Raw genomic sequence first — 57,671 nt, 5'->3', positions numbered from 1 at the left:
AAATTGTCGGAACGTACAGTACGCAAGTATTTGATCCAGGCCCTGCTGCATTGCAGCCACAGCGTGGATATCTGAACCGCCCATGCCCGACGCCCGCCAACAGATCGACGAACAGGCCGCCGAATGGATGATTCGCCTGCACGAAGGCGAATTGAGCGAGGCCCAGCGCCAGGCGTTCGAGCGCTGGAAGCTGCAAGGACCGCAGCACGCAGCCTCAGCGGCGCGCATGGAAGACGTGATTGCGCGGATGCAGGCCCTGCGCGGGCAAAAAGCACCGGCGCGGGCGGCCTTGAGTGCGGCCTTTCCTCGGCAGGGGAAAGCTCGCAAAAATTACGTCCGCGCGTTGGTATTGGCCTGCTGCCTGGCCCTTCCCGCCGCGGCGCTGCTCTACAGCCCTTACCCGCAACAGTGGATGGCCGATGTGCACAACGGCCCCGGCGAATGGAAAACCCTGCGCCTGGCGGACGGCTCCACGCTGACCTTGAACGGCATCAGTGCGGCGAACCTGCATTTCGACAGCCGGCAGCGGCGCATCGAATTGCTGCAAGGTGAGATCCTGGTGGAAGTGGCCCACGATGGCGACCGTCCGTTTGTGGTGCAGACGGCCCAGGGCACCCTGCGTGCGTTGGGTACGCGGTTTGTGGTCAGGCGCGAGGGTGACGTCACTGTGCTGAGCATGCTCGAATCCCGCGTTGCCGCCCAAAGCGCGAACGGGCAGCAAACGCTGGAAGTGGACGCAGGCTCGCAGGCGCGACTCAACAAGGATGCCGTGCGCCTCTCCGGCAGCATCGATACGGCGAGCATCAATGGAGCCTGGCGCCGCCATCAACTGGTGGTGGATAACCGGCCGCTACCGGAAGTGCTGGATGAGATCGCCCGACACCGTTCGGGCCGCTTGCAGTTCGATCGAGCTGCACTGGCCAGTCTCAAGGTCTCGGCGGTACTTCCCCTGGATGACACCGACCGCACCTTGCAGATGCTGGCTCAAACCCTGCCGATCACGCTGAAAACCTTTACGCCGTGGCTGATGATCGTCAGCCCGGATACCGAGAACAAAAAATAATTATCCAAATTGTTTCCGCTTTGTTTAAAGCTACCCGTCAAGGAAGGTATATCGATAACTAAAGGACTGCCATCGTCATGCCGCTCCCTTCCAAACCCCGCAGACGCCTGCTGAGCAGCGCGCCGCTGACCCTCACACTGCTCGCGACGACGTTGTTGAATATCCACGTGGCACAGGCCGACACGGTAAACGTCGCGGCCCAAGCCTACGACATACCCGCAGGGCCGCTGGGCGCCACACTTAACCAGTTTGCCCAGCAAGCGGGCGTGGCCATTGTGTTCCAGTCCCAGAACCTCCAAGGGCTGAATGGGCCAGGGCTGAAAGGCACTTATAGCGTGGACGCAGGGTTCGACAGGCTGTTACAGGGCAGCGGCTACCGCGTGATCAAAGGTGACCAGGTGTACGCGCTGGAAGCCAACCCCGCAGCCACCGACGCTATGGAGCTGGGCCCGACCCAGGTAAGCACCAACCAGTTGGGCAACGTCACTGAAGGCACTGACTCCTACACTCCCGGCAGCATCGCCACTGCGACGCGGCTAGTGTTGACCCCCAAGGAAACCCCGCAATCGGTGACCGTCGTCACCCGCAAGCACATGGATGACTTCGGCCTGAACAACGTCGATGACGTGATGCGCCACACCCCGGGCATTACCGTGTCGGCCTTCGACACTGATCGCACCAACTACTATGCCCGCGGTTTCTCCATCAACAACTTCCAGTACGACGGCATTCCTTCCACCGCGCGCAACGTCGCCTATTCGGCGGGCAATACCCTGAGCGACATGGCGATCTATGATCGGGTCGAAGTGCTTAAAGGCGCCACGGGCCTGCTGACCGGTGCCGGTTCGCTGGGTGCCACGATCAACCTGGTGCGCAAGAAACCTACGGCTGATTTCCAGGGCCATGCCAGCCTCGGCGCGGGCTCCTGGGATAACTACCGCAGCGAGCTGGATGTCAGCGGCCCGATGACCGAAAGCGGCAACGTGCGTGGCCGGGCCGTGGCGGCGTATCAGGACAAGCGCTCGTTCATGGACCGTTACTCGCGCAAAAGCCCGGTGTACTACGGCATCATGGAATTCGACCTGTCCCCCGACACGATGCTGACCGTGGGCGGCGACTATCAGGACAGCCTGCCCACCGCCTCGAGCTGGTCCGGCAGCTTCCCGCTGATCAACGCCAATGGCGACCGCAACAGCGTAAAGCGCTCCTTCAACAACGCCGCGAACTGGAGCAGTTGGGAGCAATACACCCGCACCGCCTTCGCCATGCTCGAGCATGACCTGGGTAATGGCTGGGTCACCAAGTTGCAACTGGACCACAAGATCAACGGCTACCACGCGCTGATGGGCTCGATCCAGGGCGATGAGCCACGGGCAGATGGCACCGCCAAAATCACCTCGGGCAAATACACCGGGGAAACCGTCAGCGATTCCGCCGACCTGTATGCCAGCGGCCCGTTCAGCCTGGGCGGCCGCGAGCATGAACTGGTGGTGGGCGGTTCCATCGGCATTTCGGACTGGAACGGCAAGGGTTACTGGAACCTCACCCCCAACATGGTGGACTTCAATAACTGGCATGGCCACGCCACCCAACCCGATTGGGGCGCGCCGCAGCAATATACCGACGACACCATTCGCCAGACCGGCGCCTATATGACGACACGCCTGAACCTGGCCGATGACCTGAAGCTGTTGCTCGGTGGCCGCGTGGTCAATTACCACCTGACCGGCAACAACCCGTCCTACCGCGAGACCGGACGCTTCGTACCGTACGTCGGCGTGGTCTACGACCTGAATGACACCTACTCGGTCTATGCCAGCTACACCGATATCTTCATGCCCCAGGAGAACTACAACCGCGACCGGCAAAACCAGTTGCTTGAGCCAGACGAGGGCCAGAACTACGAGCTGGGGCTGAAGGCGGACTTCTTCAACGGGCGCCTGAACGCCAGCGCGGCGTATTTCGAGGTCCATGAAAACAACCGCGCCGTTTCCGACGATGACTACAACAACCTGAAACCGACACCACAGAACTACGCCTACAAAGGCACCAAGGCCGTCACCAAGGGCTATGAGCTGGAAGTGTCCGGCGAGCTGAGCCCGGGCTGGCAGATTCAGGCCGGCTACACCCACAAGGTGGTGCGTGACGACCAGGACCAGAAGATTTCAACGTTTGAGCCTGAAGACCAGGTCAAGCTGTACACCACTTATAAGCTCAAAGGCGACCTGGACAAGCTGACCGTCGGCGGTGGCGTGCGCTGGCAAAGCGTGGGTTGGCAGGACATCTACAACAACCCCCATGGCGGTTATGAAGAATTCTCCCAGGAGGCGTACTGGCTGGTGGACCTGATGACCCGCTACCAGATCACCAAGAACGTGTCGGCGACACTGAACGTCAACAACATCTTCGACAAGTCCTACTACACCAACATCGGCTTCTATAACTCCGCCGCTTATGGCGAGCCACGTAACTTCATGGTCACCACCCGCTGGGATTTCTGAACCCCATAAAAAACGCCCCCGATCACGGCACATGATCGGGGGCGTTTTCCTGACTGGTGGTTTTAGCAAATCCCAGACAGCAAAAAGCCCGCTCAATGAGCGGGCTTTCCGTGGTACCTGGCGTTCAGCGTTCCAGGTGACCGAATATGGCGCAGCGGACGGGACTCGAACCCGCGACCCCCGGCGTGACAGGCCGGTATTCTAACCGACTGAACTACCGCTGCGCGTAACACATAAAGCGAATGGTGGGTGATGACGGGATCGAACCGCCGACATTCTGCTTGTAAGGCAGACGCTCTCCCAGCTGAGCTAATCACCCTTCACTTTCGGTGTGGCGCGCATTCTACGGAGCGACCCATGGTCTGGCAAGCACTTTCTTAAATAATTTTTTTCAGGCCTTCCAATGGCTTAGCGAGGGTTGGCCTATGACGCCATGAGGAGAATAATGCCCCCCTTTGTATATAAGGAGAGACTCACCCCATGTGGTTCAAAAACCTGCTTATCTATCGCCTGACCCAAGATCTGCCTGTTGATGCCGAGGCGTTGGAAACTGCACTGGCCACCAAACTGGCGCGCCCTTGTGCAAGCCAGGAGTTGACCACTTACGGTTTCGTCGCCCCTTTCGGTAAAGGCGAAGACGCGCCACTGGTACACGTCAGCGGTGATTTCCTGCTGATCGCTGCGCGCAAGGAAGAACGTATCCTGCCGGGCAGCGTGGTGCGTGATGCGGTGAAGGAAAAGGTCGAAGAGATCGAAGCCGAGCAAATGCGCAAGGTCTACAAAAAGGAACGCGACCAGATCAAGGATGAAATCATCCAGGCCTTCCTGCCGCGCGCGTTTATCCGTCGCTCGTCGACCTTCGCCGCGATCGCGCCGAAACAGGGCCTGATCCTGGTGAACTCCGCCAGCCCGAAACGTGCCGAAGACCTGCTGTCCACCCTGCGTGAAGTGATCGGCACCCTGCCGGTACGTCCGCTGACCGTGAAAACCGCGCCAACCGCCATCATGACCGACTGGGTCACCACCCAGAAACCGGCCGATGACTTCTTCGTCCTCGACGAATGCGAACTGCGCGACACCCACGAAGACGGCGGCATCGTGCGCTGCAAGCGCCAGGACCTGACCGGCGAAGAGATCCAGCTGCACCTGACCACGGGCAAAGTCGTGACCCAACTGTCCCTGGCCTGGCAGGACAAGCTGTCCTTCATGCTGGACGACAAGATGACCGTCAAGCGCCTGAAGTTCGAAGACCTGCTGCAGGATCAGGCTGAACAGGACGGCGGCGACGAAGCGCTGGGCCAGCAGGACGCCAGCTTTACCCTGATGATGCTGACGTTTGGCGACTTCCTGCCGGCATTGGTGGAAGCACTGGGTGGCGAAGAAACCCCACAAGGCATCTAAAGCCTTGTGAAGATCAAAATGTGGGAGCGGGCTTGCTCGCGAAAGCGTCGTTTCAGTTGATATCTTCCTGGCTGACACACCGCATTCGCGAGCAAGCCCGCTCCCACATTTGATCGCATGCGCACTTCCAAAATCGAATAACAAGGACCAACCCCATGCGCGCACTCGCCGCCTTGAGCCGTTTCGTCGGCAATACCTTCGCCTACTGGGTGCTGATTTTTGCCGTGGTTGCGTTCCTGCAACCGGCCTGGTTTATCGGTCTGAAAGGCGCCATCGTGCCGCTGTTGGGCCTGGTGATGTTCGGCATGGGGCTGACCCTCAAACTTGAAGATTTCGCTGAAGTCGCGCGCCACCCGTGGCGCGTGGCATTGGGTGTGGTCGCGCACTTCGTGATCATGCCCGGCGTGGCCTGGCTGCTGTGCCAGGTCTTTCACCTGCCGCCGGAAATTGCCGTCGGCGTAATCCTCGTCGGCTGCTGCCCGAGCGGTACGTCCTCCAACGTCATGACCTGGCTGGCCCGGGGCGACCTGGCGCTGTCGGTGGCCATCGCCGCCGTCACCACCCTCCTCGCCCCGCTGCTGACGCCCGCACTGATCTGGCTGCTGGCCTCGGCCTGGTTGCCGGTGTCGTTCATGGAGTTGTTCTGGTCGATCCTGCAAGTGGTGCTGCTGCCGATCGTGCTCGGTGTGGTGGCGCAGCGGTTGCTCGGCGCCCGGGTACGGCACGCGGTGGAGGTGTTGCCGCTGGTGTCGGTGGTCAGCATCGTGGCGATCGTCGCCGCCGTGGTGGCGGCCAGCCAGGCGAAGATTGCCGAGTCGGGCCTGCTGATCATGGCGGTGGTGATCCTGCATAACACCTTTGGTTTCCTGCTGGGTTACTTCACCGGCCGCGTGTTCGGCCTGCCACTGGCGCAACGCAAATCCCTGGCGCTGGAAGTGGGCATGCAGAACTCCGGCTTGGGCGCTGCCTTGGCGAGTGCGCACTTCTCGCCACTGGCGGCTGTGCCGAGTGCGCTGTTCAGCGTCTGGCACAATATTTCCGGGGCGTTGTTGGCGACGTACTTCCGGCGGATGAGCGAAAAGGAAGATCGCGAACTGTTGGCGAGCAAGTCAGAAACTTGATCACCTGATCAATATTCGGCACTCTAGCGGGCTTCGCGGGGACGACCTCGCGACGCTATCGCGCGATCAAATCAGGGGACGACCCCACCTAAGAAGGGAGGTCATCATGTCCTGGATCATTCTGTTTTTTGCCGGACTGTTTGAAGTCGGCTGGGCCGTCGGGCTGAAGTACACCGACGGTTTCAGCAAGCCACTGCCCACGGCCCTGACGATTGCCGCCATGGCCGTCAGCCTCGGCCTGTTGGGGCTGGCCATGAAGGAACTGCCGCTGGGCACCGCCTATGCCATCTGGACCGGAGTCGGTGCGGTGGGCACGGTGATTGCCGGGATTATCCTGTTCGGGGAGTCCATGGCGTTGTTTCGCCTGGCCAGTGTGGCGTTGATTATCTGTGGGCTCATTGGACTCAAGATCAGCGCTTAGGCACCAGATCGTTCCCACGCTCTGCGTGGGAACGCATCCTGTGACGCTCCGCTTCACGACTCTAAAAGCGGACGCAGCGCGTCCTCGGCGGCATTCCCACGCAGAGCGTGGGAACGATCAACTACCTGACACTCCCGCGCAATTCCCCCACCACCCCATGCAAGGCCTCGGGCGTCGCCGCCTCTACCGTCACCGGCGCGCCGGCCACCAAGGTCACCCGCGACCAGATCCGGTGAAAGAAGCCCTTGTTCGGATCGCGACTGAAGAAACTCCCCCAAAGCCCCTGCAACGCCATCGGAATCACCGGCACCGGTGTCTCTTCGAGAATTCGCGTCACCCCTCCGCGGAACTCGTTCATCTCGCCATCGGAGGTCAATTTGCCTTCCGGAAAGATGCACACCAGTTCACCGTCCTTCAGGTAGTGGGCGATGCGCTGGAACGCCTTTTCGTAGATCTGGATGTCCTCATGCCGCCCGGCAATCGGAATCGCCCCGGCAGTGCGGAAGATAAAGTTCAGCACCGGCAAGTTGTAGATCTTGTAGTACATGACAAAGCGAATCGGCCGACGCACCGAACCGGCAATCAACAGCGCATCGACAAACGACACGTGATTGCACACCAGCAATGCCGCGCCCTCGTCCGGGATCAGCTCGAGGTTTTTATGCTCGACCCGGTACATGGAATGGCTGAGCAGCCAGATCATGAAACGCATGGTGAACTCGGGCACGATCTTGAAGATGTAGGCGTTGACCGCGATGTTCAGCAGCGACACCACCAGGAACAACTCGGGGATCGACAGCTTGGCCACGCTCAGCAAGACGATCGACACAATTGCCGAGACCACCATGAACAGCGCGTTGAGGATGTTGTTGGCCGCGATCACCCGCGCCCGCTCGTTCTCGGCGGTACGCGACTGGATCAGTGCGTACAGCGGCACGATATAGAAACCGCCAAATACGCCGAGGCCGAGGATATCGAACAACACCCACCACGCCTGGCCGTAGCTCAGCACCGCGATCCAGTCGTTGGCCTGGACATTCTGCGCAAACCCGCCGGAATGCCACCACAGCAGCAGACCGAACACGGTCAAACCGAAGGAGCCGAACGGCACCAGACCGATCTCGACCTTACGTCCCGAAAGCTTCTCACACAGCATCGAGCCGAGCGCGATGCCCACCGAAAACACGGTGAGGATCAGCGTGACCACAGTCTCGTCGCCGTACATCCACTCCTTGGCGTAGGCCGGGATTTGCGTCAGGTAGATCGCGCCGACAAACCAGAACCACGAGTTGCCGACTATCGAGCGCGACACCGCCGGCGTCTGCCCCAGGCCCAGCTTCAAGGTGGCCCAGGACTGGCTGAAGATGTTCCAGTTCAGGCGCATCTCGGGGCTGGAAGCTGCCGCGCGGGGAATGCTGCGGCTGGCCAGGTAACCCAGCACCGCGATGCCGACGATGGCCGTGGAAACCACCGGCGCGTAATGGGTGGAGGACATCATGATCCCGGCGCCGATGGTGCCAGCCAGAATGGCGAGGAACGTGCCCATCTCCACCAGGCCGTTGCCGCCCACCAGCTCATCTTCGTGCAGGGCCTGGGGCATGATCGAGTACTTCACCGGCCCGAACAGCGCCGAGTGCGTGCCCATGGCGAACAGCGCCAGCAGCATCAGCTCCAGGTGGTTGAACATGAAGCCCACCGCGCCCACCGACATGATCACGATCTCGCCGATCTTGATCACTCGGATCAGCGCGTCCTTGTTGAACTTCTCGCCGAATTGCCCGGCCAGGGCCGAGAACAGGAAGAACGGCAGGATAAACAGCAAGGCACAGAGGTTGACCCAGATGGAGCGGTCGCCCTCGATGGTCAGCTTGTAGAGAATCGCCAGGATCAACGACTGCTTGAAGATATTGTCGTTGAACGCCCCAAGGGACTGGGTAATGAAGAACGGCAGGAAGCGCCGTTTGCGCAGCAAAGTGAATTGCGAGGGGTGGCTCATCGTCCGTGTTCCTGCGTGGCCTGAAGACTGTTATTGGTTTTTCCAGGCCACGACTTTACCTAATCCCGCTTACTTATTCGCTAGTCCTGCAATGCACGGCGAAACAAAAAGCTCACCTTTATAGGCACCTTGCACCGTGCGCTTGGCAACGATCAGCCACATCAACGCCAGCGCCGCCACCAGCACACTGCCGACGATACTGAAAAAGCCAAGGTGCAAGGTGCTCGCCAGTTTCAGCGTGGCCAGCGAGTACACGCCCAATGGGAAGGTGAAGCCCCACCAGCCAAGGTTGAACGGAATGCCGGCCCGCAGGTAACGCACGGTGATCAGCACTGCGATCAACATCCACCATAAGCCAAAGCCCCAAAGGGTGATCCCCGCCACCAGACCGATGCCGTTGGCCATCTCGCCAACACCGGGCAAGCCATTTGCTGCAAAGATCGCTGGAGCATCACCGCCCAACACCAACATGCCCAGGGCGCCAGTACCGATAGGGCCGAGGGCCAGCCAGCTCGACGCGGCCATATTGGCGTGGGGCAGTTTATGCAGGGCCATGCGCAGCATCAGTATGGTCAGGATGCTGAACGCCACCGGCAGGGAAAACGCCCACAGCACGTAGCTGGTCACCAGCATCACCAGTTGCGAATGGGCATCGGCAAGGTGCGGCGCCAGCAGGCCACCGCTGGCGGCGGCGACTTCAGCGGCCACCACCGGCAACAGCCACACGGCGGTCATCTGGTCGATACTGTGTTCCTGGCGGGTGAACATCATGAACGGGATCAACACCCCGCAGGCCAGGGCCATCGCCACGTCCAGCCACCACAGCACTTCGGCCAGTTGCACCACGCCATCACCCCAGCGCGGCAGGCCGAACACCAGGAAGCCGTTAATAATGGTCGCCAGGCCCATGGGAATGGTGCCGAAGAACATCGACACCGTGGAGTGCCCAAAAATACGCCGCGCCTCGTGGAAAAACATCACCCAGCGCGCTGCGTACAGCACGCTGAACAACACAAACAGGCCGATGGTAAACAGCCACAGCCCCTCGGCCACGGCGTGCAGCCCCGGCAGGTTGACCGGCAATTGCGCCAGCGCCAACGCCAGCACCCCGGTGCCCATGGTGGCGGCAAACCAGTTGGGGGTGAACTGGCGAATCACTTCCCGGGGACGGGCCAGGTGACTGAAGGGTTTCAAGCTGCTGCTGTGAAGCGTATTCGGGCAAGTCATGGTGTATTCCTCTTCCTCGCATGAGGTTGAGACCATGGTAGAACCGAATCGAATATCTATATAACGGGTAATATCTCTAACTGTTATCTGTTTCGTAGATATACGATTAAACGCTGCCTTCGGATTCAATCACCAGAATCCGCGCGGCCCCCTGTGGATGGGCCACATGCTCGGTGCCGACGCTGGCGTAGAAGATGTCACCGACGTGCAGCAAGACGATCTGCTCGGTGCCGTTCTCGCGATAGTGCATCTGCACCTGGCCGTCGAGCACCACGAACACCTCTTCCCCGTCATTCACGTGCCAGCGATACGGCTGGTCGGTCCAGTGCAACCGGGTGGTGATGCCGTTCATGTTGGCGATGTCCAGCGCCTCCCAGGCGCGGCTGCCGGTGAAGTCCTTGCTGCGGATGATCTTCATGTGTGAATCCCAAGGCGTACGGGTGGCGAATTATTACCGAATCAATTACCCGCCGTCGCCCCGCTCCGCGCCAAATCCTGCAATAGCAACGCCACCAGCGCGCCGAGCGCCAATACAATCAGCACCACGCCATAACCGTCGGTGGTGGCGATCAAACCGAAGGTGCGCGTCAAGTTGCCCGCCAACAACGACGGCACGCAGAACGCCAGGTAACTCAGCACATAGAACGCCGACATCAAGCCTGCCCGCTCATGGGGCAACGCCAACGGCAAGACGCTGCGCAGTGCGCCGAGGAATCCCGAACCAAAGCCTGCGCCGGCGATCAGCGTGGCCATGAAGAACAACGGCAGGCTGGCGCTGTGGACGGCCGTCAGGATCAGCGCGACCCCCACCGCCAGCAGCACAGCGCCCAACCGCAGGACCTTGTCTGCGGGGCGATTGCGCAGGCTGAAAATCATCACTGCCCCGCTCAACGTCAACACCGCGACCAGCCCGCCGCCGATCAGGTTCGAGGTGGACCCGGTCGCCGCCCGCACCAGCGAGGGCGCCAGGGACAGGTAAAAGCCACCCATGGCCCACACCGCTACATCCACCGGCAATGAGATCCACAACGCACGACGCGCCTGGGGTGGCACATGCAAGGTAGGCCACAGCGAGGCCAGCGCGCCAGGCATCCGGCTGACTGTTTCCGGCAGGCGCCAGACGTACAACGCCTGGAGGATCATCAACACGAGCAGGGTCCAGTAAATCAACGTGGTCGGCATCGGCGCGAACTCCACCAGCAGGCTGCAACCCATGGCGCCACAGGCCATGCCCAACAAAGGCGCTACGCTGTTGATCAACGGACCTTGCTGGCGGTCAGTGTCGAGCAGCGCGGCGCCCAACACGGCGGTGGCCATGCCGGTGGCAAAGCCTTGTACCGTGCGGGCGGCAATCAGCCAGCCGACGCTGTCGGCATTGATAAACAGCAGCATCGCCAGCATATCGAGGAGCAGCGCGGCAAAAATCACCGGCTTGCGTCCCAGATGGTCCGACAGAGAACCCACGGTCAGCAGGGCAGCCAGCAGGCTCAAGGCGTAGATGCCGAATACCAGGGTCAGCATTGCTGCCGAAAAATGCAGGCCTTCCTGATAGAGGTGGTACAACGGCGTCGGCGCGCTGGAGGCGGCGAGGAACGTGAGCAAGGTGATCGCGAGGAACACCAGGCTGGAACGATGGGAAGTAACGCTGGACATGGGCACGCTCCGCTAAAGCTAATATTTTGCTTTTGCGGAGTGTGCTACTGGATGGCGCTTAAAGCAAATTCTTTGTGTTAAGGTTTTACGCATGGCGATAAAAGAAGGCCTCCGCCCGGGGGGCCGTAGTGCCCGGGTTCAGGAATCAGTGCATTCGGCGGTGCGTGAATTGCTCGAAGAGCAGGACCGCTCCAGCGTGACCGTGCCGCAGATAGCGACGCGCGCCGGGGTTACGCCTTCGACTATCTACCGCCGTTGGGGTGACCTTGCTGCGCTGCTGGCTGATGTCGCCATGGCTCGTCTGCGTCCGGATAGTGAGCCGGCTAACACTGGCAGCCTGCGCGGAGACTTGCGGGCTTGGGGTGAGCAGTATCGCGATGAGATGAGTTCGGATCTTGGCCGGGAGATGATGCGCGATGTGCAATGCAGTCAGGCGCCGGGGTATTGCGTGGGGATTCTTACCGGGCAGTTGGAGGCGATCCTGGATCGCTATCCGGGCGATGCTGAAACTGCCCCCAGCGTGGATCGGCTGATCAACCTGATCGTCGCGCCCACCGTGTTTCGCAGTTTGTTTTCTACTGCGCCGTTGGAGGTTGAAGAGCTGCATGAGTTGATTGAGTTGGCGTTGGGGGGGTGAGGTGGTTTTTGGGTTTGGGTGTATATCCGTTGCTGCGGTAACGGCCGCCTATGGTTCCGCTCTTACAGCGGCTCACTTTTGAAAAGCGCAAAAGTAAGCAAAACGCTCTTGCCCCACCACTCGGCACCTCGCCTAGGCTCGGTTGCTTGTAAGATTATTTTCACCTGCTTCAGACCGTGGTGCCCTCAGATTTCAAGATCGTGAGTGAGCATGGGTCGAAGCAGGTTCTTTTCTAAACTAGTCCGAACGGTTGCCTGGGCGTAAAGCCCGATTCTGCAAGGTTGGACGTGAGGAAAACGCCATGGACCATGACTCTGCGTTCGTCGGAATTGATGTTTCCAAAAACAAGCTCGACTCATTCGTCAGCACTACTGGCCAAGTCGAGCAGTTTTTCAATACTCCAGAAGATATCCAGCGTTTAGCTAAGCATCTCAAGGCTCAGATGCCCGCTTTAGTGGTGCTGGAAGCAACTGGCGGATATGAGCGGCTTGCCGCTGCCGAGCTTTGCGCTGCTGGATTACCAGTCGTTGTTGTCAATCCCCGTCAGGTCCGTGATTTCGCTAAGGCTACCGGACGGCTGGCTAAAACCGACGCTCTGGATGCCCAGGTGATTGCGGAGTTTGCTCAGGCGGTCAAACCCGAAATTCGGGAGATGCCAGATGAACACGCTCGTGAACTGGCAGATCTACTAACTAGACGCCGTCAGCTTATCGATATGATCGTGGCGGAGGAGTCTCGACTGAAACAGGCGGTATTCAAGGCGCTTCGACGGGATATCAAGGCACATATCGTCTGGCTTCAAAAGCGTCTTAAAAGTACAGACGATGACTTGCACGAAGCGATCAAAGCTTCGCCGGCCTGGAAGGCCAATTATGATTTGCTGCGCGAGGTCTCAGGTGTTGGCAATGTGCTCGCACTTTCGCTGCTGGCGATGGTTCCTGAGCTAGGCAAAGTGAATCGCAAACAAGTGGCTGCATTGGTTGGTGTGGCCCCTTTTAACTGCGATAGCGGCCTGTACAAAGGACGTAGACGGATATGGGGTGGTCGAACTGAGGTGCGAAGTGTGCTTTACATGGCTGTCTTGTCCTCGAAGAGCCATAACCCGGTGATCGAGAGGTTCTACAACCGTCTGCTTGCTGCAGGGAAGACGAAGAAAGTGGCGCTGGTTGCATGCATGAGAAAGCTGCTGACGATCCTGAATGCGATGGTCCGAGATCAAAAACATTTCGCTGAAATGGCTTGAGATTCGACACGGTTGCTCACTCCGGCTTTGGACCGTGGGCCGCCGCGATGGGCCATCCTTGGCCCAGCGCGGCTAACCCGGCGTCCTGCCGGGTTACCCACGCTCCAAAGCCTGCGTTCGGCCAGCGTGGTTTAACGGGGCGCCTAAGATCAAGATCAAAAGCAAGAGCACAGCGGCCTACCGGCCGGCTTGAGTGTTGAAGAGCAAAATCAAAAGCTAAAGCGGGCACGGTCAAATGTGGGAGCTGGCTTGCCTGCGATGGCATCAACTGGGTGTACCTGATGCACCGAGGTGTCTGCATCGCAGGCAAGCCAGCTCCCACAGAAAAGCAGAGCTGCTTTCGCTCTGGCTCTGGCTTTTGATCTGGCTTCTAACACTCAAGCCGGCCGGTAGGCCGCTGTGCTCTGCTTTTGATCTGCTTTTGATTTTGATCTTCGGGCCCCGTCAACCACGATGGCCGCAAGTAGGCACGGTGGAGCGGGTAAATCGGCAGGGATGCCGATTTACCCGCGCCGGGCCATGGATGGCCCGTCGCGGCGGCCCGCGGAACCGGGCCGGAGTGCGGGCATGCCGAGCCTAGGCGAGGCACCAAGTGGTGGGGCAGAGACCTTTTGGTTACTTTTGGGGCGTTTGCCAAAAGTGACCCGCTGTAAGAGCGGAACCATAAGTAGCCGTTACCTAAATAACGGATATGTACCCCCCCAAAAATCCAAAAAAAACGGCCTCATCTGGAGGCCGTTTCTCATTACATCTAAACGCTTAGGTGCGCATCCCACGCCCACTCACCAGCAACCGCGCGCACCCCACATACAGCACCACCGTCGCCACCAACATAAACGTGATCGCCACACTGATCTTGATATCCGAAACGCCCAAGATGCCATAGCGAAACGCGTTAACCATATGCAAAACCGGGTTAGCCAACGACACCGTCTGCCAGAACGGCGGCAGCAAGGTGATCGAATAAAACACCCCACCCAGGTACGTCAACGGCGTAAGCACAAAGGTCGGAATAATCGAAATATCATCAAAGTTGCGCGCAAACACCGCGTTGATGAAGCCCAGCAACGAAAAGATCGTCGCCGTCAGCACCACCACCAGCAAGGTGATCCCCAGGTGATGCACCTGCAAATGGGTAAAGAACAAGGACAGCAGCGTCACGATCACCCCAACCATCAACCCGCGCAGCACACCACCCAGGGTGTAGCCGATCAGAATCGTATGGGGCGACACCGGCGACACCATCAATTCCTCGATGGACCGCTGGAACTTGCTGCCAAAGAAACTCGACACCACGTTGCCGTAGGAGTTGGTGATCACCGACATCATGATCAGCCCCGGCACGATGTACTCCATATAGGTGAAACCACCCATATCACCAATCTGCCGACCGATCAGATTGCCGAAGATCACGAAGTACAAAACCATGGTGATCGCCGGGGGCAGCAGGGTTTGCGGCCAGATCCGGGTGAAGCGCTTCACTTCGCGGTAGACGATGGTCTGCAGCGCGACAAGGTTGGGTTGCAGTTCCGAACTCATACCGCCACCTTCGCCAGATTTTTCTCCACCAGGGACACGAACAACTCCTCAAGGCGATTGGTTTTGTTACGCAGGCTCAGCACTTCGATGTTCTGGGTGGCCAACTGACCGAACAATGCGGTGATGCCCACGGCTTTATCCACCTGGACTTCCAGGGTGTGGCTGTCCACCAGGCGATTCGGGTAGCCGATCAACTGGGGCGCAACCGTCATGTCGTTTTTCAGGTCGAGCAGGAAGGTCTCCACATGCAACTGGCTCAGCAAGTTACGCATGCTGGTGTTTTCGACGATGGTGCCGTGGTCGATGATGCCGATGTTGCGGCACAGCTGCTCAGCCTCTTCCAGGTAGTGGGTGGTGAGGATGATGGTGATGCCTTTCTGGTTCAGCTCGGTGAGGAATGTCCACATCGAGCGACGCAGTTCGATGTCCACGCCCGCCGTCGGTTCGTCGAGGATCAGCAGACGCGGTTCGTGAACCAGGGCGCGGGCGATCATCAGGCGGCGCTTCATGCCGCCGGACAGGGAACGCGAAGGCACGTCGCGCTTGTCCCACAACCCCAGTTGGGTGAGGTATTGCTCGGCGCGTTCCTTGGCGATCTTCGGCGGGATGCCGTAGTAGCCGGCCTGGGTCACGACAATGTCGAAGGTCTTTTCAAACTGGTTGAAGTTGAACTCCTGGGGCACCACGCCGATGCTGCGCTTGAGCGCCGCCGGGGATTTGTCCAGGTCGTGGCCAAAGATGTTCACCGTACCAGTGGTCTTGTTGACCAGGGTGGAGAGAATGCCGATGGTGGTGGATTTACCGGCGCCGTTAGGGCCGAGCAAGGCGAAGAAATCACCTTCGGCGACGTCCAGATCGATACCACTCAGGGCCTGGAAACCGTTGCCGTAGGTTTTGGTTAACTGCCGGATGGACAGAGCGGAACTCATATCGGATTACGCACCAAAGAAGAGGAATAGAATTGTTACATGAGGGCGGACCGCACGGAATACAACGGCTGCGCGTGACAAGCATGGTGCTTGTCCGCGCCGCACAAGTACAGTCACCCGTATTAATAGTGGGTATCAGGTCAACGCGGTCATGACCGATTTCTGATAAGCCGGACGCTGGCGCAGGCGCTGGTACCAGGCTTCCAGGTTCGGCATCGACGGGCGTTCGATGGGCATTTCGAACCAGGCATAAATGAAGCTGCCCAAGGGGATATCGCCCATGCCGATCTCGCTGCCGGACAGGAAAGGTTGCGTCGCCAAGGCCTGATCCACCGTCTGCAATACGTCGATGCAAGCCTGGCGACCGGCGTTGATGGTGTCCCAGTTCTGCTTTTCGGCAGGGGTGCGAAGTACGCCCCAGAACACAGTCCTGAAAGGGTCGGCGAGGGTCGAGGTGGTCCAGTCCATCCACTTTTCGGCGTTGGCGCGGGCTTGCAGGTCGCTTGGGTACCAGTTCGAATCCGGCGCATGCTTGGCGGCCAGGTAACGCACGATGGTGTTGGATTCCCACAGCACAAAGTCGCCATCTTCAATCATCGGCACGCGGCCATTGGGGTTCAGCGCGCGGTATTGCGGCGTGTCGACCACACCAAAAGCCCCGCCCGCATCAATTGCCTCATAGTCCAGGCCGAGCTCCTCGGCGCACCACAGTGCTTTCCTGACGTTTGACGAATTTTTACGACCCCAGATTTTCAGCATGACCGCCCCGATTTTGAAAAAGATGGTTGGATGAATGCCGAGGCAGCATACGCCGGATCACGTCCGGCTTAAATCACTCTGCATGTCGCCCAAAAGAATCGGCATCTGCTCGCCAAACAGGTGCGGGTAACATTTCTGAATGTGAGCGAAGAAGAATTCCTCGGGCACCTCGGCGAATTGCCCATGGTCAGCCACGTACTCCATGGAACGCTGGCCCTTGCGGTTGAAAGCGTGGAAAACACTGTCGTGAATGCCGTCGAAATCCAGGGGTGGCACGTCGAACAGTTCACACAGTTGCTGGTTGAACGCGGGCGTGGCCTTGACCCAACGGCCATCCAGATACAGCTCGGTGTAGCCGTGCATGGCAAATACGTCACTTCTGAGCAGTTCGATCAAACGGGGCGTCGACAGGTGGTTGCGCACGTCGGCCAGGCCGATGCGTGCCGGAATCCCGCAGTGCCTTGCGCACGCCGCCAATAGCGTCGCCTTGGGTACGCAATAACTCTCGCCGGCCGCCAGGGCGAAGCTGCCGCTGAGGGTTTGCGGGTCGCGGCTGAAGGTGTAGGGGTTGTAGCGCACCGCCTCGCGCACCGCGTAGTAAAGACTGACTGCCTGGTCACGGAGTGCAGCACTCGAACCGCGATGTTTTTCGGCGAACTCCACCACCGCAGGGTGGTCACTATCGATGAAGCGGCCGGGATTCAAGTACGCATTCATGAGGTTAATCTCCGAGGCAAGCCTTGAGTCTAACCACAGGCCTGCACCTGGGATAACGACGATTCGGCCAAATGTCGGCGCTTGGTGCTGATCTTTGCCGGCACACCACGTAACACCCTCGTCACCGCGCTTTTTCGGATGCCGACTAAGCTCAGAGGTGATTTCGCACCTGGTTTCACGGAGGATTGAATATGCTGTTGTTGTGGATACTGGTTCTGGTGGTGGGCATTGCCTACCTGGCGCACCGGCGCATCGCGCCCCTGCCCGCCATCGGCGTGGTCGCCGTCTACCTGTTGGCGATGGGCGCCTTCAGCCACGCACCAGGCTGGTTGCTGCTGATCTTCTGGGTGCTGATCGCCGTGGTGGCCGCCCCGCTGCTGCTGCCGGACCTGCGCCGCAAGTACTTCACCGCGCCGCTGTTCAACTGGTTCCAGAAAGTCCTGCCGCCGATGTCCGAGACCGAGCGCGACGCCATCGACGCCGGTACCGTGTGGTGGGACGGCGAGCTGTTCAGCGGCCGCCCCGACTGGGACAAGTTGCTGGCCTATCCCAAGGCGCAACTGACCGAAGAAGAACAAGCCTTCATCGACGGCCCCACCGAAGAACTGTGCGCGATGGTCACCGACTGGGAAATCGGCCAGGCCATGGACCTGCCGCCCGCCGCCTGGGAACACATCAAGCAGCATGGCTTTTTTGCCCTGATCATCCCCAAGGAATTCGGTGGCAAAGGCTTCTCCGCCTACGCCCACTCCCAGGTCGCGATGAAGCTGGCAACCCGCAGCGGCGACCTCGCCTCAACGGTCATGGTCCCAAACTCCCTGGGCCCGGCCGAATTGCTGCTGCACTACGGCACCGATGAACAACGCAACCATTACCTGCCCCGCCTGGCCCGTGGCGACGATATCCCGTGTTTTGCCCTGACCGGCCCGCTGGCGGGCTCCGATGCCGGCTCCATGCCCGACACCGGGGTGATCTGCAAAGGTGAATGGGAAGGCAAGGAAACCCTCGGCCTGCGCCTGAACTGGGAAAAACGCTACATCACCCTCGGCCCGGTGGCGACCCTGCTTGGCCTGGCCTTCAAGGCCCACGACCCGGACCATCTGCTGGGCGATAAAGAAGACCTCGGCATCAGCCTCGCGCTGATCCCCACCGACACCCCGGGCGTTGAAATCGGCCGCCGTCACCTGCCACTGGGTGCCGCGTTCATGAACGGCCCCAACTCCGGCAAGGACGTGTTCATTCCTCTGGACTTCCTGATCGGTGGCCAGGAGATGCTCGGCAAGGGCTGGATGATGCTGATGAACTGCCTGTCGGTGGGCCGTTCGATTTCCCTGCCTGCGGTCGGCACCGGCGCGGCCAAGTTCACCAGCCTGGTGACCGGCCAATACGCCCAGGTGCGCGAGCAGTTCAACGTGCCGTTGGCGGCCTTTGAAGGTATCCAGGAAGCCCTGGCCCGCATCGGCGGCAACGCGTGGCTGATGGACAGCGCGCGAATGCTCACCGCCAATGCCGTCGACCTGGGAGAAAAACCCTCGGTGCTGTCGGCGATCCTCAAGTATCACCTGACCGAACGCGGCCGCGAGTGCATCAGCCATGCGATGGACGTGCACGGCGGCAAGGGCATCATCATGGGGCCCAACAACTACCTGGGACGCAGCTGGCAAGGCGCGCCGATCTTCATCACCGTGGAAGGCGCAAACATCCTCTCGCGCAACCTGATGATCTTCGGCCAGGGCGCCATCCGCTGCCATCCGTTCGTACTCAAGGAAATGGCCCTGGCCGGCCGTGAAGACCATGACCAGGCCCTGAAGGAGTTCGACGGCCTGCTGCTGCAACACATCGGGTTCGCCGTGAGCAACGCCGCCAGCACCCTGGTGCTGAACCTCGGTTTCGGCCACTTCGAAAAGGCTCCGGGCAACCGCTTGAGCCAGGGCTACTTCCGCGCACTCAACCGTCAGGCTGCTGCGTTTGCGATGCTGGCGGACCTGAGCATGATGCTGCTGGGCGGCGAGTTGAAACGTCGCGAACGCTTGTCGGCACGTCTCGGTGATGTGCTGAGCCATATGTACCTAGCGTCGGCAGCGCTCAAGCGTTATCACGACCTGGATTCGCCAGACCACCTGGAACCGCTCTTCGCCTGGGCCATGGAAGAAAGCCTTGGCCACTCCGAGCGGGCACTGGATGAATTGCTGACCAACTTCCCGAGCAAGGTGCTGGGTTGTCTGTTGCGGGTGATCGTGTTCCCGTTCGGCCGCCGTCATAAAGGCCCATCCGATGCACTGGATGCCGAGGTGGCCGCAGTGCTCGGTCGCGCCAAGGGTGACCCGACCCTGGAAGCGGTGCTGGCAGGCTGCTATCGCCCACAGTCCGTCGAAGATCCGGTGGGTGCCCTGCAACATGCCTACGACCTCTTGGCCGACAGCCATCCGTTGCAGAAAAAACTCCATGAAGGTCTCAAGAGTGGCCAGGTCAAACCGACCGCCGGCGAACACGCCATCGACGCCGCGCTGCATGCCGGCGTTCTGCAACCGGCCGAGGCGCAAACCCTGCGTGACGCCGAAGCAGCGCGACGCAAGGTGATCGACGTGGATGATTTCAGCAAGGAAGAGCTGACCCAGGCTGAGGGAAAAGTCCGCTGATCCCCGCGGTCATATAAAAACGGGCGCTTGAGCTATATACTCTCGCGCCCGTTTTGCTCTTGAGGACTTATCTCGTGTCCAATGTCGTTGCCGATCATCTCGTCTTGCTCGACCACCTGCGCAGCATCCTGGTTGCCGTCGGCGAAGCCGAACAGGTGCCCGAGGAAAGCCACCTCCTGTTCCTGGAGCGCTTCGATGAACTGCGCGCCTTGCTGCCCATCGACCCGATCGAAAGCCAGTACCTGGGCCAGGACATGATGAGCCAGGTCATCCTGCGCTACCCGCAAATTGCTCACCTGGTGCCGCGCGACCTGCTGTGGTTCTTCGGTGGCGACTGCCTGCACTTCATGCCCGACGACGAACTGGACCTGTACCAGGCTCTGGAAGAGCGTCGCTTCGAAGCGGAACAGAACGACGAACCATTCGACTGGAACCAGGAAAAGCAGTTGTTGGCCATGTCCAATGACCAGCCCAAGCACTGATTCAGGGCTAACGAAGATCCAATGTGGGAGCGGCGGTGCGACTTGCTCGCGAATGCGGTGTATCAGTTACCTAAAATATTGACTGAACTACCGCATTCGCGAGCAAGCCCGCTCCCACATTTAAACCGTATTCCTACCGCTTATTCAGCGTCGGCTCTTTAGCCATGCACTCCACCAGATAATCAATAAACACCCGCAACTTCGGCGGCAGATATCGCGTCGGCGAATGCAGCAACCAGGCATCCCCGTGGTACGACGCAATAAAATCCCACCCCGGCAACACCTGCACCACCTCCCCCGCTTCCAGCGCATGCCGCGCCGTGAAATACGGCAAGCTGCCAATTCCCACATGCTGCAACACCGCATCCAGCCGCACCGCGGTGTGATTCGCCGCATACCGCCCGCGCACCCCGACCGTCACCGCCTTGCTGCCCTGGCGAAACTTCCAGCGCGCATCCCCCGGCGTCTCGCCCAGGTAGATGCAACTGTGTTCCAGCAAATCATGGGGATGCTGCGGCGTACCGTGCTCCGCCAGGTAATGCGGCGTGGCGCAGATCAAGTGCTCGATGGGCAGCAATTGGCGCCCTACCAAGCCCGGCGGCGGGCTGTCGGTGATGCGGATGCTCAGGTCGACATTGTCATCAATCAGGTCAACATGCCGGTCCTCAAGGATCAATTGCACATCGACCTTGGGATAACGCCGCAGAAATTCCGGCATATGGGGATGCACCACAAAACGCCCCACCGCCTTGGGCACGCTGACCCGCACCAACCCTTCGGCTTCATGGGTGTACTGCCCGCTGATTTCCATTACAGAACGCGCGGCGCTGACCATCTCCTGGCAGCGCTTGAACACCTCTTCGCCTCCTTCGCTGAGGCGCAACTTGCGCGTGGTGCGTTGCAGCAGGCGGGTCGCCAGGGCTTTTTCCAGGCGCGAGATGCTGCGGCTCACAGAGGACGGCGATGCCCCCAATTGCCGTGCGGCCTCGGAAAAGCTGCCGGTTTCCACCACCTTGACGAAAATCGCCATTTCGCCGAGCAGAGGCAAGGGAAGATTGATGCTCATGACGCACAAGTCCATTGAGATTTGAACGGATTATCACCCATTGGCGCACTTCTTATACTGCCGGATAGAAACCCTGATGCGGATGTAGATGATGACCCAGCGCCTGTTTTTTACCCATGACCACCTGAATGCCGAACTTGAAGTGCTGGGATGCACGCCTTTTGATAACCAATTTGCAGTGACCCTGCAGTCAACGATCTTCCATCCTCAAGGTGGCGGCCAGCCTTCCGACACCGGCTGGCTAGGGGACAGCCAAGTGTTGAAGGTGGTGCAGGAAGGTGATCATGTCGTGCATTACGTCGACCGCCCCGTAGGGCCCGGCGCGATCCAGGCGCGCGTCGATGCGGACCGCCGCACCTTGCACACGCGCCTGCACTCGGCCGGGCATCTGATCGGCAATGCCGGCGAAACCCTGGGCTGGATGCCGATCAAGGCCCATCACTGGCCGGGCGAAGGCAAGATCACCTTTATTCGCGGCACTTCGGCTCACCCCATGGACGCCGAGGCGATTCAGCGGCAAGTCGACCAATGGATCGCCGCCAACCTGCCGCGCCATACGGCACTGGATGAAGGCACGCGGGAAGTGGGTTTTGGCGAGCTGCCGGCCTATGCCTGCGGCGGTACGCATGTGCAGGCATTGGGGGACGTGGGCCAAGTGACGATCCTGACCCTCTCCGAGAAAAAGGGTGCGTTGTCAGTGCGCTATACCCTGGACTGACTAAACCGCAATCGCCCCCGCCCTGCCCGGCTCCACCACAAACGACTTGAGGGTCGAGACACTGGCATTCGGATCCTTGGGATCGGAAATCACCCGGAAGTGCGTCAGCATGCTCTGCTCCTCAAGCGCCACCGACACATAGCCGCGCTGGCGGCTGTCGAAAAACTTCACATGGGGATTGAGCGGCAGGATCGCACTGAACGCCTCAAACGGCGGCCCGTCAGACGTCACCGACGTGCCGACAAACTCGGTAGCGACCACCGGCGAATACAGGTTCCCTCCGTCAGCATGCAGGTCCGTCGCCCAGAACGAGTGGATATCACCGCCCCAGAACACCGGATTATTCACCTTCCTGCGCACCATCGACGCAAGCATCCGCTCACGGTTGGCCATGTAACCATCCCAGCCATCAGTCCAGCGGCCAGGCTTGTGATTGGTCAGGTCTCGTTGTGTGAGCGGCGCGACCAACAGGTCCTGGGCGATCACGTTCCATTGCGCCCGGGACTCGGCGAAACCTTGATCCAGCCAAGCCTCCTGCTCCCAGCCGAGCATGGTGCGACGGGGATCGCGCAGGTCGGCACAGGTATTCGCGGCCACATGCCCCTTGTGGCTGCCATTGGCCAGGATGCACGGCTGCTCGGAGCGGTACTGACGCCCATCCAGCACATGGAAACGCGCCAGTCGGCCGTAGTCCAAACGCCGATAAATGCGCATGTCCGGCCCGCGCGGCAGGCTGCTCGCCCGCAGCGGCATATGCTCGTAGAACGCCTGGTAGGCCGCCGCCCGCTGCTTGAGAAAACTCGCCACCGGGATGTTCGGGTCCTGGGACCACTGACTGGCATAGTCGTTTTGCACTTCGTGATCGTCCCAGGTGACCACACTGGGCGCCGCGGCATGCAGTGCCTGCAAATCCGGATCGGTCTTGTACAGGGCGTAACGGTTGCGGTAATCCACCAGGTTCAGCGCATTGCCGCTGCCGTGGGGGCGAATGATCTTGCCGGAGTCGGCCGCGTAGGAACTGTCATAGATGTAATCACCGAGGAAAAACACCAGGTCGGGCTGCTCGGCCGCCAAGTGACGATAGGCACTGAAGTAGCCTCGCTCCCAATGGGAGCAGGAGACAAAACCCAACTGCGCCGATGCCACGGCATGCACCGCCGGGGCCGTACGCGACTGCCCCACCGGGCTTTGCGCGCCGAGGCCTTCGAACTGGTACCAGTACGGTCGACCCGCTTCCAGCCCGGCGACTTCCACATGCACCGAATGGGCGAAACACTCGCTAGCCATCACCTTGCCCTGGCGCACAATCCGCGTCATCGCCGCATCACTGGCCACCTTCCAGCGCACCGGCACTGCTCGGTTCAATCCGCCGCGACCGTCTGCGGCATTGAACAACGGCGCGAGGCGCGTCCAGATCACGAAACCATCGGGCAACGGATCGCCTGAAGCCACGCCGAGGGTGAAGGGATAGTCGATGCCTGCACTGCGGGCAAAAGGACTGAGGATCGAAAACGCGGTGGCAACTGCAAGCCCGCCCAGTACGCGACGGCGGTCGTGATCGACGCTCATCAACCGCGCTCCGTCCAGTCGGCACGCACCAGGCCGTACAACAACATGTCCTCGTGGATCCCGTTCTTGAGGAAGGCGCCCTTCATGCACCCTTCGTAAACCAAGCCGATTTTTTCCATGACCCGAGCGGACCCTTTGTTACGGGCAAAGCACTGGCTGCCCACACGTTGCAGCGCCAATTCGCTAAACCCAAACGCCATGATCTGAGTCGCTGCTTCGGCGGCATAACCCTGACGTCGACGATGCGCGGCCACCCAATACCCGAGGTGTCCACTCCTATGAGCCGCAGATAACCTGAGGCTGATCACGCCGATCAATTCGCCCGTTTCCCGCAGATGAATACCCAGCCCCAGTGAATGCCCCGAGCGGTAATTCTCTGCCTGGCCATCAATAAAGACGTGTGCGGTTTCCAAGGTGTAAGGCGACGGAATCGCAGCCGTGTTGTTCGCAATATCGGGATCGTTGGCCAGCACCGACACCGTCTCGGCCTGCTCCTTTTGCAGAGGCTTCAGCAGCAGGCGCGCAGTGAATAAATGGGGCAGTGCAATGCTCATGCAGAGGGACTCGCGAAATAAATTCTCCAAGAATGTACCCGCGTCGTGTCAGTTTCATTACGTAGATAAATACACCCACGAGTCTTCTGTAAGACCCGTCCTAGAGCCTTAAAAGCTTAAATTAAAGTTAACCATTCGGTCATTTTTGGTTGCTAGCGTGTCGCCCCTAATCAACGGCGGGGTAGCGGAATGAGAACTTGGGATGAACCCAAAAAGCGCAAGGCACACATCGAACTGATCCCGATGATCGACGTGATGATGTTCCTGTTGGTGTTTTTTGTACTGGTGAGTTTGAACGTGATTCCGGCCCTGGGCATGAAGACTCAGTTGCCGAGCGCCAGCAGTTCACAACAGCTCAAACCGCAAAACAAATTCATCTTGACCCTGGGTCTGGAAGGCCAACTGCAACTCGATGGCAAGGACATGAGCGTCGAGGCGTTGGTGCCGGCACTCAAGGCTGCCGAGAAGCCTGACACCAAGTCGACGATCATCGTCAACAGCGACAAAGGCGTGGAAGTGTCGCGCCTGGTGGAGGTGATGGACACCCTGCGCGTGGGTGGCTTTACCTCTGTCTCCATCGCCACGAAAAAGTCCTGATCATGTATGCCTTGTTTCGTGCGCGTCGGCTGCTGGGCAGTGTCCCGGCCCTGATCGCCCTGGTGCTGATTGCACTGGGTATCCAGTCCCAACCCCTGAAGATCCAGCCGCAGTATGACGAGTCGGCGGTTGAACTTGCCCTGGTGGAGCCCGAGCCGGAAGTGGTCCCCGAGCCCGTGGTGGAGCAAGAGCCACCGCCGCCGGTGATCGAAGACGAAGAGGCCGAACCCGCCCCGCCGCCTCCGCCACCCAAACCGGTGCCCAAGCCCCTGCCAAAACCTGAGCCCAAGCCAAAACCCGTGCCCAAGCCGGTGGTCGCCAAGCCAACGCCGGTGCCTGCGCCAGCTCCGGTTGCCGCCAAGCCGGTGCAAGCCGCTCCCGCTCCCACGCCAGCACCCGCCGCGCCACCGGCGCCGCCGAAAGTCGACGGCCAGGCGCTGGAGGGCGGCTACCTCAAGGGTTTGCGCAACGAGCTGGACACCTACAAGCAATACCCCACCGGACGCCAGGCGTCCCTCGAACGCCCCAGTGGCGAAGTGGTGGTCTGGTTAATGGTGGACCGCCAAGGCCGCGTCCTCGACGCCGGGATCCAGACCCCGGCGCCGAGCATGCTGCTCAATCGGGCCGCCACCAACAGCCTGCGCCGTATCAAGCAGGTGAAACCGTTCCCCGAACAAGCCTTCGGTGGACGTAACGAGCAGCGCTTCACCGCCACCTTCAACTACAGCGTGCAATAAGCACATACCACCAGGACGACAGTGATGAAGTTCACCCGGATTCATCTGGCACTCGTTGCCGCGACGAGCATGACCCATGGAGTGGTCATGGCAGACATCAGCGACAGTGACGTCGGGACCATTGGGGTACAGGGCAAGGCAACCGCGGGGGGCGGTTACATGGTCCAGGAAGAGAGCGCGAAGGGCCGCTCGACCATCACCAAGGAAGCGTTGGACAAACAGACGGCCACCGGCAATGCCATCGACAAGCTCAAGTACACCCCGGGCCTGAACATCTCCAGTGAAGACAACACCGGGCTCTCGGGTTTCCGCTTCACCATGCGCGGCATGAACTCCGACCAGGTGGGCATGTCGGTGGACGGCATGCCGATCAACGACTCCGGCAACTACGCGTTGTACTCCAACCTGTTGGGCGACCCGGAAAACATCGACCAGATCTTCGTCACCCAGGGCTCGTCGGAAGCCGACGGCCCGCACATCGGTTCCAGCGGCGGCAACATCGGCATCGTGACCATTCGCCCCACCAAGGAAACCGGGGCCTTCGTCAAGCAAGTGGTGGGCGGCAACGGCACCATGAAGACCTTCGCCCGCCTCAACACCGGCGAAGTCAACGGCCTGAGCAACTGGCTGTCGGCCTCCCACACCGAAGGCCAGATGTGGCGTGGCTCAGGTGCCGTGCGCGCGGACAAGGTGGAGTGGAACAGCTTCTTCGACGCCGGCAACGGCAACACCGCCAACCTGATCCTCAAGTACCACGAGCAGAACAACAACAGCTACAGCCAACTGACCAAGTCACAGTTCCAGCAGTACGGCCGCAAGTACGACCCGTACCCGGCGACGCCGGCGGTGGGCGCCAACGGCAAGATCAGCAGCTACTACGACCTGGCGCAGAACCCGTTCCAGACCTTCACGGCCGTGCTCAACACCCAGTACAAACTGAGCGACAACCTGTCCCTCTCGGTGATCCCGTATTACTACTACGGCAACGGCAGCGGCGTGGGCTCCTCGGCCTACGCGCTGAACAGTGGCTCGAACAAGGGCGGCGTTTTCGACCTCGGCAACCTGCCGACGCAGGCTCAATACAACGCCGACGGTTCCGCGACCACCGGCGTCTACTACCGCCCTTCGCGCACCCAGACCTGGCGCCCGGGCATCACCACCAAGCTGAACTGGGACCTGGGCGATCACAGCCTGCAATTCGGCTACTGGTACGAACGTGCCCGCCAAAGCCAGACCCAGCCGTTCATTGCCCTGAAAAACAACGGCAAGCCGAGCGACACCTGGCCCGACGGCAACTCCGTGGTCGACGCCAACGGCAACACCGTGCAGGGTCGCGACCGCTACACCGTGACCCCGGCGCAGAAGGTCTGGACCCAGGACACCTGGTACATCAACTCGGACTGGACACTGATCGCCGGTATCGCCTACATGAACGTCGAGCGTGACGGCACCAACCACGGCAGCCTCACCGAGCAACCGGGCAAGGCCAGCCAGACCTACAACAAACTGCTGCCCAACGCCGGCCTGAAATACCAGATCGACGAGCGTGACCAGTTGTTCTACAGCCTATCGCGCAACATGCGGATTCCGCAGAACTACGTGCTGTACGACAAAGGCATCGGCTCCCTCGACTCCAAGCCGGAACTCAGCTGGAACCAGGAACTGGGCTGGCGCTACACCGGCGAAGACAGCACCCTCGCCGCCACCTTGTTCTACATGCAGTTCAAGAATCGCCAACTCACCTCCAACGACAGCAACGGTGATTCCGCCGACATCAACGCCGGCACCGTCATCAACAAAGGCCTGGAACTGGAGTGGAGCGGCAAGCTGCCGCACAACTTCAACTACTACACCTCCTACACCTACACCAGCTCCAAGCAGCAGGATGACCTGACCGTCTACAGCGGCGGCAAGCCGATCGTGCTGCCCACCAGCGGCAAGCAGTTCGCCAACGTGCCGACGAACATGCTGGCAGCCAACGTCGGCTATGACGACGGGCGCTTCTACGGCACCTTCGGCGGCAAGTTCACCAGCAAGCTCTACGGCGACCTGACCAACGACGAAGCCATCTCCGCCCGCACCGTTTTCAACCTCGGTGCCGGTATCTACCTGCCGGTGGACAAGAAAGTCGTCAAGGACGCAACCCTGCGCCTGAACGTCGACAACCTGTTCGACAAGAAGTACCTGGACGGCGTGTACACCACCAAGACCAACTCGGCGAGCTACAGCGGTTTCCGCGACGGCGACCCGGCTTACATCGTTGGGCTTGACCGTACCGTCACCGTTTCCCTGGAAGCCAATTTCTAACTGCGAGGCTCAGCATCATGGACATGAACCTGCTTCACCAAATCACCTTTTATGTGATGTATGCCGCCCTGGCGATTGCGATCTTCATCACCATCGAACGTGGCATCTACTTCGCCTACGTGCGCCGCCAGGCCCGTGCGTTGACTGACGTGCTGGGCGCCAATGTGCACAGCGAGCGCGACCTGCCGGAAAACCTGACCCGCCGTGACAGCCTGCCGCTGAGTATGGTGCTGCCGATCCTGGCGCAGAAGGCTTCCCATGGTTCACGCAAGGACCTGGACGACGAGATCGAAACCCAGTACCTCAAGACCCGCGCGCCGCTGTCCCGCAGCCTGTGGATCATCGAAACCATCACCACCGCCGCGCCGCTGCTCGGCCTGCTGGGCACCATTCTGGGCATCATCGACACCTTCAAGGCGCTGGCCACTGCCGGCGTGTCCGACCCGGGCCAGATTTCCGGTGGTATCGGTACGGCCCTGTTCGCCACGGGTTTGGGTATCGCCATCGCGCTGTTCTGCGTGGTGTTCCACAACTTCTTCCAGGACAGCCTGGAGCGCATCAACGACCAGCTGAAAATCCTGCTGATCCGCGCGGCAACCGGTGCCCGCGTACAGGGTGAAGTGCCGCACCTGGTGCCGACACCGCTGCATACCCGCACAGCATGACCTTCAAGGCGGGCGCATGATGCGCCCGCCTTTCTTTTTGCCCGATGAGACGCCTATGTCCCTCTCGATGAAGTTGCGTATCGCAGGCCTGACCGGCTTGCTCCTCAGTCCGCTTGCCCAGGCGGACTTTTCAATTCCGGGTTTTGAACTGGTGCACACCGTGCCGGTGGATACCACGTTGGGCACGGCCGATTTGCGTCAGCCGGGCCCGGTGTGGATCGAGTTGTTTGACGGTGCAAAAAACAGCATTGATATCGGCCAGTTCTACGCGGCCGACCATCCCGGCTCGGTGATGGACACGGTCATCGAACACCTGGAAGCCGCCGGCAAGCGCGGGGTGAAAATCCGCTTTCTGTTGGAAGAAAAAGGTATCCGGCTGTCGGAAGCGTCGACCCTGGAGCGCTTGCGCGCGATTCCCAACCTGACCTTCCGCGTGCTTTCGTACGGGCAACTGAGTGGCGGGATCATCCACGCGAAATACCTGGTGGTGGACGGCAAGCAGGCGTTTATCGGCAGCCAGAACTTCGACTGGCGTTCGCTGGAGCATATCCACGAAACCGGGCTGTTGATCAGTGATGCAACCGTCGTCGCCCAGACCCAGGCCATTTTTGAACAGGACTGGCAGGCCCAGGCTGCGTTGGCCGACAACAAGCCTGTTGCCCTGCCCGCCACAGGCGCCACACCCGCACGCACCGGCAACTACCTGGTGGCCAGCCCCCAACGCTACAACCCGCCGGGCGTGGGTGATTCACAGCTGGAGCTGCCACGCCTGCTGGGCGAGGCGAAAAAGGAAGTGCGCGTACAACTGCTGGACTACGCGCCGCTGTCCTATGGACCTGACAGAACCCGGCCTTACTACGCGATGATCGACAATGCAGTGCGTGCAGCGGCAGCGCGCGGGGTCTCGATCAAGTTGATGGTGTCCAACTGGAACACTGAAGCACTGGAATTGCCGTACCTGAAAAGCCTGGCCGTGCTGCCGAATGTCGAGGTCAAGATCGTTACGCTGCCCGAGGCCAAGCAGGGATTTATTCCTTACGCGCGGGTGATCCACAGCAAGACCATGGAAATCGACGGGCAAGTGGCCTGGGTGGGGACCAGTAACTGGCTGGGTGGTTACTTCGATAACTCGCGCAACCTGGAAGTGGTGATGCATGACGCGGCGATGGCCAAGCGTGTGGGCGAGCTGCATGCGCAATTGTGGGATGGGCCGTATGCCAAAGCACTGGATGTAGCGGCGCAGTATCCGGAGCCGCATCCTGGCAAGCCTTGATAACCCATTTCAAACTTCACCGAAAAACCCTGTGGGAGCGGGCTTGCTCGCGAAGGCGGTGTGTCAGTCACCGCCTACTTGGACTGACACACCGCCTTCGCGCAACACCTGCGCCGAACAAAGCACGACCGTTATCAAACGTTTCGACGCCGATCAACGTTGATCGGCGTTGACGTTAACCAGGTCGTGCTTACGGCCTAGAACATATCCATCGCATTGCACAGCTTGGCCTTCTCCACCGGCACGTTCTCCGGCTTCCCCGTCGGGTCCAAGCGCTGCAATGCAACGAGGCACTGGCTACTCTCCAGCAGGATCAGCTCGTAATCCTCCCCGGCCTTAGGGGTAAAGCGAAAGCTTTGCTTGCAGCTGTAGGAATAGCCGGCAGAAACGTGGCCCTCACTCTGGAAGTTCATGGCGAAAGGTTTGTTTGCCGGCACCTTCAGTTCGGTACGCGCCAACGCTTGCGCCTCCACCCGGCGGTTGCTCTCGGGCATGCCCAGGCTGCGGCCATTATTCTGACCCGCAAAGCCGGATTCGGACACGGCCATCACCCCGGAGCCAGGCACACGCCAGTCGATGCAATCACGGCCAGGCACGCCGCGTGCCATGCCATTGGTGATCACGCGCAGACGTGCGGTGTCACCCGCTGCGGGTTCAGCATAGGGCGTGTTGTAAGCACGGATATTGGAAATGTTGCCGCAGCCACTCACGGCAAGTGCCAGGCCCGCTATCAGAAATGCTCTCATGGAAATCCTTTTTTTGAGGTTTAACGGCAGTGATAAGGGCTTTCGCTGCGCAGCTCCTCGCCGGTTCTGGCATCACGAATGATGACAGTAGCCCCCGGCGCGTTGAGGCAGAACGCATTGCGTATGGGATAAATATTGTGCCCCTGGGTGGTGTAGCTGCCGAGCTCTTTTAACGGGGCGCCGGAGGCGTCCTGAGCCGTCACGGTGTATTCACCCGACATGGTCAGACAGCCGCTCAGTAACAGCAGCACGGTGGCGCAGATTGCTTTTTTCACGGGTGATGTCCCTATCGCGTTGAATGACGACCTCTTGAAAAAGGCCGCTTTGGGAGATTTCATTGCGCCGACTCACAGGCCTTCAACGGCTCCTTGGGGTGCAATGCACAGATGTCGAAACCGTCACGCCGGGTATACACCGGCACCAGCACGGTAACGGGCGAGTACAACGTGCAGAAACGGGCCAAACACCGCCCTGGCCGAAAAAACACTTCCATTTCGCATCCCTGTGAAATTTTCCTGCTGGCGCATCAAGCGCAGAACAGCTCTTGAACAACAAGCATTGCCTTGATTGGCATTGCCTGTGTGAGCGGACATCGCTCATAGAGTTCATGAAAAACCGGGAAACCTCCTATCAAGACAGTCGAGAAATGCCTTGGAAAAGAGCCCGCCCAAGACAGTCAAAACTGACAGCCTGTTACATCAGCAATTGTAGGACGGCTCTTGATCGTCCACGCCCTATTGAGGCGCCAAATCTTGTCAGCCTAGAGTGGCGCCAGCAGCGAACTTCCATGCCGGACTGGCGTTGCAAGTCTGCAACCAACCTAGATCCTAGATAGAGAAGAGTGCACGCGATGAGTGACGCCATACCGAACACAGCCACCCACACGGCACCAACATCTGTCGCCTCGCCCGAAAACACCCTTGAACCGACGCCTACTGGCACCACACCTGAACCGCTGCTCGCAGATCCCGAATTCGACATGCGCGGCTTGGCGTGGAACCCGCTGTGCGATGCCGCCACGCCGCTGATCGGCCTAGTGATTCGCCTGCGTCGTTTAGACCGGCACGACAATGTGCCCGCGCTGTACCAAAGCGTCAGCAACCAAATCACCACGATCATGGAAGAAGTCAGTCAGCTCGACTACGACGCTGGCATGCTCAAGGCCTACTCCTACAGCCTGTGCCTGTTGTTGGATGAGGTAGTCATGAGCACTACCTGGGGCAAGTCCTCCACTTGGAGTGCACGCTCACTGCTCAGTCAGTTTCATGAGGAGACGTGGGGCGGCGAAAAATTCTTTACCGTCATGAACAACATGATCCCCGAAGCGGCCAGGTACCAGCATGTGCTGGAGTTCATGTACCAGTGCCTGATCTCCGGCCTCAAAGGCAAATACGGCGCCCATGCCAAGGGCGATGACGAAATACAGAAGATCATCAACCAACTGCACGGCCTGTTGCGCCCGCTGCGCGGCGAGACACCCAAACGCCTGACTGATCCACTGAAAAATGTCGCGCCGCGCAATTACCGGATCAAACGTACCTGGCCGTTGTGGACACCGTGGGCACTGGCCGCCGTCGTACTGGTCACCGCGTACTCGATCTACACCCTGCGTTTGAACGCCATCACGCGAGAGGTACTTACCTCACTGGACAAAATCCTCAAGCTATAACCCCTGCGCGAAACCATCAGGAGGTCTTATGCCCCGCCAAAGCGACCTGCGCTACACCTTCGAACCGCTGCGGGGCGATCCCTTCGAAGTGGTCTCGTTCACCCTTGAGGAGGGCCTGTCCCAGCCGTTCAAACTCACGCTGGAACTGGTCAGCCATCACCCGGCCATCGACTTCTACCGCATGCTCGACCTGGCCGCGCTGTTCACCCTCTGGCGCGGTGAGCTACGTCCACGGCTTGGTCAGCCTGTTCCAGCAGGGCGACACCGGCTTTCGCCGTACCCGCTACACCGCCGTGGTCGAGCCGACCCTGGCGCGCTTCGGCCTGCGCTCCAACTGGCGCATCCTCCAGGGCCAGACCGTGCCCGACATCATCATCGGCATGCTGGCGGAACAGAAACTGACCGACGTCAAAACCTACCTCTGCTTCGATCATCAACCTCGCGAGTACTGCGTACAAGCTGGCGAAACCGACCTTGATTTCATCGCTCGCCTCGCCGCCGAAGAAGGCCTGCTCTACACCTTCGAACACCGCGCCGATGGCCACACCCTATGGCTCACCGACCGCGTCGGCGGCCTGGGCACCATCGGCACCCACACCGATTGCCCGGTGGTCTACCAGCCCATGAGCGGCGGCGACGCCATGGAACCGGCCCTGAACCGCTTCCACTACACCGAACAGGTACGCACCGCCGTGCAGGTGCAGCGCGACTACACCTTCACCCATCCGCGCTACAACCAGCAGCACACCGCCACCGGCGACCAGGACCTGAACAACCAGCACAAGGACTACGAACGTTACGACTACCCCGGCCGCTACAAGCGCGACATCGCCGGCAAGCCCTTCACCAAGACGCGCCTGGCCGCGCTGCGCAACGACGCCAAGCTGGCCCATCTGGAAGGCGATGATGAACGCCTGCAACCGGGGCTGGCCTTCGACCTCAACGATCATCCGCGTGAGGACTTCAATGACCGCTGGCGCACCATCGCCATCAAGCACGAGGGCAAGCAGCACACCAGCCTTCAGGAAGAATCGTTTGGCAGCGGCCACGGCACGTCCTATGAGCTGAAGGCCAGCGCCATCCGTTGGACTTCCGACTGGAAAGCCCCGCTACGTGACAAACCCTGCATCGACGGCCCACAGATCGCCACGGTGGTCGGCCCGCCCGGTGAAGAGATCTATTGCGACGAATGGGGCCGGGTCAAGGTGCAGTTCCCGTGGGATCGCGCGGACAAAAACAACGACCACAGCTCGTGCTGGATCCGTGTCACCCAAGGCTGGGCCGGGGCGACCTGGGGCTCCATGGCCATCCCGCGTGTGGGTCAGGAACTGGTGATCAGCTATCTGGACGGTGATCCTGACCAGCCGATCGCCACGGGGACCGCGTACCGGCAGACCAACCTGCCGCCCTACCCGCTGCCCAAACACAAGACACGCATGACCATTAAGAGCCGAACCCATAAGGGCGAAGGCTTCAATGAGCTGCGTTTTGAGGATGAGCTGGGGCAGGAGGAAGTGTTTATCCATGCCGAGAAAGACAAGAACGTTCATATCAAGCACAACAACACGATATTCGTGGGCAATGATCGCAGTGAAAAAGTCGAACACGACGAGCAGGTTGAAATCGGTCGTAACCGCAGCGAACGAGTGGGCAACGATGAGCGCATTGCGGTTGTTCAAGACCAGCATCTGGAGATCGGACGTGATCGAATTCAGACGACGGGGCGTAATCATCACACCCATATCGGCGGTGACCAGGTTGAAGAGATTGCCAACAACCGACATGACAAGATTGCCGCTGACCATGACATCCAGATAGGCGGCAGTTCAGAGCAATCAGTCCGCAACCGCTACCGCCTGTCCGCCGGGCAACGCATTGAGCAAAAAACGCCGGTGTTCGATATCACATCGAACCAGCGCATTGTGCTGAAGGCCCCAGGTGGCAGCATCACGATTGACCACGATGGCATTACCCTTGACGGGCTGACCATCAAAATCAAAGGCCCCGTCACCACCGAGCCATACGGTACGGGCAATCCGCTGGGTAGCCCGCAATCGTCTCCCGAACCGCCCGGGGCATTCCTGGGGCGTTACACCCTTCTGAAGAACGATCAGCGCGCCTTCGCAGGCTATCAATATCGCATTACTGATGGCGCTACTCTCCTCACCGAAGGACTGACCTGCCCCTTGGGCGGAACTGAATGGACGGCTACCGACTCATCCAGGTCCGTGCAGGCCCATAAGGCAATCATGCGCGGTGATCAGCGAATCATCGAAACCTGGCAGCCCTATCTAATGGCCCTCGATGATCAAGCCTCACCCGTCGAGGCCAAGGCTATTTTTCCTGATGGCTTTCTCGATCAGCACAGCGGAGATCTCGACTGATGCCCGGCCCTCTCGCCCCTGTTATCGCTCGCATTATTGATGGTGCCTACCGGGCCTACCGGGCGAATCAGGCTTTTGAAAACGCTAAAACCGCCACCGATCTGGCCCAGCTTGCCGTGGAGATTGCCGAGCGCAGGAAACAGATCAAGGACACGCTTCGCGCCACCATTGAAGCAATGACGCGGGAAATCGAGGTCAAGAGCTCGACCTTTGCCGTCGTAGATCGCGGCGGCAACAGCACCGTCTCTCGCAGAGGTCAAGAGAACATCGAATTCAAGGAGTACATAGAGCGCAAGGTGCCTTTTCGTCCGGCGATCAGCCAAGTCTGCGCGGTTGCCCTGCAGATGCCGATCAAAGTACCACGGCGCATCAGCAAGAAAATTGCCGGCGACACCGTGAAAACCACGATTGAAGTCGCACTAAAACAATTTACCGCCTCGTTGTTCTTTGAGGCCGTAGACGAGGCGCTGGAGTGGCGTAGCCCACTCAAATCAGAACCGAACTACAACGCCACCAGCAAGAAGGCATTGCTTGGGACCCCTGCAACGCGCCCCAAACGATTCGGCAGCGATATCCAGCCATTTTGGCCACGCCCGAAGGGATTGCTGGCACCCGACCTGATCGTTGTTGAATACCGACAGGAACCGTTTGAAACCGACAATGTGTTTGCGGCGGTGGAGATCAAGTTCCCGGGAGATTGGGTGGTAAAAAAGCAAATATCCGATTACGCGAACCTGATGAAACCCGTAACAGGCGTCAATCCAGACAAAATCGGCAGAGAGAAAGTTGCGTTGTTGCGGGTGCCGGAGGATTGCACTGGCTTTGAAGGAGATGGAAAGAAACCTACACCAAGTGAACAGGCGAGGAAGAAGAAATAGCTATGAGTACAACTCACCAAATGTTTACCGTAAAAGAACGTGATCTATTTATCGAACTACTGAAAGAATGGCCCAATTCCGAATCAGGAACAGAGGAAGCGTCCCACAGCGTCAGCCCCTTCATCAGCTTCTATTTTCCGTCCACCCCTGGCACTCATCGCGATGTTGCCCTGCTGATGGTGGATATCCACGAAGCCTTCGAGAAAATGCTTGGTCACCCTTACACCATGACCATGCACGAAGACACCGATCGCCCGCATCCCTACCCTGAGGAGGAGTCTGATCTTCGCAGGCAGGCCATGGATGCCCATCCACACGAGCACTTCGTGTTCTGGTTTTCCGACGAAACAAACCATGCAAGCTCACCGACGACATCGGGCGACTTCTGGCTCAGTTGGTATCGGCTTGACGGAAGCAGAACAGAATATTCCTCAATCGTATTTTATTACCGCTGGCAATGGTGGCTGGATAACCGCGATGCCTGGCGTGCGTTTGTCCTCAAGACCACTGACCTGCTCAAGGCCCATCAGGTCTACAGCGGTTTCGCCATGGCCAATCCGATGGAATACGGCACGCGTGCGGAGGTTACAACGTGGGAAAGAGCGTTGACTCCGGCGTTCTATGGACTCGATATCGACTACGAGTTCGCGATGCGAAACGAGTTGCTCAACGGCATCCGCCCTCCCACCTGGGCCTTCCTGCTCGCCGACCACTGGCGCGAAAAGCTCGACCTGACCCGCGAACAGGTACGTACGGCACTGTCTCACCCACGCATCAGCATCACCGAATTACAAAGCGGCCAATGGATCGAACTGGGCGAACAGCCGGAGTTGTACCCCGTCGAACAAGGCGTGCCCGAACTGCCCATGCTCTTGAACAAACTGCTCAAGCCTATCCGCTACGACAATTTGGGATTGCTGGGCTTCGGCCAATGGGACGGCGACCCCAACGAGCGCTTCACTGACCCTGACAGTCGGCGTTGGATGGCGCGCTTTGACGCCGACAGCGATTGGCCGACGCCAGCAATGCGCTTCACCGCCCCACCGCCCATGCCCTCTGGCCAAACCTCTACACCAATGCCTCTTTGTGGCGTAGCGGGTACTGCCTGTATTCAGGCCGGATGGTGGCGGGTTCCGGGACAGGAGCAAACCCGGCGAGCCTTCAAACAGGGCGAACTGATGCCGAACCTCGAAGGAGAGTCCGCAGATGGTTGGGTGATATGGCAACGTGACCCGGATCAAACACCTCCAGAGCCTGCCCGCTATGCCAACACCCACGATCCGGCGCCTCGCGCAGGCCGCTGGGAAGTTGAAACCGACCGATTCGCCTCGTGCGATATCCAGCTGAACGAGCGACTGCCTGCCCATGAAGGGCGCGTCGTTCGCTGGCACTGGACGGTCAGCGGCATGCGCGCGAACAGTGGCCAACCCTGTCCATATCCGGGTGCCTGGGTCAGCGAATATAGACCGGACAGCAAGCAAGTCCTGGAGTATGGCGCTCCAATGCCAACCGTGGAGGGTGAGGCCGTCGTCTGGCTTTGGACAGGATTAGAGCCGGTCTGAAAGTAGCTTTGCACCCCATCCCATAAAAAACCCACGAACAAAAACGCCGATCATTGCTGATCGGCGTTTTTGTTAAATATGGAGCGGGAAACGAGACTCGAACTCGCGACCCCGACCTTGGCAAGGTCGTGCTCTACCAACTGAGCTATTCCCGCAAATGGCGTCCCCTAGGGGACTCGAACCCCTGTTACCGCCGTGAAAGGGCGGTGTCCTAGGCCACTAGACGAAGGGGACACGCTACTGAAACACATGGTGTGTATTTCAGTGCCCAGAGGTTAAATCCGAAGATTATGCCCTGGTTTCACTCAGTGCCGCCGAGAGCAACACTGCTTAAAAATTGGAGCGGGAAACGAGACTCGAACTCGCGACCCCGACCTTGGCAAGGTCGTGCTCTACCAACTGAGCTATTCCCGCATATGGCGTCCCCTAGGGGACTCGAACCCCTGTTACCGCCGTGAAAGGGCGGTGTCCTAGGCCACTAGACGAAGGGGACACACGTACAACATTCACTCCCTACCGCGTTTCGCTGTGTGCTTTACGCTGTAAGTGGCGCGCATTCTATGGATGGATTGGGAGGTCGTCAACCCCCAAGGATAAATTTATTTAAATCAATGACTTCGCCGTGGTTTAAGGGGGTTGCGAGGGTTTCTCGCCGTCCAGGCTTTGGCGCCTATATTCTGGCGTTCCACAAGACGCTATAGTTGGTCACAGCAAATGATGGCAATGTGCATCTACGCAGGGACTGCCCCGCTATATAGAAGAAACTACTGACGCAACTGGTCGCTCAGTCCTATCCGGCCACTGCACCAGTCACTACACTTCAACGCAAACCCCATAAAGAGGTCACACCGGTGACACCACTCATGATCACCCTGCTGGTAATAGCCGGGATCGTAATACTGATCGCCATTGGCTACATGAACCACGTGGTGGAAAACAATAAGCTGGAAAAGAACCGGACCCGGATCGAACTCAATGACCGGCTGCGCCGCTGCGGTGAAATCACCGAGACCTTTCCAGGCCAATTGATGACGCCGCGACTCAAGTTGCTGCTGACCCGCCTGGAGCTCAACGTCAATCAGCGCCTGTTGAATCTGGACAAGTCGAATTCGGCGCTCAAGGCACGCATCACCGAACTTAACGCGCTGGTGGCCCAGGGCGAATCGATTCCGGTGAATAACCCGCCCGGCCCGATCCAGACCGAAGCCAAGGCCAAGGATGTACGCTTTCTGCTGGAAGCCCTGCATGGCCAGGTGACCCGTGCGGCCCAGGACGGTTTCCTGCCGACCAATGAAGCCAAGCACTGGATCAAGGAAATCCGCCACATCCTGGTGTTGCTGCACATCGAGTTCTTCAACAACCTGGGCCAGCACGCGCTGCAACAGGGCCAGCCTGGCCAGGCACGCCTGGCGTTCGAACGCGGCGTACAGTACCTGCGCAAACAGCCGGAGCCCGTGGTGTACAGCCAGCAACTGCAATTGCTGGAGAAACAACTGGCTCGCGCCAACTCCATGGTGCTGACCAACCTCGAACCGGCTGAAGACGAGGTCAACGAATTGACCGAAGGCTTGAAAGAGGTGGATGCGGACGCGGACTGGAAGAAGAAAGCCATCTACGACTGATCCCCTGCCATTGTGGTGGGCGGCAAATCCGCTCGCCACATGCCATCACTCTGCACCTATCCCCTTCCCCCCGAATAGCGTAAAAAAGGCCCCTCTCTCCGTTAACGAAAAGGGCCTTGCCATGCCTGTCGTGATCATCGATGGACAACCGCTGCACTACCTCGACCAGGGCACCGGCCCGGCCGTTCTCCTCGGCTCCAGCTACCTGTGGGACAGCCAGATGTGGGCACCGCAGATAGAAGCCCTTTCGCAACAATACCGAGTGATCGTCCCCGAGTTATGGGGCCACGGCGAGTCCGGCCCACTGCCTGCAAGCACCGCGTCCCTGGACGACCTCGCACGCCAGCACCTGGCCCTGCTGGATCACCTGGACGTTGCCCAGGTCAACCTCGTGGGTTTGTCGGTCGGCGGCATGTGGGGCGCACGCCTGGCGCTGCTGGCACCCGAGCGGGTCAACAGCCTGGTGCTGATGGACACGCACCTGGGTGCCGAGCCGGAAGCCACTCGCCAGTACTATTTTTCGCTGTTCAAGATGATCGAAGATGCCGGCGCCATTCCGGAGCCGTTGCTGGATGTGGTAGCGCCGATCTTCTTCCGCCCCGGCATCGACCGCGAATCGGCCTTGTACCAGGACTTTCGCAACGCGCTGAAGGCCTTTCCGAAAGAACGCCTGCTGCAAAGCATCGTGCCCCTTGGCCGGATTATCTTCAGCCGCACCGATGTGCTGGAGCAGCTTTCGCGCCTCGACACCGATACCACCCTGGTGATGTGCGGGGAGCAAGACAAGCCACGCCCACCGGCCGAATCCGAAGAAATGGCGACCTTGATCGGCTGCACACTGACGTTGATTCCGGACGCTGGGCATATCTCCAGCCGGGAAAACCCCGACTTCGTCAACGAAGCGCTGCTGACCTTCCTGGTCAACAACGCCTGACGCCCCTGCCCTTTGATCGCCGCAGGCCTGCGGTGATCAAAGGCGGAAGTGCCCGACCATCCCCTTAAGCTCCGTGCCCAACTGCGCCAGCTCGATGCTCGACGCCGCGTTGCCCTGCATGCTCAACGCCGATTGATCGGCACTGGCACGGATGCTGGTGACGCTGCGATTGATTTCCTCGGCCACCGAGCTTTGCTCTTCGGCCGCCGCGGCAATCTGCTGGTTCATTTGCTGAATCAGCGACACTGCTGCCGCAATGCTGCCCAGGGCACTTTCAGTTTCCAGGGCATCACTGACCGCCAGCTTCACCAGTTCGCCACTCTGCTTGATCTGCTGCACCGAAGACTGCGCAGCACTGCGCAAGGTGCTGACCAGCCGTTCGATTTCCTCGGTCGATTGCTGGGTACGCTTGGCCAGTGCCCGAACCTCATCGGCCACCACCGCAAAACCACGGCCCTGCTCGCCCGCTCGGGCCGCTTCGATGGCCGCATTCAGGGCGAGCAAGTTAGTTTGTTCGGCCACGCTTTTGATTACCTCGAGTACGGTGCCGATATTCTGGATTTCCGCACTCAGGCTTTCGATGCTGGTACTGGCAGAGGTCGCGGAACTGGCCAGCAACTCGATACGTTGCAAGCTCTGGCGCACGACCTGCTGGCCGCTGTCGACCTTGTCATCCGCGGTCTGCGCAGCCTGGGCCGCTTGTTCGGCGTTACGCGCCACGTCGTGCACGGTGGCAGTCATCTGGTTCATCGCCGTGGCGACCTGTTCGGTCTCTTCCTTCTGGCTGCTGACCTCGACGTTGGTCTGCTCAGTCACGCTGGACAGCGAATGGGCCGAACTGGCCAGTTGCTCGATACCGGCCTGCAACCCACTGACAATATTGCTCAGGCCACTGCTCATCTGCTGCATCGCGAGCATCAACTGGCCCATTTCATCCCGACGGCTGACGTCCATGCGGCCACTGAGATCACCGGCGGCAATCTGCTGGGCCACCGCAATCACGCTGCGCAGCGGGGCGACGATCAACCGGGTGATGATCCACGCCGTAATCAGCCCGACCAGCAAGGCCAAGGCTGAAGAGCCAATGATCAGCAACGCGCTTTTCTTCAACTGCGCCTGCATCGACACGTCTTCTGCGTCATAGGCCTGATTGACCCGGGTGACCACCTCGGCGGCACGCTCGTGCAGTTGCTTGTAGACCACCTTTTCCTGGGCCAGCAGGCCGGTGTACTCGCCGAGTTTTTCGCTGAAGGCGGCGATATGCCCGGACACTTCGTTAAGCACGGTTTGATAACCGGGATCCTTGACCGTGGTTTTCAGCTGTTCGACCTGGGCCAGGGCCTGATCGGCCTGCTCGATCTTGCCTTGCTCGGCGTTCTCATCATCGCCCTTGCGGCTTTGATCCAGACGCACGTGCGCTTCGTTCATGGCTTGCAGCATCAGACGCGAGACCTGGCTGACCTGCCCCGCCTGCTCGATAAATTCGGCGCCTTCCTTACCCTGGCTTTCCTTGAGGCCATAGGCGCCGTCATCCGCCAGCCCGGCCTGCAACACATCGAGGTTGTTGGCGACACTGGAGACTGACCAACTGGCCATTTCCAACGCCAGGTCCTTGGTCTGGGTCAGTTCGACAAACTCGTCGAACGCCTTGCGGTAGGCCGCCAGCGCCTGCTCGACGTCGGTCATCACCGGGACGTTGGCGGGCGACTGGTCCTTGAGAGTCGTGGCCTGGGCGGCCAATGCGTCGACGCTTTCGTGCAAGGCGTCCACCGACTTGGGGTCGGCATGCAACGCGTAGTCCTGTTCGATCAAGCGCACCTTGAGCAGGCCGCTGTTGAGCGCCGACATGGCTTTCAGGCCTTCGAAGCGCTGGCCAACGGTTTGCAGCGACCACACGCCAATCGCCGCCACCAGCGCCGTCAACAGCAACACCAAGGCGAAGCCCAAACCCAGTTTCTTTGCCATACCGAGGTTGGCAAAACGTCGTTGCACGGCAGAAATCATTGCACTTGAGTCCTCTTGCAATGGCGAATGCCATCAGGCCCGGTTTCGATGCAGCGAGATTCGCAACCCCGGGGCACTGAACACAAGCGTTTGGCGCCACAATAATGGCAAAAAGCTACACCCTCGTCGTTTTCAGAATGGTAGAGGTCGATCCTGCCGGGCCCATGGCCTTGAACAGCGCGAGGGCGCGCTGATCTGAAGCATAGGCCACGTTGATGCGCAGCCAGTCACTGTGCTCGCCCGTCGGGCTGAAAAGCGCCCCCGGCGTCAGCAACACCCCAAGCCGACGAGCCCGCGCGTGCAGCGTCGAACAGTCACCCACGCCAGGGCGCGACCACACGAACATGCCACCCGCAGGCACCGCAAACACCTCCCACTCCTCGTCTTCCAGCACCTGCAGGGTGACGGCCATTTCGGTGTTCAAGCGCCGGCGCAGACGTTGCACCCACTTGCGGTACGTACCATTGGCCAGCAATGTCGCCACCACCGCCTCGGCGAACCGCGAGGTGCCGATACCGGTCATGGTCTTGACCTTGGCCAACTGCGCGATGATCGTCCCGCTGGCCGTGAGATAGCCCACGCGCAAAGCGCTGCTGAGGGTCTTGGAAAAACTCGAGATATAGATCACCCGGTCCTCGTGGGGCAACGCCGACAGCCGAGTGCAGGTGGCATGTTGCAGATCGCCATAGACGTCTTCCTCGACAATAAAGAAGTCCTGGGAATGGGCCAGTTGCAACAAGCGCTCGGCCACCGCCTGGGACAGGCTGGTGCCGGTGGGGTTGTGATAGAGGCTGTTGATGAACAGGCACTTGGGCCGATGCCCGCGCAACAGCGCTTCCAGTGCAGGCATGTCCGGACCGCTGCGTGTGCGGGGCACTTCCAGCAGTTTGACACCGTGAAAGGCCAGTTGGCGGTACAGGTTGCCGTAGCCCGGGCTTTCCACCACCACGGTGTCGCCGGCCTTGAGCAGTGTGCGGATCAACAGGTCCTGGGCATGGCTCGCGCCTTGGGTGATGAGGATATGGTCAACCCGGGCCGCCACGTGGATGTGGGCCAGGCGCTTGAGCAACTGTTCGCGCAGTGCCGGCAGGCCCAGCGGCGTGCTGTAGTTGAAGACGGCGGCGGTATCAGTGCGGGTGACCTCCCGAATCGCGTAGCTGATGTCGTCGCTCTCGCGCCAAGTGTCCGGCAGCCAGCCGCATCCCAGTTTAAGTTCACCCAGTTGATTGTCGACAAAGGCGCCCCACCCGGACTCGGCGCCCTCATACCATTGGTTTTCGCAGCGAAGGCCACGCTCGGCGGGTGGCTGGGCCACACAGAAACCCGCGCCTTGCCTTGAGGCCAGCACGCCTTGGGCAACCATCCGTTCGAACGCCTCGATCACGCTGGACTGGCTGAGCAGGTTATCGTGGGCCAGTTGCCGAACTGAAGGCAAGCGCGTCCCGGGACTGGCTCCGCTCTCTCGAATCCAGGCGGCCAACGCGCTGACGATTTGCTGCACTACCGGTACAAGGGCTTGTCGATCGATCCCTAAATCCATGAGCCACTCACTTAAACTGTTGTCATTTAACCCAAACCAGTTAAGCACAGAAGCCCAATCACAGCCGTGGTGAAGATTTATTAAATCATTGATTTAATTGGATTATTTACCTGTTGATACATATTCGGCCAAGGCATCTGGCCACCTGCAGAAAAGCCTCACAGCGCCGCCAACGCTTTTCTGAATGGCATCAGCATCAGTTCCTAAATCGCGGTCGCGCCACCGTCCACCGCCAATGCCTGGCCTGTGGTAAAGGCAGCGCCGTCGCTGCACAGATAAAGCACCGCGCTGGCGATCTCCTCGACCTTGCCGATACGCCCGACCGGGTGCATGGCAGCTGCAAATTCAGCTTTGCGCGGGTCGCCCTCATAGGCACGGCGGAACATATCGGTGTCGATCACCGCCGGGCATACCGCGTTGACGCGGATTTTCTTCTTTGCGTACTCGATCGCCGCCGACTTGGTCAGGCCGATCACCGCGTGCTTGGACGCGGCATAGATGCTCATCTTCGGCGCCGCCCCAAGCCCGGCCACCGAGGCCGTGTTGACGATGGCACCGCCGCCCTGGGCCAACAGCAACGGCAGTTGATACTTCATGCACAGCCACACGCCCTTGACGTTGACGCCCATGATGGCGTCGAACTCATCCAGGCTGCCGTCGGCCAACTTGCCCTTCTCGATCTCGATCCCGGCGTTGTTGAACGCATAGTCCAGCCGGCCATAGGTGGCCACGGTCTGCTGCATCAACTGCTGTACATCTGCTTCGAGGGTGACATTGCAGCGTACAAACACCGCTTCGCCACCAGCCTGATGAATCAGCGCCACAGTGCCCTCGCCGCCCGCCGCATCCAGGTCAGCAACGACAACCTTCAAGCCTTCAGCAGCAAACGCCAGCGCAGTGGCGCGGCCAATGCCTGCGGCCGCGCCGGTCACCAGGGCGACCTGGCCGGAAAATGTCATGCTCATGGTGATGTCCTTCGATGGGGATGCTCGATGACCCCAGTCTAGCCAGAGCGGCCATGGGCACGTCAGCACTATCAAAAGCCCGGTTGGCGAACCATGAGCGGCAGTGATAAGGGCACCGGCGTCATTATCATTGCAGTGGATCGACGGGCATTCGCAGGTGCCGCGCACCTTGCCGGTGCGGCTCGAAGGGTCTATCACTCAAGGTCCACTTCTCAAGAGTCCCTGCCATGACTGCCCAGACCAACCGCCAATTCCTGCTCGCCAAACGCCCGGTCGGCGCTGCCACGCGGGACACCTTCACCTACCAGGAAGTACCGGTGGGCACGCCCCAGGACGGGCAGGTGCTGGTGCATAACGAATACCTGTCCCTGGACCCGGCCATGCGTGGCTGGATGAACGAGGGCAAATCCTACATTCCGCCGGTAGGTATCGGCGAAGTCATGCGCGCTTTGGGCGTGGGCAAAGTCATCGCCTCGAACAACCCGAAATTTGCCGTGGGGGACTACGTCAACGGTGCCCTGGGTGTGCAGGATTACTTCGTCGGTGAGCCACGGGGTTTCTACAAGGTCGATCCGAAACTCGCACCGTTGCCGCGCTACTTGTCGGCACTGGGGATGACCGGCATGACCGCCTATTTCGCCCTGCTGGATACCGGCGCGCCCAAGGCCGGGGACACCGTGGTGATTTCCGGAGCGGCCGGTGCGGTGGGCAGCATTGCCGGGCAGATTGCCAAGATCAAAGGCTGCCGCGTGGTGGGCATTGCCGGCGGCGCCGACAAATGCAAGTTCCTGGTGGATGAGCTGGGTTTTGATGCGGCCATCGACTACAAGAACGAAGACGTGCACGCCGGCCTCAAGCGCGAGTGCCCGAAAGGTGTAGACGTGTATTTCGATAACGTCGGCGGCGACATTCTCGATGCCGTGCTCAGCCGCCTGGCGTTGAAAGCGCGCGTGGTGATCTGCGGTGCCATCAGCCAGTACAACAACAAGGAAGCCGTCAAAGGGCCGGCCAACTACCTGTCATTGCTGGTCAATCGTGCGCGGATGGAAGGGTTTGTGGTGATGGACCACGCGGCGAATTTTGCCGCTGCCGGGCAGGAAATGGCCGGCTGGATGGCTCAGGGCAAGCTCAAGAGCAAGGAAGATATCGTCGAAGGACTGGAGACGTTCCCGGAGACACTGATGAAGCTGTTCAACGGTGAGAACTTTGGGAAGTTGGTACTGAAAGTCAGCTGACACACCGCAGATCGTTCTGCACACACGGTTAATGTGGGAGCCGGGCTTGCCCGCGATGCAGGCGACTCGGTGTTTCAGTGATACCGAGTCGATGCTATCGCAGGCAAGCCAGCTCCCACAGAGACCGTGGCCGCTTTAGTCAGGCGATCTCGGCAACCACCGCCGCCAGCGCCTTGGCCGGATCGGCCGCCTGGCTGATCGGGCGACCGATCACCAGGTAATCGGAACCGGCGTCCAGGGCCTGGCGCGGGGTCAGGATGCGACGCTGGTCGTCCTGGGCGCTGCCCGCCGGGCGAATCCCCGGGGTCACCAGTTGCAGCGACGGGTGGGCGGTCTTCAACGCTTGGGCTTCCAGCGCCGAGCACACCAGGCCGTCCAGGCCAGCCTTTTGCGCCAGCGCCGCGAGGCGCAGCACTTGTTCCTGTGGCTCGATGTCCAGGCCGATGCCGGCTAGGTCTTCACGTTCCATGCTGGTCAGCACGGTCACGCCAATCAACAATGGCTTGGGGCCGCTGCGCTGATCGAGCACTTCACGGCAGGCCGCCATCATGCGCAAACCGCCGGAGCAGTGCACATTGACCATCCACACGCCCATTTCGGCGGCGGCCTTGACCGCCATCGCGGTGGTGTTGGGGATATCGTGGAATTTCAGGTCGAGGAACACCTCGAAGCCTTTGTCACGCAAGGTGCCGACAATTTCAGCGGCGCAACTGGTGAACAGTTCCTTACCGACCTTGACCCGGCAAAGCTTGGGGTCCAACTGGTCAGCCAGTTTCAGTGCGGCGTCACGGGTGGGGTAATCCAGGGCAACGATGATAGGAGTCTGGCAGACGGACATTGGAATGGGCTCTCAGGCAAGTCGAAATCGGCGCGGATTGTAGCGCAAGCTGCGCGTTTGCGGGATCCGATGATCGGTAATTCGCGATTTAGCCGCCAGATTGCGGGCTCCCGGGCAATTGTGTCGAAACAGATACATTCCCGACATGCCTGCAATACCCCCGAAGATTAGCCTCGCACACGTGAACCACCGTACAGAACTTCCAGCCCCGGTGCTGGGCGCCTATGCTGAACGCAACAACCTCGCCGCCGATCCTCGGCCCGGCGGCCCACCAGGTAGATGATCGCACCATGCAAACCCTGACTCCTGTGCTGAATGACGATCAAAATGGCTCGCTTGTGGGTGAAGACAAGCGCTGGAACACCCGCGCGTTGATCGTCGACGACGACGTGCCGATCCGCGAACTGCTGATCGATTACCTGGCGCGTTTCAATATCCTCGCCAGCGGCGTGACCGATGGCGCCGCCATGCGCCAGGCCATGCAAGCCGAAACCTTCGACGTGGTGGTGCTCGACCTGATGCTGCCGGGCGAAGACGGCCTGTCGCTGTGCCGCTGGCTGCGGGCTGAATCGGACATCCCGATCCTGATGCTCACCGCCCGCTGCGAACCCACCGACCGCATCATTGGCCTGGAACTGGGGGCCGACGATTACATGTCCAAGCCCTTCGAGCCCCGCGAACTGGTGGCCCGCATCCAGACTATCCTGCGTCGCGTGCGGGATGACCGCACCGAGCAACGGGCGAATATCCGCTTCGATAACTGGCGCCTCAACAGCGTACTGCGCCAACTGGTGGCCGACGATGGCCTGGTGGTGCCGCTGTCCAACGCTGAATTCCGCTTGCTGTGGGTGTTTATCGAACGTCCGCGCCGGGTGCTGAGCCGCGAGCAATTGCTGGACGCGGCCCGTGGTCGCTCCATCGAAGCCTTTGACCGCAGCATTGACCTGCTGGTCTCGCGCCTGCGGCAAAAACTCGGGGATGACCCCAAGGCTCCACAGTTGATCAAGACTGTGCGCGGTGAAGGCTACCTGTTCGACGCCCGGGATATCGGCTGATGCGCAACGCCTTCAACACCCTGTTCGGGCGGCTGTTCGGTGTGTTGCTGGTGGCGATTGTGCTGGCGCACGTATTAGCCTTTTTCTGGTTCCACCACTACGGCCCGCCGCCGCCACCGCCACACGAAACATTCATCGAGCAACCGGACGGCACGCTGACGCCAATGCCCAAGCAGCACCGCCGCCCTTGGTTCGGCGGACCGGTGGTGCCACTGACCTTCCAGTTTTTCTCACTGATCATCGCCGCCTGGTACGGCGCCAAACTGCTGAGTCGACCGATCCAGCGCCTGAGCGCGGCGGCCGAGCGCCTGAGCCTGGACCTCGATAGCCCGCCGTTGAACGAGTCCGGCCCGCGGGAAGCGCGGCAAGCGGCGTCGACTTTCAACCTGATGCAAAAGCGCATCCGCGAACAGGTCACCCAGCGTGCCCGCATGCTGGGCGCTGTGTCCCACGACCTGCGCACGCCGCTGTCACGGCTCAAGCTGCGCCTGGAGCAGATCGAAGACACCAAGCTGCAGGGCCAGATGCGCCAGGACCTGGATGACATGATCGGCATGCTCGACGCGACCCTGAGCTACCTGCACGAGCAGCGCACCAGTGAAACCCGGCATTGGCTGGATGTGCAGGCGCTGGTAGAATCCCTGAGTGAAAACGCCCAGGACCGCGGCTCCGACGTGCAATGCAGTGGTGAATGCGCGCCGCTGCAAGTGCAACCGATGGCCCTGCGCTCGTGCCTGAACAACCTGATCGACAACGCCCTGCGCTATGCCGGCACGGCGCGCATCGAGCTGGCGGACAGCCCACAGGCGCTGGTGGTCAAGGTGATCGACCATGGGCCGGGGATTGCGGCGGATAAACGCGAGGCGGTATTTGAGCCGTTTTATCGGCTGGAAGGCTCGCGCAACCGGAACTCCGGCGGCGTAGGCTTGGGAATGACGATTTCCAAGGAAGCGGTGGAACGCCTGGGCGGAAGGTTGAGCCTGGAAGAAACGCCGGGCGGCGGCCTGACGGCGGTGATATGGTTGCCGAGGGCACCCTAGCGATAAAGCGGGTCTAAGGCCCCAAAAGTGATGACGGCTGTCACCCACCCACCGTGATCGGCTTGTAGCGGAATAGCCAGTATTTGAAAGGCCGTGAAAAGGGTGAGAAAGAACGTTCCTTCGATTGAGTGAAGATTTTATTGTGGGCGTAGTTTTCCGCAACTGCTTGCGCTGCCTTGTGCTCATCCCCATATATTGCCACGGCCGTATCGAAATCTTTCTGGATGCTCTCTGGTGTCATACTTGTTGTTACTACCCCATCGTATCCCTTGACGGGTTTGTTCGTAAGTTTTTGATAGTGGGTAATGAAAGACTTCGTGTCATTGCTACCCGAATAGCATGCAAGTATTCGCTCCCTGTCGTAACTTTCAAGATCAATACCTTTTTCTATTAATTTTTTACGCAGATTGGCCGCTGCCAGTTTTGTATCTCCGCCGTGAGTTCCCAGCGTCTTTCCGTGGGAAAGTATATTGAGGCGCTTTTGGCCGCCCTTGGTATAGTCAGTAAATATAAATACACCATCATCAAGTTTCTGAAGTTCTTGCATGGTTTTCTTTATGGCAATCGGTGCGCCCTTGGGAGTAGCAGCCTCAGCAGAAAAGCTGCCTTTGCCCTCAGATAACGTCACTACAGGATCTCCTTCAACCCGACTTCCTGATCGGCTTGAAGGCTGAGAGTCACTTTTTCCTCCGCCGGTTTCCCCTCTTCGGCTCCAGATACCGACGTCATCCGGCTTAGCGATCTTACCGCTGCTAATCAGTTTTGATGGATCCTTAGGGTCTGGCACCCGCAACAGGTAATGCACACCGTCGCCGGCATCCGGTTTGCCAGCGGCGAAATACTTGCTTCCATTAAGCTCAATTTCCCGTATACCGGCTGTACTTTTGAGGAGCGCAGAGGAATTCACTTTAAACTGCTCAAGGCCCTTCACGGCATGCCCGGCTGCCGCCTCGCCCCATTTTATGCCCGGCACTCCTCCTACCCATTTAATTCCCTGTACGCCGGCCTTACTGTTAAAACCAATCACCTTCTTTACTAATGTTGAGAACTTGGAAAGCGCAGCCTTAAACACCACTTGAGCGCCTTTAACTCCAACCTTTACCAAGCCGGAGGCCACTTTTCCTATGGGAAGTGCAAAAGAGAGGATATCGATCAAAATAAGTCCAGCCCCCTCAATGGGCTGGCCTTTCACAAAGGCTTCAATACTACGCCAGATAGGCACAAGGCCTTTCAAGAACTCTCGGCGCTTATCCCTATCTTCGCGAAACGTTTGATAATCCTCTCTGTCGTCTTTCTCAGCCTGAGTTACCCGATCCGGGTCCTCTTTTGCCATGTGCAACAAGTCCAACTCATTGACATAAAAAAATTATCGGATAAACCGTTAGCTATTTCATGGCGTCTTCGGCTTAACTGCGCTTGCAAACTGGTTGACATATCAGAAGAGTGCGCATCGAGGCTCGGAAAATGCTCAAGCACCTCGGGCGTATATATTTTTGCTGAAAATACACTATAATCCGACACGGCCTTGCCGCGAAGTTCCACCTTCGGTCGGTACCGATTACTTTGTATGTTTGGCTTTTCCCAAACGAAATACTCATCAGAAAACGTTCCATCACGCAACTGCTTCTGACCGATAACGCTCCTACCATTAAATACATCCTTTAGTTCTGGCCGCTCTTGGGCGATCCCCAGCCCAGGATTGACTTCATAATAAACCTGCTTTCCGTCACGCTCCGTTTTGATCAGAAAGGTGCTGCGGTCCGGATCACCCGTTGTGCCTGGTGGCTGCAGCGAATAGAACGTCACCTCACCGGCCAAAGGAATGGTAGAAAGCAACTGTCCAATAATAGTAGCGTACGCCTCTTTTTTGTCTTTCAAGTCAGCCTTGAAATCATCAATAAAGCGTTGATCTTCATAGATAGCAACTGGGTATTTTTTATTGTCTGGGTCCGAATGCCCTCGGATGGGTGAGACTAATTGTGTGCCAATATAATAGTTCTTTCTCATCGGTACTGGCGTCGTTAGGCTCGTCAGTGCGGCTGCCAGCTTGTCTTGATATTTTTCGAGTGCCGTTGCTGCTGCGTAAATATCTTCCTGATTGTAGTCCGTTTTTTTGGGAATAATGCCGTTCGCCACAGCCCACTCCAGCGTGGGGCCCACTCGTGTAGAGGCAAGAAACAACTCCTGTTCTTCAGTAACCGCCTCTTCGCTCATTTTGGCAGGTAGCGCTATTAACTCATCGATCGTCATCCGTTTTGAGGAACCGGGTTCAATCGCCTCAGCCAGATTAATACCGTGGTGGTAACTAACCCAACCCGCTGAATTCTCTGTCAGGCGCACAGGCGTATCACTTGAGCCTGTGGATTTAGCAGCAAAGTCAACGCCCTTGGACGGGTCTGTCGAATGGGCATCGGATGTACGTTGTGTCAGGTCGCCATTGGATCCAGAGCCATTGACAAACGTTTCGGGGATATCTGTTTTTGGTCGGTGACCTTGTTGAACGGGTACCGGACTGGGCGGAGGAGGCAGCATCTGATTTGTGCGTGCAAGAAAGTTGCCTAAATTGGCCATCATGATCAGTCATCACCCTATGGAGGAGTTGCCGAATATGCACTAAGTACCTGGCGATTTCGCCAGAAGCATTCGTCATCCATGGGTGAGTTTTACGTAGGAGTTTGTTCCAACCTAACGCATTACATATTGTTTCCAGGATCGAAGTTCAAATACGTCGTGCTCGCGCCAAGACACCTGAAGGGGGGGGGGGACCCAGTGGTGGGCGGAGGACTCTTCCTCGCCACAAAAAGCTCATCTGCAACGAGTTATCCGGCTTTATCTTCCCGCCGCACCTGAGCCTGGCTGGCGCTCCAATCCGTCAACAGGCTATACGCTACCGCCAGCAATGTCGGGCCGATAAACAGGCCGATAAAGCCGAACGCAATCAACCCGCCAAACACCCCCAGCAACACAATCACCAACGGCAGGTTGCCGCCACGGCTGATCAGGTACGGCTTGAGCACGTTGTCCACGCCGCTGATGATGAACGTGCCCCACACGCCCAGGAATACCGCATAGGTGTAGTCGCCCTTCCACGCCAGCCAGGCGGTGGCCGGTATCCAGATCAGCGGCGGGCCCATGGGAATCAAGCTCAGCAAAAACGTGACGATGCCCAGCACCAATGCTCCCGGCACCCCGGCAATCCAGAAGCCGATCAGCGCCAGCAGCGCTTGGGCGGCTGCGGTGCCGATCACACCGTTGACCACCCGCTGCACCGTACCCGCCACCAGTTCGATGTAGTAACCCGCACGGTCGCCGATCAACCGCTCCAGCAGACGATGGACAAACATCGCCAGGCGCGGCCCGTCCCGGTAGAAAAAGAACACGAACACCAGGCTCAGGGTCAGTTCCAGGATGCCGCCACCGATCTGCGCACTGCGAGCCAGTAACCAGTTGCCCACCTGGCCCAGATAAGGTTTCAACGTGACCATCAGCGCCGCGCCCTGCTGGTCGATGCTGTCCCACATCGCCACCAACCGCTCGCCGACAAACGGAATGGAGCCCAGCCAGGTCGGCGCCGCAGGCAAGCCATCCACCTGAATATCCTTGATCAGGCCCACGGCGTCGCGCACATGGTCAGCCAGGTTGAACCCCAGCCACACCAGCGGCAACGCCACCAGAAGCATCCAGACCAGGGTGAGGATTCCGGCCGCCAGGGATTCGCGCCCACCCAGCCAGCGGGTGAGCAGGCGCATCACCGGCCAACTGGCAAACGCCAGTACCGCGCCCCAGAACAGCGCCGACCAGAACGGCGCCATCACCCAGAAGCTGGCACCAAACAACACCAGCAGCAGGATCTGCACCAGCAGGCGATCGTTATTGAGCATGTGGTTTCTCGAAAAGAAGTCTGTAAGAGGAAGAGCTTAGGCGAACGGCGCGGGTCCGTTCGCCCTGGAACGGTCAGCGTATCAGATGCAGGTGCAAACCCTTCGCCTCGGCGGTGCCGGTTTCCAGGCGGGCCGCACGTACGCCCTGATCGATCAAGCCCTGGCGCCATGCTTCGGCAGTAGGCCCGGTCAAACTGACCCGCAGGGTGGCATCCAGGTTCAATCCACGGGAAATAAGCGTGAGCCAGGTGGCGTCAGGTTTGGCGCCCAGCTTGGGGAAGTCCAGCTCGCCGGTGCTTTTCAGCTCCCGCAGCAGCGTGGCGGACGTCGGCAACAAGTCGCCCAGCGGTGCGCTGGCGTCCAGTTGTTCTACATGCAGATAGGCCCGGCGGTTGCCCCGGGTGATACCGTACAGCGCGACCAGGGAGTTGTCCTGAGGTGCTGCCAGACGTAGCAACAGGTATTCCTGTTGGCCGTCGGCGCCCACCAGCTTGGCGTTACCAAAAACTTCATTGGCCCACAGGCTGCTTTCGCCGCAATCGCGGGCCTGGCACCAGAACAGCAACTGCGCGCCCTGGGCCTGCAAGGCTTCGCGGGTGGCGGTAAAGGCGGCACTGGAGGTGTGTTCAGCGGGCAGTTCGTAGGTGATGGCGGTGTTTAGCCCACGGGCGGTGGCCTGGGCTTCATAGCGCAACTGGCCGCTGATCTTGCGGATCGAGCCCAGCGGGTAGATGCGTTCTTTATCTTCGGCGGGGCGGTAGTCTACGATCTGCGCGTCGACCTGACGGGCCACGGCGGGCAAGTCCTGGCTACCCGGCACGTCGGCGGCAAACACCAGCGGGCTGAAACAGCACAGCCCCAGAATACGGATAAATCCCTTCGGCATACTCATCGGATGAGCGCGCCCTGGCCATTGGGGTGCGCTGCGGTGTTGAGATCGTTCATGGTTGACTCCCTTTCGATCCGCCCAGCCTCGGCAGTTGACCCCGCCAAGTCAAGACGTGGAGAAGAACCGATTGAAACAGTCTGCAACAAGGGTAGCCCCTGACTCGTCGTTCAGGTGCAAATGATGGCCACCGGGCAAGGTGGTCACCTGGAACGGAAGCCCGGAAAGCAATTCGGAATGTTTCGCCAGCATGCCGTCTTCAGCGACCACCAGCTGTGTCGGACAGCCGACTCGACGGACGAAAGCCATCGCCTGTTCTTCTGTCAGACGCATCGGGGAAGCCAGGGTCAGACGGCTGTCGCTGCGCCAGGTGTAACCGCCCGGAACGGGCATAAGACCGCGCTGGGCCAGCAGTTCGGCGGCTTCGCGGCTGACCGCCACCACGCCTTTCATCCGCGCTTCCACCGCACGATCGAGGGTGCTGTACACCGGTTTGCGCTTGTCCTGCAGGTTCAATTGCGCCTGCAACGCCATCCCAAGGCGCTCGGCGGCGTTGTCTGCGGTGCCGGTCGGCGGGATCACGCCATCAATCAATCCCAGGTGCGTTACGCGCTCCGGCAAGGCGCCGGCCAACACCAGGGAAACGATGGCGCCGAGGGAGTGGCCAAGTAATGCAAAACGTTTCCATCCCAGTTGTTCGGCGACTTGCAGCACATCGTGGATGTAATCCCACAGGGAGTAACCGGCACCGACGGGACGATGGGCCGAATGACCATGGCCGGCCATGTCCAGCGCGACGATGCGCAGGCCATGGAGTTTCGGCGCCAGGCGCGCAAAGCTGTTGGCGTTGTCCAGCCAGCCATGCAGGGCGATGACCGGCAGGCCGTCTTCAGGGCCGAACAGATGCGCCGCCAACTCGATGTGCGGCAGCGCCAGGCGGACTTCTTCGACAGGCGCAGTCATGCGCAACTGCGCTCGCGCTGGCGAGCTTCCCAGCGGGCAAACAGGTTTTTGATCAAGGTGGCGGTGTCCTGGGGGCGCTCAAGGGGAAACATGTGGCCGCCGGGCATGGTCAGCATTTCGCCCATGGGCATGCGGCCCACACCGCTGGCATGGTGACGCATCACTACCCGGCTCTGCCGACCACGCACCACCGCCAGTGGCACCTTCAGTTGCCGGGCCTGGCCGGGGCTGGTGTGGGGCACGCCACGGTAGATGCTGATCTCGGTGGCCGGATCAAAGCGCAGACGCAGGCGGTCGCCCACCTGCTCCAGGCCGTGTTGCAGGTAGGCATCAAAACAGTCGGGATCAAAGCCCCGAAACAGGGTCTTGCCGGCGAAGTACTGGCGCGCTGCCGCCAGGTCAGCGAACTCTTCACGACGGCCCAGGGTGCGACCCGCCGGGGTCAGCCGGTCGATAAAGCCGAAGCGCTTGGCCGCACGGATCACCCAGCGATCCGCCAGGGTCAGCACGGGGGAGTCGAGCATCACCACCCCGCGATACAACTGCGGGCAACGCATGGCCGCATGCAAGTGCAGCACGCCACCCAACGAATGGCCCACGCCCCACACCGGTTCCGGTTGTTGCTCAAGGTGGTGGATCAGTTCGTCCACCAGGTTCTGCCAGTTGTCATCCACCGGAAATCGGGGGTCATGGCCGTGTTGCGGCAAATGCGCGACGGTGTACTCCGGGGCCAGGGCGGCAAACAATTTGCCGTAGGTCGCCGAAGGAAAGCCATTGGCGTGAGCAAAAAACACGTGCTGCGACATACCAGATCCATCACCGTAAACAGAGTGTTGATTCTCCCCAGACCGGGCAGTCACGGCAATGACTGTAACTGCCAGGAATGATGACACTCACGCCACGCCTATCGGGCCGGCGGGGTCTCGCCCAGCGGCACCACGGCCATGGTCAGGCGCGATACGCAGTTGGCCTTGCCTTCATCGCTGGTCAGGCGGATGTCCCATACGTGGGTGGTGCGTCCGATATGAATCGGCTTGGCCACCGCCGTCACCCGCCCGCTGCGCAAACCGCGCAGGTGGTTGGCGTTGATTTCCAGGCCCACGCAGTAGAACTTGCTGGCGTCGATGCACAGGTAACTCGCCATGGAGCCCACGGTTTCCGCCAGCACCACCGACGCGCCGCCGTGCAACAGGCCGTAGGGTTGATGGGTACGGTGGTCGATCACCATGCTGGCGGTCAGGGACTCGTCGTCAAAACTTTCAAAGCGGATATCCAGCACTTCACCGATGGTGTTTTTCTGGCTCGCATTGAGTTGTTCGATGTTGGGTTGGGTGCGCCACCGGCTCATTGATCGGTCCTTATTGGTTTTATGTCAGTGCTCAATCCTGCCACAGCACGGCTTCGGAGCGCTCGCTCCAAGCCATGAACTGTGGCCCGTAAACGGCTTCAATCACGTTACGCTTGATCTTCAAGGTGGGCGTGAGGAAACCGTTTTCCACCGCCCAACTGTCTTTCACCACCACCAGTTGGCGCAAGCGCTCATGTTTATCCAGAGCCTGGTTGACCTCTTCCAGCAAGCGTTCGAGGCTGCCCTGCAATGCCTGCCGCCCCTGTCCATCGGCATCTTGCAGGCCCACCACCGATAACACGCACAGGCCCATGGGCGCGCTCAAGCCATCGCCCACCACGCACACCTGTTCGATACGCGCATGCTCGGCCAAGCGGTTTTCGATCGGCGCCGGGGCCACGTATTTGCCTTTGCTGGTCTTGAAGATTTCCTTCAGGCGTCCAGTCAGCCGCAGTCGGCCATCGGCGCCCTGCTCGCCCTTGTCGCCGGTGCGCAGGAAGCCGTCTGCGGTGATGGTTTCGGCGGTTTTCACCGGGTCCTTGAAATAACCGAGCATGGTCGCGCCGCTGCGCACCTGGACTTCGCCGTCGTCACCGATGCGCACTTCAACGTCCGGGCATGGCGGGCCGATCCAGCCGAGTTTCTGCTCGCCGGGACGGCACACGTGGGAATAGCCGCAGCTTTCGGTCATGCCGTAGACCTCCAGCACATCCAGGCCGAGCCTGCGGTACCAGGCCAACAGGGCTTCGGGCACGGGGGCAGCGCCGGAGAGCGCCACGCGCACAGCGTCCAGGCCCAACCCGGCGAGCACTTTATGGCCGACCCGTTTGCCGATGAAGGGCAGGCGCAGCAAGGTGTCGAGGCGGCTTGCGGGGATTTTGCTGTAGACGCCCATCTGGAATTTGGTCCAGATGCGCGGTACGCCGAACAGTGCTGTCGGCCTGGCGCGCTTGAGGTCTGTGAGAAACGTGTCGAGGCTCTCGGCGAAAAATACGGTTTGCCCGGTGTAGATCGAGGCCATTTCCACAAACATGCGCTCGGCCACGTGGCACAGCGGCAGGTAGGACAGCAGGCGATCACCCTCCCCCAGGCCGAACAATTCAGTGCCGCGAGTGGCCGCGAAAGCCAGGGCGCCGAAGCTGTGCATCACGCCCTTGGGCAGGCCGGTGGTGCCGGAGGTATAGATGATGGTGGCTAGATCGGATGCTGCGGGCGCGGGGTTGTCCTGGATGGGTGAGCAGGCTTGCAGGTCGGCCCAGGTGAAGTCGAATTCGCCTTCGGGGCACAGCGGCAGGCTGATGGTGGGCAGGTCGGCCATTACGCCGGCGGACATGGCGGGCCAGTCGTCCAGTTTGCCGATAAATGCCAGCGCGGCTTCGGAGTGCTCGAGTACGTGGGCGACGGAGTCGGCGGTGAGATTAGGGTAGAGCGGGACCGAGACGTGGCCGGCCATCCAGATGGCGAGGTCGGTGATGATCCAGTGGGCGCAATTTTTCGAGATCAGGGCGATGTGGGAGCCCTGGGGCAAGTCGCGGGCTCGCAGCCAGTGGGCGGCGCAACGGGCTTGGTGGCCGGCTTCGGCCCAGGTGAGGGTTTGGACCTCGCCGCCTTTGATGGGTTGGACCAGAAACCGTTGGCGCGGGTGTCGCGCTTCACGTTCGAAGAAGATCTGCAACGGCAAACGAAAAGCGACAGACATGGACGCGCTCCTTTGTGTTCCGATGATCGCCAACCAAGCACTTGCTTGGGTGGACTATTTCATGGGATCGCGGGGGGTGCAAGTTCTGCTGTTTGGGGGTATATCCGTTATTTAGGTAACGGCCGCCTATGGTTCCGCTCTTACAGCGGCTCACTTTTGAAAAGCGCAAAAGTAAGCAAAACGCTCTTGCCCCACCACTCGGCTCCTCGCTTAGGCTCGGAGTGCCCTCACTCCGGCTTTGGACCGTGGGCCGCCGCGATGGGCCATCCTTGGCCCAGCGCGGCTAACCCGGCGTCCTGCCGGGTTACCCACGCTCCAAAGCCTGCGTTCGGCCAGCGTGGTTTAACGGGGCGCCTAAGATCAAGATCAAAAGCAAGAGCACAGCGGCCTACCGGCCGGCTTGAGTGTTTAGAGCAACAGCACAATCAAAAGCTAAAGCGGGCACGGTCCAAATGTGGGAGCGGGCTTGCTCGCGAAGGTCGTTAACGATGACGCTGGCATTCTGGATGAACGCGGCGCTCTCAGGTTTTTCGCGAGCAAGCCCGCTCCCACAGAAAAGCAGCTCTGCTTCCGCTCTGGATCTTGCCTTTGCTTTTAACACTCAAGCC

Annotated in this window: 50 protein-coding genes, 6 tRNA genes and 2 pseudogenes (1 of these 58 running past the window's edge); 25 read left to right on the top strand and 33 right to left on the bottom strand. The window is 59.9% G+C overall.

What is annotated here, in order from left to right; genetic code table 11:
• The 3 genes from D109_RS0130495 to D109_RS0130485 all read left to right on the top strand — a co-directional run.
• On the top strand, positions 1–75 hold the end of the coding sequence (locus D109_RS0130495) for a sigma-70 family RNA polymerase sigma factor (RefSeq protein ID WP_017480249.1). The gene continues 444 nt to the left of window position 1, outside the view; only the last 75 of its 519 coding nucleotides appear in the window; the start codon falls outside the window, past its left edge; the stop codon is at positions 73–75.
• Positions 76–82: 7 nt separating this feature from the next.
• Entirely contained in the window at positions 83–1,063 is a 981-nt protein-coding gene (locus D109_RS0130490; protein WP_017480248.1) for a FecR family protein, read from the top strand.
• A gap of 77 nt (positions 1,064–1,140) precedes the next feature.
• On the top strand, positions 1,141–3,564 hold the full coding sequence (locus tag D109_RS0130485) for a TonB-dependent siderophore receptor (protein ID WP_017480247.1): 2,424 nt from the start codon (positions 1,141–1,143) through the stop codon (positions 3,562–3,564).
• Positions 3,565–3,711: 147 nt separating this feature from the next.
• Here D109_RS0130485 and D109_RS0130480 read toward each other — a convergent pair.
• Both D109_RS0130480 and D109_RS0130475 read right to left on the bottom strand, forming a co-directional pair.
• Positions 3,712–3,788, bottom strand: a tRNA-Asp gene (locus tag D109_RS0130480).
• A 19-nt stretch (positions 3,789–3,807) separates the two neighbouring features.
• Positions 3,808–3,883: transfer RNA gene (locus tag D109_RS0130475), tRNA-Val, on the bottom strand.
• Positions 3,884–4,044: 161 nt separating this feature from the next.
• On the opposite strand from D109_RS0130475, the gene rdgC reads away from it, so the two are divergent.
• The 3 genes from rdgC (at position 4,045) to sugE (ending at position 6,507) form a co-directional block, all read left to right on the top strand.
• On the top strand, positions 4,045–4,965 hold the full coding sequence (gene rdgC / locus D109_RS0130470; protein ID WP_008430455.1) for a recombination-associated protein RdgC: 921 nt from the start codon (positions 4,045–4,047) through the stop codon (positions 4,963–4,965).
• 155 nt (positions 4,966–5,120) lie between these two features.
• The gene (locus D109_RS0130465) at positions 5,121–6,086 is read left to right on the top strand and encodes a bile acid:sodium symporter family protein (RefSeq protein WP_017480246.1); all 966 of its coding nucleotides are present in this window, start codon (positions 5,121–5,123) and stop codon (positions 6,084–6,086) included.
• 106 nt (positions 6,087–6,192) lie between these two features.
• The gene (gene sugE, locus D109_RS0130460) at positions 6,193–6,507 is read left to right on the top strand and encodes a quaternary ammonium compound efflux SMR transporter SugE (protein ID WP_003190128.1); all 315 of its coding nucleotides are present in this window, start codon (positions 6,193–6,195) and stop codon (positions 6,505–6,507) included.
• 121 nt (positions 6,508–6,628) lie between these two features.
• On the opposite strand, the gene D109_RS0130455 is transcribed toward sugE, so the two are convergent.
• From D109_RS0130455 to D109_RS0130440, 4 genes are all read right to left on the bottom strand, one after another.
• Positions 6,629–8,503, bottom strand: coding sequence for an MFS transporter (locus tag D109_RS0130455; RefSeq protein WP_017480245.1), 1,875 nt, complete (start codon positions 8,501–8,503; stop codon positions 6,629–6,631).
• Positions 8,504–8,572: 69 nt separating this feature from the next.
• Complete coding sequence (locus tag D109_RS0130450) at positions 8,573–9,730, bottom strand: TDT family transporter (protein WP_017480244.1); 1,158 nt, start codon at positions 9,728–9,730, stop codon at positions 8,573–8,575.
• Between the two features lie 106 nt (positions 9,731–9,836).
• A complete protein-coding gene (locus D109_RS0130445) occupies positions 9,837–10,148 on the bottom strand; it encodes a cupin (protein WP_017480243.1) in 312 nt (103 codons plus the stop codon).
• Positions 10,149–10,189: 41 nt separating this feature from the next.
• Entirely contained in the window at positions 10,190–11,383 is a 1,194-nt protein-coding gene (locus D109_RS0130440) for an MFS transporter (protein WP_017480242.1), read from the bottom strand.
• 91 nt (positions 11,384–11,474) lie between these two features.
• Here D109_RS0130440 and D109_RS0130435 point away from each other — a divergent pair, with 91 nt between their 5' ends.
• Positions 11,475–12,020, top strand: a complete 546-nt coding sequence (locus tag D109_RS0130435; RefSeq protein WP_017480241.1) for a TetR/AcrR family transcriptional regulator — start codon at positions 11,475–11,477, stop codon at positions 12,018–12,020.
• A 301-nt stretch (positions 12,021–12,321) separates the two neighbouring features.
• Positions 12,322–13,263 (top strand): IS110 family transposase, encoded by a 942-nt coding sequence (locus D109_RS0130430; protein ID WP_017480240.1) that lies wholly within the window; start codon positions 12,322–12,324, stop codon positions 13,261–13,263.
• A gap of 759 nt (positions 13,264–14,022) precedes the next feature.
• Here D109_RS0130430 and D109_RS0130425 read toward each other — a convergent pair.
• The 4 genes from D109_RS0130425 to D109_RS0130410 form a co-directional block, all read right to left on the bottom strand.
• Positions 14,023–14,802 carry an ABC transporter permease gene (locus tag D109_RS0130425; protein ID WP_003217229.1) on the bottom strand — a complete coding sequence of 260 codons (780 nt, stop codon included), beginning with the start codon at positions 14,800–14,802 and terminating at the stop codon, positions 14,023–14,025.
• Entirely contained in the window at positions 14,799–15,731 is a 933-nt protein-coding gene (locus D109_RS0130420; protein WP_017480239.1) for an ABC transporter ATP-binding protein, read from the bottom strand. Before D109_RS0130420 ends, D109_RS0130425 begins: the two co-directional genes overlap by 4 nt.
• 135 nt (positions 15,732–15,866) lie before the next feature.
• The gene (locus D109_RS0130415; protein ID WP_017480238.1) at positions 15,867–16,490 is read right to left on the bottom strand and encodes a glutathione S-transferase family protein; all 624 of its coding nucleotides are present in this window, start codon (positions 16,488–16,490) and stop codon (positions 15,867–15,869) included.
• 57 nt (positions 16,491–16,547) lie between these two features.
• Entirely contained in the window at positions 16,548–17,207 is a 660-nt protein-coding gene (locus D109_RS0130410) for a transglutaminase family protein (protein ID WP_017480237.1), read from the bottom strand.
• A gap of 191 nt (positions 17,208–17,398) precedes the next feature.
• Between D109_RS0130410 and D109_RS0130405 the strand changes: the two genes are divergently transcribed.
• Positions 17,399–19,846, top strand: a complete 2,448-nt coding sequence (locus tag D109_RS0130405) for an acyl-CoA dehydrogenase (protein ID WP_017480236.1) — start codon at positions 17,399–17,401, stop codon at positions 19,844–19,846.
• Between the two features lie 74 nt (positions 19,847–19,920).
• On the top strand, positions 19,921–20,328 hold the full coding sequence (locus D109_RS0130400) for a PA2817 family protein (protein WP_003217220.1): 408 nt from the start codon (positions 19,921–19,923) through the stop codon (positions 20,326–20,328).
• Between the two features lie 133 nt (positions 20,329–20,461).
• Here the strand turns inward: D109_RS0130400 and D109_RS0130395 are convergent, their stop codons facing one another.
• Positions 20,462–21,394: a LysR family transcriptional regulator gene (locus tag D109_RS0130395; RefSeq protein WP_017480235.1), complete on the bottom strand. Its 933-nt coding sequence runs from the start codon at positions 21,392–21,394 to the stop codon at positions 20,462–20,464.
• Between the two features lie 91 nt (positions 21,395–21,485).
• On the opposite strand from D109_RS0130395, the gene D109_RS0130390 reads away from it, so the two are divergent.
• Positions 21,486–22,112 (top strand): serine-tRNA(Ala) deacylase AlaX, encoded by a 627-nt coding sequence (locus D109_RS0130390; RefSeq protein ID WP_026078322.1) that lies wholly within the window; start codon positions 21,486–21,488, stop codon positions 22,110–22,112.
• Here D109_RS0130390 and D109_RS0130385 read toward each other — a convergent pair whose 3' ends face one another.
• Together D109_RS0130385 and D109_RS0130380 are read right to left on the bottom strand one after the other, a co-directional pair.
• Positions 22,113–23,681 (bottom strand): alkaline phosphatase, encoded by a 1,569-nt coding sequence (locus D109_RS0130385; RefSeq protein WP_017480233.1) that lies wholly within the window; start codon positions 23,679–23,681, stop codon positions 22,113–22,115.
• Positions 23,681–24,235, bottom strand: coding sequence for a GNAT family N-acetyltransferase (locus D109_RS0130380; protein WP_017480232.1), 555 nt, complete (start codon positions 24,233–24,235; stop codon positions 23,681–23,683). Before D109_RS0130380 ends, D109_RS0130385 begins: the two co-directional genes overlap by 1 nt.
• Positions 24,236–24,424: 189 nt before the next feature.
• Here D109_RS0130380 and D109_RS0130375 point away from each other — a divergent pair, with 189 nt between their 5' ends.
• Genes D109_RS0130375 through D109_RS0130355 form a run of 5 tightly spaced genes read left to right on the top strand, consistent with a single transcriptional unit; the run spans position 24,425 to position 29,814 of the window.
• Positions 24,425–24,832 carry a biopolymer transporter ExbD gene (locus D109_RS0130375; RefSeq protein WP_017480231.1) on the top strand — a complete coding sequence of 136 codons (408 nt, stop codon included), beginning with the start codon at positions 24,425–24,427 and terminating at the stop codon, positions 24,830–24,832.
• A gap of 2 nt (positions 24,833–24,834) precedes the next feature.
• Positions 24,835–25,569 (top strand): energy transducer TonB, encoded by a 735-nt coding sequence (locus tag D109_RS0130370; RefSeq protein ID WP_017480230.1) that lies wholly within the window; start codon positions 24,835–24,837, stop codon positions 25,567–25,569.
• Positions 25,570–25,593: 24 nt separating this feature from the next.
• Positions 25,594–27,876, top strand: coding sequence for a TonB-dependent receptor (locus D109_RS0130365; protein ID WP_017480229.1), 2,283 nt, complete (start codon positions 25,594–25,596; stop codon positions 27,874–27,876).
• A 17-nt stretch (positions 27,877–27,893) separates the two neighbouring features.
• Complete coding sequence (locus D109_RS0130360) at positions 27,894–28,541, top strand: MotA/TolQ/ExbB proton channel family protein (RefSeq protein ID WP_017480228.1); 648 nt, start codon at positions 27,894–27,896, stop codon at positions 28,539–28,541.
• Between the two features lie 55 nt (positions 28,542–28,596).
• Positions 28,597–29,814: a phospholipase D-like domain-containing protein gene (locus D109_RS0130355; protein WP_017480227.1), complete on the top strand. Its 1,218-nt coding sequence runs from the start codon at positions 28,597–28,599 to the stop codon at positions 29,812–29,814.
• 197 nt (positions 29,815–30,011) lie between these two features.
• Here the strand turns inward: D109_RS0130355 and D109_RS0130350 are convergent, their stop codons facing one another.
• From D109_RS0130350 to D109_RS1000000134700, 3 genes are read right to left on the bottom strand one after another with little or no spacing between them, the layout of a single operon-like run.
• Complete coding sequence (locus tag D109_RS0130350; protein WP_017480226.1) at positions 30,012–30,560, bottom strand: hypothetical protein; 549 nt, start codon at positions 30,558–30,560, stop codon at positions 30,012–30,014.
• A 20-nt stretch (positions 30,561–30,580) separates the two neighbouring features.
• Complete coding sequence (locus D109_RS0130345; protein WP_026078321.1) at positions 30,581–30,835, bottom strand: hypothetical protein; 255 nt, start codon at positions 30,833–30,835, stop codon at positions 30,581–30,583.
• A 59-nt stretch (positions 30,836–30,894) separates the two neighbouring features.
• Positions 30,895–31,053, bottom strand: a complete 159-nt coding sequence (locus D109_RS1000000134700; protein WP_017480224.1) for a hypothetical protein — start codon at positions 31,051–31,053, stop codon at positions 30,895–30,897.
• 357 nt (positions 31,054–31,410) lie between these two features.
• Here D109_RS1000000134700 and icmH point away from each other — a divergent pair, with 357 nt between their 5' ends.
• The 4 genes and pseudogenes from icmH (at position 31,411) to D109_RS0130320 (ending at position 37,053) form a co-directional block, all read left to right on the top strand.
• Entirely contained in the window at positions 31,411–32,229 is an 819-nt protein-coding gene (gene icmH, locus D109_RS0130335) for a type IVB secretion system protein IcmH/DotU (protein ID WP_026078320.1), read from the top strand.
• Between the two features lie 28 nt (positions 32,230–32,257).
• Positions 32,258–34,613: pseudogene (locus tag D109_RS01000000132250) on the top strand (type VI secretion system Vgr family protein).
• The gene (locus D109_RS0130325; RefSeq protein ID WP_017480220.1) at positions 34,613–35,491 is read left to right on the top strand and encodes a VRR-NUC domain-containing protein; all 879 of its coding nucleotides are present in this window, start codon (positions 34,613–34,615) and stop codon (positions 35,489–35,491) included. The pseudogene D109_RS01000000132250 and the gene D109_RS0130325 overlap by 1 nt, the downstream one beginning before the upstream one ends.
• Positions 35,492–35,493: 2 nt before the next feature.
• Positions 35,494–37,053: a type VI immunity family protein gene (locus D109_RS0130320; protein WP_017480219.1), complete on the top strand. Its 1,560-nt coding sequence runs from the start codon at positions 35,494–35,496 to the stop codon at positions 37,051–37,053.
• Between the two features lie 79 nt (positions 37,054–37,132).
• Here D109_RS0130320 and D109_RS0130315 read toward each other — a convergent pair.
• From D109_RS0130315 to D109_RS0130300, 4 genes are all read right to left on the bottom strand, one after another.
• Positions 37,133–37,208 (bottom strand) — tRNA-Gly (locus D109_RS0130315).
• A 3-nt stretch (positions 37,209–37,211) separates the two neighbouring features.
• A tRNA-Glu gene (locus D109_RS0130310) sits at positions 37,212–37,287 on the bottom strand.
• Positions 37,288–37,391: 104 nt separating this feature from the next.
• Positions 37,392–37,467: transfer RNA gene (locus D109_RS0130305), tRNA-Gly, on the bottom strand.
• A 3-nt stretch (positions 37,468–37,470) separates the two neighbouring features.
• Positions 37,471–37,546 (bottom strand) — tRNA-Glu (locus D109_RS0130300).
• A 358-nt stretch (positions 37,547–37,904) separates the two neighbouring features.
• Between D109_RS0130300 and D109_RS0130295 the strand changes: the two genes are divergently transcribed.
• Entirely contained in the window at positions 37,905–38,675 is a 771-nt protein-coding gene (locus D109_RS0130295; protein WP_026078319.1) for a hypothetical protein, read from the top strand.
• A 121-nt stretch (positions 38,676–38,796) separates the two neighbouring features.
• Positions 38,797–39,609: an alpha/beta fold hydrolase gene (locus D109_RS0130290; RefSeq protein ID WP_017480217.1), complete on the top strand. Its 813-nt coding sequence runs from the start codon at positions 38,797–38,799 to the stop codon at positions 39,607–39,609.
• A gap of 36 nt (positions 39,610–39,645) precedes the next feature.
• Here D109_RS0130290 and D109_RS1000000135410 read toward each other — a convergent pair whose 3' ends face one another.
• The 4 genes and pseudogenes from D109_RS1000000135410 to D109_RS0130275 form a co-directional block, all read right to left on the bottom strand.
• A complete protein-coding gene (locus D109_RS1000000135410) occupies positions 39,646–40,509 on the bottom strand; it encodes a methyl-accepting chemotaxis protein (protein WP_371103601.1) in 864 nt (287 codons plus the stop codon).
• Positions 40,507–41,574, bottom strand: a pseudogene (locus D109_RS1000000135405) (HAMP domain-containing protein); the annotation flags it as partial. The pseudogene D109_RS1000000135405 and the gene D109_RS1000000135410, both read right to left, overlap by 3 nt.
• A 154-nt stretch (positions 41,575–41,728) precedes the next feature.
• Entirely contained in the window at positions 41,729–43,153 is a 1,425-nt protein-coding gene (locus D109_RS0130280) for a PLP-dependent aminotransferase family protein (RefSeq protein WP_017480215.1), read from the bottom strand.
• Positions 43,154–43,356: 203 nt separating this feature from the next.
• The gene (locus D109_RS0130275; protein WP_017480214.1) at positions 43,357–44,118 is read right to left on the bottom strand and encodes an SDR family oxidoreductase; all 762 of its coding nucleotides are present in this window, start codon (positions 44,116–44,118) and stop codon (positions 43,357–43,359) included.
• 227 nt (positions 44,119–44,345) lie between these two features.
• On the opposite strand from D109_RS0130275, the gene D109_RS0130270 reads away from it, so the two are divergent.
• Complete coding sequence (locus tag D109_RS0130270; RefSeq protein WP_017480213.1) at positions 44,346–45,353, top strand: NADP-dependent oxidoreductase; 1,008 nt, start codon at positions 44,346–44,348, stop codon at positions 45,351–45,353.
• Between the two features lie 139 nt (positions 45,354–45,492).
• Here D109_RS0130270 and pyrF read toward each other — a convergent pair whose 3' ends face one another.
• Positions 45,493–46,191, bottom strand: a complete 699-nt coding sequence (pyrF, locus tag D109_RS0130265) for an orotidine-5'-phosphate decarboxylase (protein ID WP_017480212.1) — start codon at positions 46,189–46,191, stop codon at positions 45,493–45,495.
• 290 nt (positions 46,192–46,481) lie between these two features.
• Between pyrF and D109_RS0130260 the strand changes: the two genes are divergently transcribed.
• Positions 46,482–47,246, top strand: coding sequence for a response regulator (locus D109_RS0130260; protein ID WP_026078318.1), 765 nt, complete (start codon positions 46,482–46,484; stop codon positions 47,244–47,246).
• Positions 47,246–48,286: a cell wall metabolism sensor histidine kinase WalK gene (locus D109_RS0130255; protein WP_017480210.1), complete on the top strand. Its 1,041-nt coding sequence runs from the start codon at positions 47,246–47,248 to the stop codon at positions 48,284–48,286. The genes D109_RS0130260 and D109_RS0130255 overlap by 1 nt, the downstream gene beginning before the upstream one ends.
• A gap of 40 nt (positions 48,287–48,326) precedes the next feature.
• Here D109_RS0130255 and D109_RS0130250 read toward each other — a convergent pair whose 3' ends face one another.
• From D109_RS0130250 to D109_RS0130215, 8 genes are all read right to left on the bottom strand, one after another.
• Complete coding sequence (locus D109_RS0130250; protein WP_017480209.1) at positions 48,327–49,619, bottom strand: hypothetical protein; 1,293 nt, start codon at positions 49,617–49,619, stop codon at positions 48,327–48,329.
• Positions 49,592–50,860: a hypothetical protein gene (locus tag D109_RS0130245; RefSeq protein WP_152416430.1), complete on the bottom strand. Its 1,269-nt coding sequence runs from the start codon at positions 50,858–50,860 to the stop codon at positions 49,592–49,594. Before D109_RS0130245 ends, D109_RS0130250 begins: the two co-directional genes overlap by 28 nt.
• Positions 50,861–51,105: 245 nt before the next feature.
• On the bottom strand, positions 51,106–52,167 hold the full coding sequence (locus D109_RS0130240; RefSeq protein WP_017480208.1) for an AI-2E family transporter: 1,062 nt from the start codon (positions 52,165–52,167) through the stop codon (positions 51,106–51,108).
• A gap of 73 nt (positions 52,168–52,240) precedes the next feature.
• On the bottom strand, positions 52,241–53,059 hold the full coding sequence (locus D109_RS0130235) for a DUF4892 domain-containing protein (protein ID WP_026078317.1): 819 nt from the start codon (positions 53,057–53,059) through the stop codon (positions 52,241–52,243).
• A gap of 102 nt (positions 53,060–53,161) precedes the next feature.
• Entirely contained in the window at positions 53,162–54,016 is an 855-nt protein-coding gene (locus D109_RS0130230) for an alpha/beta hydrolase (RefSeq protein WP_017480206.1), read from the bottom strand.
• Positions 54,013–54,822, bottom strand: a complete 810-nt coding sequence (locus D109_RS0130225; RefSeq protein ID WP_017480205.1) for an alpha/beta fold hydrolase — start codon at positions 54,820–54,822, stop codon at positions 54,013–54,015. Before D109_RS0130225 ends, D109_RS0130230 begins: the two co-directional genes overlap by 4 nt.
• A 98-nt stretch (positions 54,823–54,920) precedes the next feature.
• A complete protein-coding gene (locus D109_RS0130220) occupies positions 54,921–55,364 on the bottom strand; it encodes a hotdog fold thioesterase (protein WP_017480204.1) in 444 nt (147 codons plus the stop codon).
• Between the two features lie 31 nt (positions 55,365–55,395).
• Positions 55,396–57,063, bottom strand: coding sequence for an AMP-binding protein (locus tag D109_RS0130215; protein WP_017480203.1), 1,668 nt, complete (start codon positions 57,061–57,063; stop codon positions 55,396–55,398).
• Between the last annotated feature and the right edge of the window lie 608 nt (positions 57,064–57,671).

This window comes from Pseudomonas sp. PAMC 26793 (genome assembly GCF_000313235.1).
In the GTDB taxonomy this organism is placed as follows: domain Bacteria; phylum Pseudomonadota; class Gammaproteobacteria; order Pseudomonadales; family Pseudomonadaceae; genus Aquipseudomonas; species Aquipseudomonas yamanorum.
Note: the sequence above shows the minus strand (reverse complement) of the source record. Positions and strands in the feature narration are given on the sequence as shown.

Bases quoted from the DNA above. Each gene is read 5' to 3' on its own strand.
- D109_RS0130395 (WP_017480235.1), bottom strand. From the start codon at position 21,394: ATGAGCATCAATCTTCCCTTGCCTCTGCTCGGCGAAATGGCGATTTTC.
- D109_RS0130370 (WP_017480230.1), top strand. From the start codon at position 24,835: ATGTATGCCTTGTTTCGTGCGCGTCGGCTGCTGGGCAGTGTCCCGGCC.
- D109_RS0130380 (WP_017480232.1), bottom strand. From the start codon at position 24,235: ATGAGCATTGCACTGCCCCATTTATTCACTGCGCGCCTGCTGCTGAAG.
- D109_RS0130270 (WP_017480213.1), top strand. From the start codon at position 44,346: ATGACTGCCCAGACCAACCGCCAATTCCTGCTCGCCAAACGCCCGGTC.
- D109_RS0130365 (WP_017480229.1), top strand. From the start codon at position 25,594: ATGAAGTTCACCCGGATTCATCTGGCACTCGTTGCCGCGACGAGCATG.
- D109_RS0130490 (WP_017480248.1), top strand. From the start codon at position 83: ATGCCCGACGCCCGCCAACAGATCGACGAACAGGCCGCCGAATGGATG.
- icmH (WP_026078320.1), top strand. From the start codon at position 31,411: ATGAGTGACGCCATACCGAACACAGCCACCCACACGGCACCAACATCT.
- D109_RS0130390 (WP_026078322.1), top strand. From the start codon at position 21,486: ATGACCCAGCGCCTGTTTTTTACCCATGACCACCTGAATGCCGAACTT.
- D109_RS0130255 (WP_017480210.1), top strand. From the start codon at position 47,246: ATGCGCAACGCCTTCAACACCCTGTTCGGGCGGCTGTTCGGTGTGTTG.
- D109_RS0130465 (WP_017480246.1), top strand. From the start codon at position 5,121: ATGCGCGCACTCGCCGCCTTGAGCCGTTTCGTCGGCAATACCTTCGCC.
- D109_RS0130245 (WP_152416430.1), bottom strand. From the start codon at position 50,860: ATGATGGCCAATTTAGGCAACTTTCTTGCACGCACAAATCAGATGCTG.
- D109_RS0130410 (WP_017480237.1), bottom strand. From the start codon at position 17,207: ATGAATGCGTACTTGAATCCCGGCCGCTTCATCGATAGTGACCACCCT.
- D109_RS0130445 (WP_017480243.1), bottom strand. From the start codon at position 10,148: ATGAAGATCATCCGCAGCAAGGACTTCACCGGCAGCCGCGCCTGGGAG.
- D109_RS0130230 (WP_017480206.1), bottom strand. From the start codon at position 54,016: ATGACTGCGCCTGTCGAAGAAGTCCGCCTGGCGCTGCCGCACATCGAG.
- D109_RS0130240 (WP_017480208.1), bottom strand. From the start codon at position 52,167: ATGCTCAATAACGATCGCCTGCTGGTGCAGATCCTGCTGCTGGTGTTG.
- pyrF (WP_017480212.1), bottom strand. From the start codon at position 46,191: ATGTCCGTCTGCCAGACTCCTATCATCGTTGCCCTGGATTACCCCACC.
- D109_RS0130215 (WP_017480203.1), bottom strand. From the start codon at position 57,063: ATGTCTGTCGCTTTTCGTTTGCCGTTGCAGATCTTCTTCGAACGTGAA.
- D109_RS0130385 (WP_017480233.1), bottom strand. From the start codon at position 23,681: ATGAGCGTCGATCACGACCGCCGTCGCGTACTGGGCGGGCTTGCAGTT.
- sugE (WP_003190128.1), top strand. From the start codon at position 6,193: ATGTCCTGGATCATTCTGTTTTTTGCCGGACTGTTTGAAGTCGGCTGG.
- D109_RS0130375 (WP_017480231.1), top strand. From the start codon at position 24,425: ATGAGAACTTGGGATGAACCCAAAAAGCGCAAGGCACACATCGAACTG.
- D109_RS1000000135410 (WP_371103601.1), bottom strand. From the start codon at position 40,509: ATGAGCAGTGGCCTGAGCAATATTGTCAGTGGGTTGCAGGCCGGTATC.
- D109_RS0130355 (WP_017480227.1), top strand. From the start codon at position 28,597: ATGTCCCTCTCGATGAAGTTGCGTATCGCAGGCCTGACCGGCTTGCTC.
- D109_RS0130280 (WP_017480215.1), bottom strand. From the start codon at position 43,153: ATGGATTTAGGGATCGATCGACAAGCCCTTGTACCGGTAGTGCAGCAA.
- D109_RS0130290 (WP_017480217.1), top strand. From the start codon at position 38,797: ATGCCTGTCGTGATCATCGATGGACAACCGCTGCACTACCTCGACCAG.
- D109_RS0130425 (WP_003217229.1), bottom strand. From the start codon at position 14,802: ATGAGTTCGGAACTGCAACCCAACCTTGTCGCGCTGCAGACCATCGTC.
- D109_RS0130275 (WP_017480214.1), bottom strand. From the start codon at position 44,118: ATGAGCATGACATTTTCCGGCCAGGTCGCCCTGGTGACCGGCGCGGCC.
- D109_RS0130405 (WP_017480236.1), top strand. From the start codon at position 17,399: ATGCTGTTGTTGTGGATACTGGTTCTGGTGGTGGGCATTGCCTACCTG.
- D109_RS0130420 (WP_017480239.1), bottom strand. From the start codon at position 15,731: ATGAGTTCCGCTCTGTCCATCCGGCAGTTAACCAAAACCTACGGCAAC.
- rdgC (WP_008430455.1), top strand. From the start codon at position 4,045: ATGTGGTTCAAAAACCTGCTTATCTATCGCCTGACCCAAGATCTGCCT.
- D109_RS0130250 (WP_017480209.1), bottom strand. From the start codon at position 49,619: ATGGCAAAAGAGGACCCGGATCGGGTAACTCAGGCTGAGAAAGACGAC.
- D109_RS0130435 (WP_017480241.1), top strand. From the start codon at position 11,475: ATGGCGATAAAAGAAGGCCTCCGCCCGGGGGGCCGTAGTGCCCGGGTT.
- D109_RS0130485 (WP_017480247.1), top strand. From the start codon at position 1,141: ATGCCGCTCCCTTCCAAACCCCGCAGACGCCTGCTGAGCAGCGCGCCG.
- D109_RS0130235 (WP_026078317.1), bottom strand. From the start codon at position 53,059: ATGAGTATGCCGAAGGGATTTATCCGTATTCTGGGGCTGTGCTGTTTC.
- D109_RS0130455 (WP_017480245.1), bottom strand. From the start codon at position 8,503: ATGAGCCACCCCTCGCAATTCACTTTGCTGCGCAAACGGCGCTTCCTG.
- D109_RS0130430 (WP_017480240.1), top strand. From the start codon at position 12,322: ATGGACCATGACTCTGCGTTCGTCGGAATTGATGTTTCCAAAAACAAG.
- D109_RS1000000134700 (WP_017480224.1), bottom strand. From the start codon at position 31,053: ATGGAAGTGTTTTTTCGGCCAGGGCGGTGTTTGGCCCGTTTCTGCACG.
- D109_RS0130415 (WP_017480238.1), bottom strand. From the start codon at position 16,490: ATGCTGAAAATCTGGGGTCGTAAAAATTCGTCAAACGTCAGGAAAGCA.
- D109_RS0130260 (WP_026078318.1), top strand. From the start codon at position 46,482: ATGCAAACCCTGACTCCTGTGCTGAATGACGATCAAAATGGCTCGCTT.
- D109_RS0130220 (WP_017480204.1), bottom strand. From the start codon at position 55,364: ATGAGCCGGTGGCGCACCCAACCCAACATCGAACAACTCAATGCGAGC.
- D109_RS0130225 (WP_017480205.1), bottom strand. From the start codon at position 54,822: ATGTCGCAGCACGTGTTTTTTGCTCACGCCAATGGCTTTCCTTCGGCG.
- D109_RS0130325 (WP_017480220.1), top strand. From the start codon at position 34,613: ATGCCCGGCCCTCTCGCCCCTGTTATCGCTCGCATTATTGATGGTGCC.
- D109_RS0130440 (WP_017480242.1), bottom strand. From the start codon at position 11,383: ATGTCCAGCGTTACTTCCCATCGTTCCAGCCTGGTGTTCCTCGCGATC.
- D109_RS0130350 (WP_017480226.1), bottom strand. From the start codon at position 30,560: ATGAGAGCATTTCTGATAGCGGGCCTGGCACTTGCCGTGAGTGGCTGC.
- D109_RS0130320 (WP_017480219.1), top strand. From the start codon at position 35,494: ATGAGTACAACTCACCAAATGTTTACCGTAAAAGAACGTGATCTATTT.
- D109_RS0130360 (WP_017480228.1), top strand. From the start codon at position 27,894: ATGGACATGAACCTGCTTCACCAAATCACCTTTTATGTGATGTATGCC.
- D109_RS0130450 (WP_017480244.1), bottom strand. From the start codon at position 9,730: ATGACTTGCCCGAATACGCTTCACAGCAGCAGCTTGAAACCCTTCAGT.